General features: G+C 68.8%; 53 protein-coding genes and 2 tRNA genes (2 of these 55 cut by a window edge). 32 read left to right on the top strand and 23 right to left on the bottom strand.

Annotated elements, in window-relative coordinates; translation table 11 throughout:
• The 3 genes in view from hrcA to TF1_RS03475 are tightly spaced (each overlapping or abutting the next) and all read left to right on the top strand, a layout consistent with a single transcriptional unit that may run on beyond the window.
• Positions 1-12 carry the 3' portion of a heat-inducible transcriptional repressor HrcA gene (gene hrcA / locus TF1_RS03485; RefSeq protein WP_016188371.1) on the top strand. 1,002 nt of this gene lie to the left of the window's left edge, so 12 of the gene's 1,014 nt are visible here — the last part of the coding sequence; its start codon lies beyond the left edge, outside the window; the stop codon is at positions 10-12.
• Positions 13-1,152, top strand: a complete 1,140-nt coding sequence (gene dnaJ / locus TF1_RS03480) for a molecular chaperone DnaJ (protein ID WP_011291286.1) — start codon at positions 13-15, stop codon at positions 1,150-1,152.
• Entirely contained in the window at positions 1,149-1,895 is a 747-nt protein-coding gene (locus TF1_RS03475) for a 16S rRNA (uracil(1498)-N(3))-methyltransferase (RefSeq protein WP_011291287.1), read from the top strand. Before dnaJ ends, TF1_RS03475 begins: the two co-directional genes overlap by 4 nt.
• A 40-nt stretch (positions 1,896-1,935) precedes the next feature.
• Here the strand turns inward: TF1_RS03475 and TF1_RS03470 are convergent, their stop codons facing one another.
• On the bottom strand, positions 1,936-2,604 hold the full coding sequence (locus tag TF1_RS03470; RefSeq protein ID WP_011291288.1) for a hypothetical protein: 669 nt from the start codon (positions 2,602-2,604) through the stop codon (positions 1,936-1,938).
• A complete protein-coding gene (locus tag TF1_RS03465) occupies positions 2,601-3,131 on the bottom strand; it encodes a SigE family RNA polymerase sigma factor (protein ID WP_011291289.1) in 531 nt (176 codons plus the stop codon). The genes TF1_RS03470 and TF1_RS03465 overlap by 4 nt, the downstream gene beginning before the upstream one ends.
• A 311-nt stretch (positions 3,132-3,442) precedes the next feature.
• On the opposite strand from TF1_RS03465, the gene TF1_RS03460 reads away from it, so the two are divergent.
• The 6 genes from TF1_RS03460 (at position 3,443) to era (ending at position 8,225) form a co-directional block, all read left to right on the top strand.
• Positions 3,443-3,799, top strand: a complete 357-nt coding sequence (locus TF1_RS03460; protein WP_011291290.1) for a histidine triad nucleotide-binding protein — start codon at positions 3,443-3,445, stop codon at positions 3,797-3,799.
• A gap of 183 nt (positions 3,800-3,982) precedes the next feature.
• A complete protein-coding gene (locus TF1_RS03455; RefSeq protein WP_016188373.1) occupies positions 3,983-5,029 on the top strand; it encodes a PhoH family protein in 1,047 nt (348 codons plus the stop codon).
• 63 nt (positions 5,030-5,092) lie between these two features.
• On the top strand, positions 5,093-5,560 hold the full coding sequence (gene ybeY, locus TF1_RS03450; RefSeq protein WP_011291292.1) for an rRNA maturation RNase YbeY: 468 nt from the start codon (positions 5,093-5,095) through the stop codon (positions 5,558-5,560).
• Positions 5,557-6,876 carry a hemolysin family protein gene (locus tag TF1_RS03445; protein ID WP_061783626.1) on the top strand — a complete coding sequence of 440 codons (1,320 nt, stop codon included), beginning with the start codon at positions 5,557-5,559 and terminating at the stop codon, positions 6,874-6,876. Before ybeY ends, TF1_RS03445 begins: the two co-directional genes overlap by 4 nt.
• Positions 6,877-6,895: 19 nt before the next feature.
• On the top strand, positions 6,896-7,267 hold the full coding sequence (locus tag TF1_RS03440; protein WP_011291294.1) for a hypothetical protein: 372 nt from the start codon (positions 6,896-6,898) through the stop codon (positions 7,265-7,267).
• Between the two features lie 10 nt (positions 7,268-7,277).
• Positions 7,278-8,225, top strand: coding sequence for a GTPase Era (era, locus tag TF1_RS03435; protein ID WP_011291295.1), 948 nt, complete (start codon positions 7,278-7,280; stop codon positions 8,223-8,225).
• A 19-nt stretch (positions 8,226-8,244) separates the two neighbouring features.
• Here the strand turns inward: era and TF1_RS03430 are convergent, their stop codons facing one another.
• Positions 8,245-8,982 carry an IclR family transcriptional regulator gene (locus tag TF1_RS03430; RefSeq protein WP_038043422.1) on the bottom strand — a complete coding sequence of 246 codons (738 nt, stop codon included), beginning with the start codon at positions 8,980-8,982 and terminating at the stop codon, positions 8,245-8,247.
• Between the two features lie 802 nt (positions 8,983-9,784).
• Here TF1_RS03430 and leuA point away from each other — a divergent pair.
• Entirely contained in the window at positions 9,785-11,491 is a 1,707-nt protein-coding gene (gene leuA, locus TF1_RS03425; RefSeq protein ID WP_016188375.1) for a 2-isopropylmalate synthase, read from the top strand.
• A 108-nt stretch (positions 11,492-11,599) separates the two neighbouring features.
• On the opposite strand, the gene TF1_RS03420 is transcribed toward leuA, so the two are convergent.
• Positions 11,600-12,463 (bottom strand): CAP domain-containing protein, encoded by an 864-nt coding sequence (locus tag TF1_RS03420; protein ID WP_011291298.1) that lies wholly within the window; start codon positions 12,461-12,463, stop codon positions 11,600-11,602.
• 185 nt (positions 12,464-12,648) lie between these two features.
• Here TF1_RS03420 and recO point away from each other — a divergent pair, with 185 nt between their 5' ends.
• The 4 genes from recO to TF1_RS03400 all read left to right on the top strand — a co-directional run bounded on the left by recO (position 12,649) and on the right by TF1_RS03400 (position 15,958).
• On the top strand, positions 12,649-13,380 hold the full coding sequence (gene recO / locus TF1_RS03415) for a DNA repair protein RecO (RefSeq protein ID WP_011291299.1): 732 nt from the start codon (positions 12,649-12,651) through the stop codon (positions 13,378-13,380).
• Positions 13,377-14,225, top strand: coding sequence for an isoprenyl transferase (locus TF1_RS03410; RefSeq protein ID WP_011291300.1), 849 nt, complete (start codon positions 13,377-13,379; stop codon positions 14,223-14,225). The genes recO and TF1_RS03410 overlap by 4 nt, the downstream gene beginning before the upstream one ends.
• Positions 14,225-15,007, top strand: coding sequence for an SGNH/GDSL hydrolase family protein (locus tag TF1_RS03405; RefSeq protein ID WP_011291301.1), 783 nt, complete (start codon positions 14,225-14,227; stop codon positions 15,005-15,007). Before TF1_RS03410 ends, TF1_RS03405 begins: the two co-directional genes overlap by 1 nt.
• A 147-nt stretch (positions 15,008-15,154) precedes the next feature.
• Positions 15,155-15,958, top strand: coding sequence for an SGNH/GDSL hydrolase family protein (locus TF1_RS03400; RefSeq protein WP_011291302.1), 804 nt, complete (start codon positions 15,155-15,157; stop codon positions 15,956-15,958).
• A gap of 12 nt (positions 15,959-15,970) precedes the next feature.
• Here the strand turns inward: TF1_RS03400 and TF1_RS03395 are convergent, their stop codons facing one another.
• Genes TF1_RS03395 through TF1_RS03380 form a run of 4 tightly spaced genes read right to left on the bottom strand, consistent with a single transcriptional unit; the run spans position 15,971 to position 18,428 of the window.
• Positions 15,971-16,360 (bottom strand): Fur family transcriptional regulator, encoded by a 390-nt coding sequence (locus TF1_RS03395; protein ID WP_011291303.1) that lies wholly within the window; start codon positions 16,358-16,360, stop codon positions 15,971-15,973.
• Positions 16,357-17,250: a metal ABC transporter permease gene (locus TF1_RS03390; protein WP_011291304.1), complete on the bottom strand. Its 894-nt coding sequence runs from the start codon at positions 17,248-17,250 to the stop codon at positions 16,357-16,359. Before TF1_RS03390 ends, TF1_RS03395 begins: the two co-directional genes overlap by 4 nt.
• The gene (locus TF1_RS03385; RefSeq protein ID WP_016188378.1) at positions 17,243-18,037 is read right to left on the bottom strand and encodes a metal ABC transporter ATP-binding protein; all 795 of its coding nucleotides are present in this window, start codon (positions 18,035-18,037) and stop codon (positions 17,243-17,245) included. The genes TF1_RS03390 and TF1_RS03385 overlap by 8 nt, the downstream gene beginning before the upstream one ends.
• Positions 18,038-18,068: 31 nt before the next feature.
• Positions 18,069-18,428: a DUF6703 family protein gene (locus TF1_RS03380; RefSeq protein ID WP_016188379.1), complete on the bottom strand. Its 360-nt coding sequence runs from the start codon at positions 18,426-18,428 to the stop codon at positions 18,069-18,071.
• A gap of 231 nt (positions 18,429-18,659) precedes the next feature.
• Here TF1_RS03380 and TF1_RS03375 point away from each other — a divergent pair, with 231 nt between their 5' ends.
• Both TF1_RS03375 and TF1_RS03370 read left to right on the top strand, forming a co-directional pair.
• Positions 18,660-18,962: an antibiotic biosynthesis monooxygenase family protein gene (locus TF1_RS03375; protein ID WP_038043423.1), complete on the top strand. Its 303-nt coding sequence runs from the start codon at positions 18,660-18,662 to the stop codon at positions 18,960-18,962.
• Positions 18,963-19,124: 162 nt separating this feature from the next.
• Positions 19,125-20,513, top strand: a complete 1,389-nt coding sequence (locus tag TF1_RS03370; protein WP_174522677.1) for a glycine--tRNA ligase — start codon at positions 19,125-19,127, stop codon at positions 20,511-20,513.
• Between the two features lie 60 nt (positions 20,514-20,573).
• Here TF1_RS03370 and trhA read toward each other — a convergent pair whose 3' ends face one another.
• The gene (gene trhA / locus TF1_RS03365) at positions 20,574-21,359 is read right to left on the bottom strand and encodes a PAQR family membrane homeostasis protein TrhA (RefSeq protein WP_016188381.1); all 786 of its coding nucleotides are present in this window, start codon (positions 21,357-21,359) and stop codon (positions 20,574-20,576) included.
• Between the two features lie 349 nt (positions 21,360-21,708).
• Between trhA and ppdK the strand changes: the two genes are divergently transcribed.
• From ppdK to TF1_RS03335, 6 genes are all read left to right on the top strand, one after another.
• Positions 21,709-24,384, top strand: a complete 2,676-nt coding sequence (ppdK, locus tag TF1_RS03360; protein WP_011291310.1) for a pyruvate, phosphate dikinase — start codon at positions 21,709-21,711, stop codon at positions 24,382-24,384.
• Between the two features lie 304 nt (positions 24,385-24,688).
• Positions 24,689-25,642: a YdcF family protein gene (locus TF1_RS03355; protein WP_016188382.1), complete on the top strand. Its 954-nt coding sequence runs from the start codon at positions 24,689-24,691 to the stop codon at positions 25,640-25,642.
• A 96-nt stretch (positions 25,643-25,738) separates the two neighbouring features.
• Positions 25,739-26,971: a deoxyguanosinetriphosphate triphosphohydrolase gene (locus TF1_RS03350; RefSeq protein ID WP_011291312.1), complete on the top strand. Its 1,233-nt coding sequence runs from the start codon at positions 25,739-25,741 to the stop codon at positions 26,969-26,971.
• Positions 26,972-27,133: 162 nt separating this feature from the next.
• Complete coding sequence (gene dnaG, locus TF1_RS03345) at positions 27,134-28,996, top strand: DNA primase (protein WP_016188384.1); 1,863 nt, start codon at positions 27,134-27,136, stop codon at positions 28,994-28,996.
• 94 nt (positions 28,997-29,090) lie between these two features.
• Positions 29,091-30,170, top strand: a complete 1,080-nt coding sequence (gene rpoD / locus TF1_RS03340) for an RNA polymerase sigma factor RpoD (RefSeq protein ID WP_081430395.1) — start codon at positions 29,091-29,093, stop codon at positions 30,168-30,170.
• Positions 30,171-30,254: 84 nt separating this feature from the next.
• Positions 30,255-31,610: a glycoside hydrolase family 18 protein gene (locus TF1_RS03335; RefSeq protein WP_011291315.1), complete on the top strand. Its 1,356-nt coding sequence runs from the start codon at positions 30,255-30,257 to the stop codon at positions 31,608-31,610.
• Positions 31,611-31,622: 12 nt separating this feature from the next.
• Here TF1_RS03335 and TF1_RS03330 read toward each other — a convergent pair whose 3' ends face one another.
• From TF1_RS03330 to TF1_RS03320, 3 genes are read right to left on the bottom strand one after another with little or no spacing between them, the layout of a single operon-like run.
• A complete protein-coding gene (locus TF1_RS03330; protein ID WP_011291316.1) occupies positions 31,623-32,087 on the bottom strand; it encodes a pyridoxamine 5'-phosphate oxidase family protein in 465 nt (154 codons plus the stop codon).
• A 22-nt stretch (positions 32,088-32,109) separates the two neighbouring features.
• On the bottom strand, positions 32,110-32,607 hold the full coding sequence (locus tag TF1_RS03325; protein ID WP_011291317.1) for a hypothetical protein: 498 nt from the start codon (positions 32,605-32,607) through the stop codon (positions 32,110-32,112).
• Between the two features lie 44 nt (positions 32,608-32,651).
• On the bottom strand, positions 32,652-32,957 hold the full coding sequence (locus TF1_RS03320; protein WP_011291318.1) for a hypothetical protein: 306 nt from the start codon (positions 32,955-32,957) through the stop codon (positions 32,652-32,654).
• A gap of 183 nt (positions 32,958-33,140) precedes the next feature.
• Here TF1_RS03320 and TF1_RS03315 point away from each other — a divergent pair.
• From TF1_RS03315 to TF1_RS03305, 3 genes are all read left to right on the top strand, one after another.
• Positions 33,141-33,213, top strand: a tRNA-Asn gene (locus TF1_RS03315).
• Between the two features lie 703 nt (positions 33,214-33,916).
• The gene (locus TF1_RS03310) at positions 33,917-34,261 is read left to right on the top strand and encodes an ArsR/SmtB family transcription factor (protein ID WP_011291319.1); all 345 of its coding nucleotides are present in this window, start codon (positions 33,917-33,919) and stop codon (positions 34,259-34,261) included.
• On the top strand, positions 34,258-36,051 hold the full coding sequence (locus TF1_RS03305; RefSeq protein WP_011291320.1) for a SulP family inorganic anion transporter: 1,794 nt from the start codon (positions 34,258-34,260) through the stop codon (positions 36,049-36,051). The genes TF1_RS03310 and TF1_RS03305 overlap by 4 nt, the downstream gene beginning before the upstream one ends.
• A 77-nt stretch (positions 36,052-36,128) precedes the next feature.
• On the opposite strand, the gene pcaD is transcribed toward TF1_RS03305, so the two are convergent.
• Both pcaD and TF1_RS03295 read right to left on the bottom strand, forming a co-directional pair.
• Positions 36,129-36,911 carry a 3-oxoadipate enol-lactonase gene (gene pcaD, locus TF1_RS03300; RefSeq protein WP_011291321.1) on the bottom strand — a complete coding sequence of 261 codons (783 nt, stop codon included), beginning with the start codon at positions 36,909-36,911 and terminating at the stop codon, positions 36,129-36,131.
• Between the two features lie 740 nt (positions 36,912-37,651).
• Positions 37,652-38,827 carry a thiolase family protein gene (locus TF1_RS03295; RefSeq protein WP_011291322.1) on the bottom strand — a complete coding sequence of 392 codons (1,176 nt, stop codon included), beginning with the start codon at positions 38,825-38,827 and terminating at the stop codon, positions 37,652-37,654.
• Positions 38,828-39,057: 230 nt separating this feature from the next.
• Between TF1_RS03295 and TF1_RS03290 the strand changes: the two genes are divergently transcribed.
• The gene (locus tag TF1_RS03290) at positions 39,058-39,747 is read left to right on the top strand and encodes a RibD family protein (RefSeq protein WP_038043428.1); all 690 of its coding nucleotides are present in this window, start codon (positions 39,058-39,060) and stop codon (positions 39,745-39,747) included.
• The gene (locus tag TF1_RS03285; protein WP_011291324.1) at positions 39,744-40,205 is read left to right on the top strand and encodes a cytidine/deoxycytidylate deaminase family protein; all 462 of its coding nucleotides are present in this window, start codon (positions 39,744-39,746) and stop codon (positions 40,203-40,205) included. Before TF1_RS03290 ends, TF1_RS03285 begins: the two co-directional genes overlap by 4 nt.
• A gap of 37 nt (positions 40,206-40,242) precedes the next feature.
• Here the strand turns inward: TF1_RS03285 and TF1_RS03280 are convergent, their stop codons facing one another.
• The gene (locus tag TF1_RS03280; protein WP_011291325.1) at positions 40,243-42,759 is read right to left on the bottom strand and encodes a DEAD/DEAH box helicase; all 2,517 of its coding nucleotides are present in this window, start codon (positions 42,757-42,759) and stop codon (positions 40,243-40,245) included.
• A 422-nt stretch (positions 42,760-43,181) separates the two neighbouring features.
• Here TF1_RS03280 and TF1_RS03275 point away from each other — a divergent pair.
• Positions 43,182-43,255, top strand: a tRNA-Ile gene (locus TF1_RS03275).
• A 188-nt stretch (positions 43,256-43,443) separates the two neighbouring features.
• Here TF1_RS03275 and TF1_RS03270 read toward each other — a convergent pair.
• Both TF1_RS03270 and TF1_RS03265 read right to left on the bottom strand, forming a co-directional pair.
• The gene (locus TF1_RS03270; RefSeq protein ID WP_011291326.1) at positions 43,444-43,821 is read right to left on the bottom strand and encodes a hypothetical protein; all 378 of its coding nucleotides are present in this window, start codon (positions 43,819-43,821) and stop codon (positions 43,444-43,446) included.
• Between the two features lie 173 nt (positions 43,822-43,994).
• Positions 43,995-44,468, bottom strand: coding sequence for a MarR family winged helix-turn-helix transcriptional regulator (locus TF1_RS03265; protein ID WP_016188390.1), 474 nt, complete (start codon positions 44,466-44,468; stop codon positions 43,995-43,997).
• A 181-nt stretch (positions 44,469-44,649) separates the two neighbouring features.
• Between TF1_RS03265 and ctaD the strand changes: the two genes are divergently transcribed.
• Positions 44,650-46,332 (top strand): aa3-type cytochrome oxidase subunit I, encoded by a 1,683-nt coding sequence (gene ctaD, locus TF1_RS03260; RefSeq protein WP_011291328.1) that lies wholly within the window; start codon positions 44,650-44,652, stop codon positions 46,330-46,332.
• A 252-nt stretch (positions 46,333-46,584) separates the two neighbouring features.
• Here the strand turns inward: ctaD and TF1_RS03255 are convergent, their stop codons facing one another.
• The 6 genes from TF1_RS03255 to TF1_RS03230 all read right to left on the bottom strand — a co-directional run bounded on the left by TF1_RS03255 (position 46,585) and on the right by TF1_RS03230 (position 54,388).
• On the bottom strand, positions 46,585-47,490 hold the full coding sequence (locus TF1_RS03255) for a cutinase/poly(ethylene terephthalate) hydrolase (protein WP_061783624.1): 906 nt from the start codon (positions 47,488-47,490) through the stop codon (positions 46,585-46,587).
• Between the two features lie 559 nt (positions 47,491-48,049).
• Positions 48,050-48,955, bottom strand: coding sequence for a cutinase/poly(ethylene terephthalate) hydrolase (locus tag TF1_RS03250; RefSeq protein ID WP_011291330.1), 906 nt, complete (start codon positions 48,953-48,955; stop codon positions 48,050-48,052).
• A 503-nt stretch (positions 48,956-49,458) separates the two neighbouring features.
• Positions 49,459-50,979, bottom strand: a complete 1,521-nt coding sequence (locus tag TF1_RS03245; RefSeq protein WP_061783623.1) for a hypothetical protein — start codon at positions 50,977-50,979, stop codon at positions 49,459-49,461.
• An 87-nt stretch (positions 50,980-51,066) separates the two neighbouring features.
• On the bottom strand, positions 51,067-52,242 hold the full coding sequence (locus TF1_RS03240; RefSeq protein ID WP_011291332.1) for a zinc-dependent alcohol dehydrogenase: 1,176 nt from the start codon (positions 52,240-52,242) through the stop codon (positions 51,067-51,069).
• A gap of 163 nt (positions 52,243-52,405) precedes the next feature.
• Entirely contained in the window at positions 52,406-53,314 is a 909-nt protein-coding gene (locus TF1_RS03235) for a manganese catalase family protein (protein WP_011291333.1), read from the bottom strand.
• A 234-nt stretch (positions 53,315-53,548) separates the two neighbouring features.
• Complete coding sequence (locus TF1_RS03230; protein WP_016188396.1) at positions 53,549-54,388, bottom strand: SigB/SigF/SigG family RNA polymerase sigma factor; 840 nt, start codon at positions 54,386-54,388, stop codon at positions 53,549-53,551.
• A 335-nt stretch (positions 54,389-54,723) separates the two neighbouring features.
• Between TF1_RS03230 and TF1_RS03225 the strand changes: the two genes are divergently transcribed.
• From TF1_RS03225 to TF1_RS03215, 3 genes are all read left to right on the top strand, one after another.
• Complete coding sequence (locus TF1_RS03225; protein WP_011291335.1) at positions 54,724-55,791, top strand: SDR family NAD(P)-dependent oxidoreductase; 1,068 nt, start codon at positions 54,724-54,726, stop codon at positions 55,789-55,791.
• A gap of 127 nt (positions 55,792-55,918) precedes the next feature.
• On the top strand, positions 55,919-56,737 hold the full coding sequence (locus TF1_RS03220; protein ID WP_011291336.1) for a nucleotidyltransferase: 819 nt from the start codon (positions 55,919-55,921) through the stop codon (positions 56,735-56,737).
• Positions 56,734-57,101: the 5' portion of a metallophosphoesterase family protein gene (locus tag TF1_RS03215; protein ID WP_011291337.1), read on the top strand. 367 nt of this gene lie beyond the right edge of the window; 368 of the gene's 735 nt are visible here — the first part of the coding sequence; its start codon is at positions 56,734-56,736; its stop codon lies beyond the right edge, outside the window. Before TF1_RS03220 ends, TF1_RS03215 begins: the two co-directional genes overlap by 4 nt.

The following is a 57,101-nucleotide window of genomic DNA, read 5'->3' as shown; positions in this document are numbered from 1 at the left end:
GCGGGACAGTAAGTGGCCAGAGACTATTACGAGATCCTTGGTGTTCGCCGCGACGCGACCCAGGACGAGATCAAAAAGGCATACCGCCGGCTCGCACGTGAACTGCATCCCGACGTCAACCCCGACCCAGAGACCCAGGAGCGGTTCAAGGAAGTCGCCCAAGCCTACGAGGTGCTCTCCAACCCGGAGAAGCGCCGCATGTACGACATGGGCGTCGACCCGTTCGCGCGCGGCGGGGCAGCGGGCGGCGGAGCCACCGGCTTCGGAGCGGGCTTCCCGTTCGACGACTTGATGAACGCGTTCTTCGGGGGGAGCACGGGAACCCGCGCGGCACGCGAGCGGATGCGCCGGGGCCGGAGCATCAAGGTGCGGGTCGAGCTCGACCTCGAAGAGACCGCGTTCGGCGTCACCAAGGACATCACGTTCCCCACCGCGGTCGTGTGCAACACCTGCCAGGGTGAGGGCACGGCGCAGGGAACCCACCCCGAGACCTGCGACATGTGCGGTGGCCGCGGTGAAGTCTCCCAGGTCACTCGCTCGTTCCTCGGCCAAGTCATGACGACTCGGCCGTGCCCGCAGTGCGCGGGCCAGGGCACGATCATCCGCAACCCCTGCCCGGACTGCGCCGGGGAAGGCCGGGTCCGGGAGCGCGTCACCCGCAAAGTGCAGATCCCCGCGGGTGTCGAGGACGGGACCCAGATCCAGCTGGCGGGCGAAGGCGAGGTCGGCCCGAACGGCGGACCGCGCGGCGACATCTTCCTGGAGATCGTGGAACGCCCGCACCCGATCTTCGAACGGCGCGGCGACGACCTGCACTGCACGGTCACCGTTCCGATGACCGCGGCCGCGCTGGGGGCGACGCTGACCATCGACACCCTCGACGGCCCGGAGGAGATCGACCTGCGCCCCGGCACCAATTCCGGGCAGGTCATCACCCTGCAGTCGAAGGGCTGCCACCACCTCAACGCGCCGGGCCGCGGCGACCTGCACATCCACGTCACGGTGGAGACCCCCACCCGACTGGACGAAGAGCAGGAAGCGCTGCTGCGCAAGCTCGCGGAACTCCGCGGCGAGGACCGGCCGCCGGGCAAGTTCAGCCCGGGGCAGGGCAATTTCTTCTCCCGCATCCGTGACGCGTTCGGCGCGCGGTGACCGCCCCGGTTTTCCTGGTCGAGCCCGCGGCCCTCGACTCTGACCCCGTCGTGGTGGACGGCGCTGAGGGGCGGCACGCCGCCACGGTGCGCCGCATCGCCGTGGGTGAACCCGTGGACCTGGTCGACGGCGCGGGCCACCGGGCCCGCTGCGTGGTGACCGCGGTCGGCCGCGACACGATCACCTGCGCCGTCCAAGAGCGGGTGTTCGAGGCTGAACCGCGGCCGCGGATCACGGTCGTCCAAGCCTTGCCGAAAGGGGACCGCGGTGAGCTCGCCGTGGAAGTCATGACGGAAGCGGGCGTCGACGCCGTGGTGCCCTGGCAGGCAGAGCGCTGCATCACCCGCTGGCGGGGGGACCGTGTCGCCAGGTCGCTCACGAAATGGCGTTCCGCGGCCCGGGCTGCCGCTAAGCAGTCCCGGCGCAGCCGCATCCCCGAGGTCGCCGAACCGGTGGGGAAGGCGGGTGTCGTCGCGCTGCTGGAAAGCGCAACGCTGGGCATCGTGCTGCATGAAGAAGGCGCGGTCCGGCTTTCACAGCTGCCGCTGCCGGAAGAACTGTTCGGCCCTGCCGGGCACGCCGTCCTCGTCGTGGGGCCGGAAGGCGGGTTCAGCGACGCGGAGCTCGCAGCTTTCGAGGACGCCGGGGCGCTGCGGGCGCTGCTGGGGCCGACCGTGCTCCGCACGTCCACGGCCGGCGTGGCTGCTCTCGCGGTCCTCCAGGCCCGGTGCGGCCGCTGGTAGCCGGGCGACTCTTGGCGCGCGGCCGGCACCGGGAAGCGGTTTACTGCGGGTCGCCGCCGGACGGCGGGGGCGGGGAGGCGGTCGGCGTCTTCTCCGCTCCCGGGGAGCCAGGGGATGAGGAGCCGTTCGAGCCGTCGTCCTCGGAGGGGGACGGCGACGGCTCAGGCTCGTCCGGGACAGCCGGCGACTCCGACGGGCACGGGCGTTCCGTGGCGCGGGGGTCTGCTGCGGCACCGCTGTCTGCCCGCTCCCCCGGACTGGGGGACGCGCACGCAGAGCTTCCGAAGACGGTGGGCGGTGCTTCAGCTTCCGGAGCGGACGGCGACGCTTCCGGGGCGGCCGACGGCAGTGTGGAGGGAGCCCCGTGCACCGGAGGCGGCACGACGCCTTCGGGATCGGCCGGCGCCTGCGGTGACTGCGACGGTGTCTCTTCGGCCCGCTGGGTGTCTGAAGCGGAGACGAACGACCCTGGCAGCACCTGGTTGCGGAGCTGCGGGGTCCCGAGCAGCACTGATCCGGCGATCAGCACCGCGGCGCCCACGGCGACGACCGGACGGAACCATGCCAGTCCTGTCCAGGGGAACAGGCTCCGGCGCTCGGTGCGGGCCCGGATCCGTTCCAGCGCGTCGTGGGAGATGGGAATGTCGTCGGCCGCGGCGTGCAAGGCAGCCCTGAGCCGCTTTTCGAAGTCGTCGAATTCTTCGGTCATTTCGTCTGCTCCAGGAGCTTGCGGAGCGTGGAGATACCGCGTGCCGTGTGGCTCTTCACCGCGCCACGGCTGATGCCCATGGCGTCGGCGATCTGAGCTTCGGAGAGGTCTCCGTAGTACCGCAGGACGATGGCCTCCCGCTGCCGCGTCGGTAACGCGCGCAGCGCGTTGACCACCTCGGCGCGCTCCAGTTCGTTAAGTGCACCGTGCTCAGCACTGGGGGCGTCGGGAAGCGCCTTGGGTGCGTGCTTCTCGACAACGGCTCGGTGCCGCAGGACCGACCGGGCTTTGTTGACCACCGCTTGCCGCAGATAGGAAAGCGCTTTGTTGGGGTCGCGGAGCCGCCGCCACGCCCCGTGCATGGCGACGAACGCGTCCTGTACGACTTCTTCGGCAGTGGCGACATCGCGAACGAGGAGGGCAGCGAGTCGCACCAAAGGGCGGTAGTGGTCCGAGTAGAGCTGTGTCACCGCTTGGTCGGCATCCCACCGGGCCGACACCGTAGCCGCGGGCGCTTCCACCACCATGGTTTCGCTCACGTGATGAGGACGCGGCCCCTTCTCGCCGGGTTTACGAAAGGCCATGCCGTTCTTCTCGCTTGGTCGGAGACTGCTGCTGACGGGAAAAGCGTCGATGACTTCCTTCGGCGTTGGGAGCGGGGGAGTCGGGGCCGGACAGGAGCGCGGCCGGCGCGCCGAGAACCAGGATAGTGGCGGTCATAGTGCCTCAGGTGCGGTTATGCGAGGACACGGGATCCCCGGACGCTGCCTAGTCGCGGTTTCCGGCATGATGGGACCCTGGGGCAGCACCCCCGCATTCGGCAACGGAGGGAGAAGCGGTGACCGATCGTCGGTCCGACTGCCTGTTCTGCAAGATCGTCGCCGGGGAAGTGCCCGCCGATATCGTGCGGGAGGGCGAGCGCACGATCGCCTTCCGCGACATCAACCCGCAGGCGCCCACGCACGTGCTGATCATTCCGCGGGACCACTATCCCGACATGGCCAGCGCGGGCGCTGCCGGGATCGGCCTCCTCGACGAGATCGCCCGGGAAGCCGGGGAGATCGCCCGGGCCGAGGGCATTGCGGACAGCGGGTACCGGATGGTCTTCAACACCGGTCCCGGAGCCGGGCAGACCATTTTCCACGTGCACGGCCATCTGCTCGGCGGCCGCGGACTGGAGTGGCCCCCGGGGTGATCGATCGTCCCCGTCCCGGTCGGGAGCGGTCCGGCGGACAGCCCTGGCCGGGACGGGAAAACCTCTCGGGGGATTAAGCACCCGTTGGTAGAATTGCCGAAAAGAAATGAGGCCGCAGGGGCAGGTGAGACACGGCCTCCGGACACGCGAAAGGTAGGGGCGAGACGGCCGCAAGGCCACATCATGGTCGAGTCAACGTACGCGCACACCCAGGTTAAGGTCGTCGTCCCCGAAGAGCAGATGATGCTCCATCTGCTGGGCACCGAAGACGAACTGCTCCGCGTGGTCGAAGACTCTTTCGACAGCGACATCCACGTTCGGGGTAACGAGATCACCATCAGTGGGCGCCCCGAGGACAACGCTCTCGTGGTCCGGCTCATCGAGGAATTGCTGCGGTTCGTGGAGAACGGGACCCAGATCACCCCGGACACGATCGAACGGGTCCTGGCCATGCTCCGCTCCCCCGGACCTGAGCGTCCCGCCGACGTGCTGACGATGAACATCCTGTCGGCGCGGGGGCGCACGATCCGACCCAAGACGCTGAACCAGAAGCGTTACGTCGACGCGATCGACAAGCACACCATCGTCTTCGCGATCGGCCCCGCTGGGACCGGAAAGACCTATCTGGCGATGGCCAAGGCGGTCAAGGCCTTGCAGGCCAAGGAGGTCAACCGGATCATCCTGACGCGTCCCGCGGTCGAAGCGGGAGAGCGGCTGGGCTTCCTGCCGGGCACCCTGTACGAGAAGATTGACCCCTACCTGCGTCCCCTCTACGACGCGCTGCACGACATGCTCGACCCCGACTCCATCCCCAAGCTGATGGCGGCGGGGACGATCGAGGTCGCGCCGCTGGCCTACATGCGGGGCCGTACCCTCAACGACGCTTTCATCATCCTCGACGAGGCGCAGAACACCTCGCCCGAGCAGATGAAGATGTTCCTCACCCGCCTGGGTTTCGGCTCCAAGATCGTGGTTACCGGTGACATCACCCAGGTGGACCTTCCGGAGGGCCAGGAGAGCGGGCTGAGGACGGTGGAGACCATCCTCGACGGCATCGAGGACATCAGCTTCTGCCGTCTGACCAGCAACGACGTCGTCCGACACAAGCTCGTCGGCAAGATCGTGGACGCCTATGGTCGGCACGAAGCTGCACAGCGTCGCAAGCAAGGCAACGGTGCTGTGGGACGGGAGACGCACCGTCCCCATGGGACCGATTCCAGTAGCAGGTGAGCCGCGGCGCAGACCGCATGCCGCAGTGTCCCCGACACCAATGGAACAAGGCCGGTAACAGCAATGAGTATCGACGTCGCGAACGAGTCCGGCGTCCCCGCCGACGAGGAACGGCTGGCCCGACTGGCGCGCTACATCTTGGACGCCCTGCGGGTGCACCCTCTCGCGGAACTGTCCGTGCTCCTCGTTGACGAGGAGCCGATGGCGGATCTGCACGTCCGGTGGATGAATGAACCGGGACCGACCGACGTGCTCTCCTTCCCCATGGACGAGCTCCGCCCGGGCGCTCCGGGGCGGACGTCCGAACCGGGGATCCTGGGGGATGTGGTCATCTGCCCGCAGGTTGCCGCCCGGCAGGCGGAGCGGGCCGGGCACAGCATGCAGGACGAGATCGACCTGCTGTGCACGCACGGGATCCTGCACTTGCTCGGCTACGACCACGCCGAGCCGGATGAGCACCGGGAGATGTTCAGCCTGCAGAACGAGCTGCTGGCGGGCTGGCGACGAAGTTTGGAAGAAGAGGAACGGTGAACGGGGCCGCCGGCACGGGGAGTGTCTTCGGACTGGCGGTCTTGCTGATCTGCGGCGCGGCTTTCTTCGTCGCGGCGGAGACCGCGTTCAGCCGCACGGTGCGGTTGGGGGGCAAGGCGCCGAGCCGCGACCATTCCGCGACCCGCCGCCTGCGTCGGGTCGCGGCGGACCCGGCCTACCATCTCAACACGGCGCTGCTGCTCCGGGTCTGCTGCGAGGTGGGGGCCACCCTGGCGTTGGCGGTGGGCTTCCTCACCTGGCTGGGGTTGACCTGGGGGGCGGTCGCCCTCACCGCGGTGGTGACGGTGCTGGTCGACTACGTGCTGGTTGGGGTGATTCCCCGGATTCTGGCGCGGAGGTTCCCCGGGCCTACCGCGGAGGTCGCCGCCGCCGTCGTCGGCCCGGCAACAGTGGTGCTGGGCCCGGTAGCCCGGCTCCTGGTGCGGGCCGGCCAGCTGCTCCTGCCGCGCGGCGGCACCGACCGGGAGGGGCCGTTTGCGACCGAGGAGGAGCTCCGCCACTTGGTGGACCTGGCCGAACGGGGGCACGTCATCGACCCCGAGGAGCGCCAGATGATCCACTCGGTGTTCCAGCTCGACGACACCACGGTGCGCGAGGTGATGATCCCGCGCCCCGACATTGTCTTCCTCGAAGGCGACGTCTCCATTGAGGAAGCCCTGGAAAAGGCGTTGAGCAGCGGATATTCGCGCATCCCGGTGATTGGGGAGAGCCTTGACGACGTCATCGGCATCGTCTACCTCAAGGACCTGGTGGCGCGCCTGTACGATGCGTGGCGCGCGAACGGCGGCGCTCCCGCCCCGGGGCGGACGATCCGCGACGTCATGCGCGAACCCACCTACGTGCCGGATTCCAAGCCCGTCGACGAACTGCTGCGGGAGATGCAGCAGCAGCGCATCCACTTGGCAGTGGTGATCGACGAGTACGGTGGCACCGCGGGAATCGTCACGATCGAGGACATTGTGGAGGAGATCGTCGGGGAGATCACCGACGAGTACGACGACGAAGTCCCCCCGATCGAATGGCTGGACGACAACCGTGCCCGGGTGACTGCGCGGCTGCCGCTGGGTGAGCTCGCGGAACTGTTCGGCGTGGAGATCGACGCGCCGGATGTGGATACGGTCGGCGGGCTGCTCGCCTACGCACTCGGCCGGGTGCCTGTGCCCGGATCCCAGGCAGAGTATGCAGGACTGCGGCTGGTCGCGGAGGATCCGGCGCGCCGCCGTCGCAAGACCGCCACGGTCTTAGTGGAACGGCTGCCCGCCGCCGTGGAATCCACTGATCCGGACCAGTCTTGACCGCAGAAAGGCTATTTCCGTGAGTAACACTGCCCACGAGCTTTCCAACCCCGAGGACACCAAGCTCATCACCCTGGCCCGCTCGTCCCGGGCCCGCAACAGCGCTGCCGAGGGCGCGGCCGTGCGGGACGAGACCGGCCGCACCTATGTGGCCACCACCGTGTCCCTGCCGTCGCTCCAGTTGAGCGCGGTGCAGGCTGCCGTGGCTGCCGCGGTGTCCAGCGGGGCCCAGCGTCTCGAAGCGGCCGTGGTCGTCACCGAAGCCGCGGAGTGGACCGAGGCGGACCGTGCAGTGGCAGCCGACCTCAACACCGAGACCCTGGTGGTGGCCGCGCCCGACGGTACCCCGGTCCGTGTGGAGCAGGGCGCAGCAGGCCGCGGGAACCGGTGAGACTGGAACCATGGACGATCTCGACACCACGACACCGCTTTCCGCACCGACGCAACAGGAGGGTTTCCGCAGCGGTTTCGTCTGCTTCATCGGGCGGCCCAACGTCGGCAAGTCGACGCTGATGAACGCTCTGGTCGGCCGGAAAGTAGCGATCACCAGCGACCGGCCGCAGACCACGCGGCGCACGATCCGCGGCATCGTGCACCGCGAGAACGCGCAGTTGATCATCGTGGACACGCCGGGCCTCCACAAGCCGCGCACCCTGCTCGGGGAGCGGCTGGACAGCCTGGTGCGCTCCACCCTGGTCGAGGTCGACGTGATCGGCTTCTGCATCCCCGCGGACGAGCCGATCGGCCGCGGCGACACCTATATCGCCAGGGAGCTCGCCCAGCAGAAGGAGACCCCGGTGGTGGCGATCGTCACCAAGACCGACAAGGCCCGGCGGGCCCAGATCGCCCAGCAACTGGTGGCGGTCTCCGAACTCGGGGACTGGGCCGACATCGTCCCAGTTTCCGCGGCGAGCGGCTTCCAGCTCGACGAGCTGGTCGACGTGCTCTGCAGCCACCTGCCGGAAGGGCCGCCGCTGTACCCGGACGGCGACCTCACCGACGAGCCCGAGGAGATCCTCGTGGCGGAGCTGGTCCGGGAGGCCGCACTGGCAGGGGTGCGGGAAGAGCTGCCGCATTCGATCGCGGTCGTGGTCGACGAGATGGTGCCGCGCGAAGACCGGGACCTCATCGAGATCTACGCTTCGCTCTACGTGGAGCGGCCCAGCCAGAAGGCGATCGTCATCGGTACGAAAGGCTCCCGGCTACGTGAGGTCGGCACCCGGGCACGCCGGCAGATCGAGGCGCTGCTGGGCAGCCGCGTGTACTTGGACTTGCGGGTGCGGGTCGCCAAAGACTGGCAGAGCGACCCCAAGCAGTTGCGCCGGCTCGGTTTCGACCAGCAGGTGTGACGCGGGCCTGGGCCGCAGGTCACCGCGCCTGGTTGTTGAGGTCGTCGGCGAGTTCGCGGGCGACCTCCCGGACCACGGGAGCGGCTTTGGCCACGAAATCCCAGGTCATCCTGGACTCGGGGCCGGAGATGGAGATGGCCATCATCGCCGGGCCGCCGACGACCGGCACGGCAAGGCAGCGCACGCCGACTTCCTGTTCGCCGTCGTCGATGGCGTAGCCGCGGCTGCGGATACGGGCCAGTTCGGCCGCGAACTCGTCCGGGGTGGTGATGGTGCGGTCGGTGGCCGCGGGCATCCCGGTGCGGCGGACGATGGCCAGGGCTTCGTCGTCGGGGAGCTGGGCGAGGAGCGCTTTGCCGACGCCCGCCGAGTGCGGCAGCACTCTGCGTCCCACTTCGGTGAACATGCGCATGGCGTGCGCGGAGGGCACTTGGGCGACGTAGACGACCTGGTCGCCGTCGAGCATGGCCAGGTTGGCGGTCTCGCCGAGCTCGTCGACGAGGCGAGCGAGGTGCGGGCGGGCCCAGGCGCCGAGCAGGCGGGACGCGCTCTCTCCGAGGCCGATGAGACGGGGGCCGAGAGCGTAGCGGCGGGACGGCAGTTGCCGCACGTAGCCGTTGCTGACCAGGGACCGCACGATGCGGTGGATGGTGGGCAGGGGCAGCCCGGACGACTGCGCGAGTTCGCTGAGCGAGGTCTCCCCGCCCGCCTCGGCCATGATTTCGAGCAGACAGAACGCGCGGTCAAGGGACTGCACGCCACCTGAGCGTTCCCGTTTGCCCGCGGTGACGGTGGTCCCGTTCATGCCGTCGAGTCCGGCGTCACCGGTCGCTGTCTGTGACGTGGTCATAGGAAGTCAGCTCCCATCGCCGTGACCGACTGCGCTGGCGGCCACATGAGTTCTCGGGACCCTTATTCTGCGGTATCCGGGCGGCCATCTGCGGGCATGGCGCCCGTGTTGCGTGGTACGGCAGCGCGGTTGCCGCCTCAAGGCTGAACGGCTTGTGGAGTGCGCGGGCAGCACAGACCGCACCACGTGCTTTCGAAGTGTAGAAGTCAGACTCCGGCATGCGGAAGTAGTGGCGGGCGGGGGGAACGGCCGACTCCGGCCACGGAGCTCGACCAGGCCGCGGTCGTTGCTGTGGGGCGTACCCCGGCGCCTGGGAGCGGGTACTGTCGATGGCCAGTGCGGTCCTGCGCGGCAGGGCTGCTGCCGTGTGCGGCCGGGGAGGGGGACCCAGGGGCCGCGGCGCGGCAGCCGGCGGGACCATCCGGACAGCATGCACCGGACCGAACCTGCCGGAGTCGATGCAGTTCACCGAGGGGAAAACCAGGCGTCGCAGACCCGCGGCACGCCCATGAGCAGTCTCACACTGCGGGCTCCCCGTCCCACTTCGCTCAGCAGTCTGCTAACGTGGCCTTTGTCATGCTGCGTGAGCTGCTCCTGCTTAGCGGCCGCGGCGGGGGCCGATAAGGGCCGGCTCCCTCGCCGCGGAGGTTCGACCTGTCTGCTGTCGGCCGCACGACCGCAAGAAAAAGTCTCACGGGAGCGTATTCACATGATTCCGCAGCAACAGCCGAGTGGCATGCCGTTCCACCGCTACCAGCCGTTCAAGCCGGTCGACCTGCCTGACCGAACCTGGCCCTCGAAGACCATCACCAAAGCTCCTCGCTGGCTCTCCACTGACCTGCGCGACGGCAACCAGGCGCTGATCGAGCCCATGGACACCGAGCGCAAGCGCGAGATCTTCGACCTGCTGGTCCGCATGGGCTACAAGGAGATCGAGGTCGGTTTCCCCGCAGCCAGCCAGACCGACTACGACTTCGTGCGGTACCTGATCGAAGAGGACCGCATCCCCGACGACGTGCAGATCTCGGTGCTGACGCAGGCACGCGAGGAGCTGATTGAACGCACCGTCCAGAGCCTGGTCGGCGCCAAGCGGGCCACCGTCCACCTGTACAACGCGACGTCGCCGGAGTTCCGCCGCATCGTCTTCGGCGTGAACCGCGAAGAGTGCAAGGGCATCGCGGTGGAAGGCACCCGCACCGTCCTGAAGTTCGCCGAGCAGTACCTCAAGGACACCGAGTACTTCGGTTACGAGTACTCGCCGGAGATCTTCATCGACACCGAGCTGGAGTTCGCACTCGAAGTGTGCGAAGCCGTCATGGACGTCTACCAGCCGGGTCCGGACCGGGAGATCATCCTCAACCTGCCCGCCACGGTCGAGCGCGCCACCCCGAACGTGTACGCCGACCAGATCGAGTGGATGAGCCGCAACCTGTCCCGCCGCGAGTATGTGTGCCTGTCCGTGCACCCGCACAACGACCGCGGCACCGCAGTGGCCGCCGCCGAGCTGGCGGTGATGGCGGGCGCCGACCGGGTCGAAGGCTGCCTGTTCGGCCACGGCGAGCGCACCGGCAACGTATGCCTGGTGACCCTGGGCCTGAACCTGTTCAGCCAGGGCATCGACCCGATGATCGACTTCTCCAACATCGACGAGATCCGCCGTACGGTCGAGCACTGCACCCAACTGCCGGTCAACCCCCGCCACCCCTACGGCGGCGACCTGGTGTACACCGCGTTCTCCGGCTCCCACCAGGACGCCATCAAGAAGGGCTTCCACGCCCTGGAGGCCGACGCTGCTGCGGCGGGCGTCCCTGTGGACGAGTACCGGTGGAACATGCCGTACCTGCCCATCGACCCCAAGGATGTGGGCCGCACCTACGAGGCGGTCATCCGGGTCAACAGCCAGTCCGGCAAGGGCGGGGTCTCCTACGTCCTGCAGCGCGACTACTCCATCGACCTGCCGCGCCGTCTGCAGATCGAGTTCTCCCGCGTGGTGCAGCAGTTCGCTGATGCCGAGGGCGGCGAGTTCAGCGGGGAGCGCATCTGGGAGATCTTCACCGACACCTACCTGTCCGAGGGCGTGGTCGGGGTCATGGCGTACCGCTCGGAGACGAGCGAGGACGGCGAGTACTGCATCAGCGCCGACGTCCGGCTGCGCGGCGAGATTCGTGAGATCACCGGCACCGGCAACGGCCCGATCTCCGCGTTCGTGGACGCGCTGGCCGGTGTGGGCTTCAAGCTGCGGGTCCTGGACTACAGCGAGCACGCGTTGAGCGAGGGCGGCGACGCCCGCGCCGCGGCCTACGTCGAAGCCGAAGTCGACGGAAACGTCCTGTGGGGTGTGGGGATCAGCAGCAACATCACGACAGCCTCGCTGAAGGCGGTGTGCAGCGCGGTCAACCGGGCCCAGCAGAGCTGACCTGAGCGCGGCGGATCGGTCGCGGTGCCGCCGCGGCGCGTCCGCCCGACTGTTCGAGAACAGGCACAGGCCCCGCCCGATACGGGCGGGGCCTGTTGGCGTGCTCGACTATTCGCGGCCGAACATCTGGGTCCAGGCACCGTTGGACTCGCCCACCCCCAGCGCGCGGTTGCTGCAGTTGAGGATGTTTCTGCGGTGGCCCGGACTGTTCATCCAGTCGCGCATGACCTGTGCGGCGGTGCGCTGCCCTTTAGCGATGTTCTCCCCGGACCACGCGTGGTAGCCGTGTTCCCGGGCGCGGTCGTCGGGGGTGCGGCCGTCCAGACTGGTGTGCGACATGTAGTTGTTGCGGTCCATGTCCTCGCTGTGCGCCTGTGCGGCGGCGGTCAGCCGGTCGTCGGCCCGGACGGGGGGACAGCCCGCTGCGGCGCGCTCTTCGTTGACCAGCGCGAAAACTTGGGCGCTCAACGCGTTCATGCTTCCGGTGGACCCGCTCCGGGACGAAGGGGCGGACGAGGATCCCGAACCTCCGCCTCCGGAACCGCTTTGCCCACCCGATCCCGTACTGCTGCCAGAGGAGGCCTCCTCTTCGGCGCTGTTCTGCTCCTCAGCCTGGGTTTTCACCCCGTCACGCCGTTGCTCGGCCTGCACGTTGGGGGGAGGACTGGGGGAGGGGATGGGCGGTGCCGCTTCCGCTTCCGCGCTGGGGAAGAAGGGGGTGGGCACCGCGGCGTCGTTGGGAAGCAGTGACCCGGGTGCATAAGAGGACGGATCACTGCTGGGCATGCGCATCGACCCGAACACCAGCACCGCGGCCAGCACCAACCCTACGGGGAGGGCGAGGAGCGCGGTGAGCAGTGTGCCGCTTATCCGGCGCCGTCGTAGGGGAGGACGCCTGCGGCGGCGCCGGGAGGGCGGTGGGCGGCGCCGATGCGACCGGGAGCCGAGCGGGGATTGCTCGTCCTCGGACATTCGCCTGCCTCCGTTCGTGAGGGGACCTCGGACGGGGGATGCGGGATTTTCCGTTGGGGGATGATGGTAGACGACGAAAAACCCCAAAGTGTTATCCGTCCGAAATATGTCACAGGATTGCGGCGGGCGAAAAGTGGGAATGAGGACAGGCCGTTGCGGTCCGTCGCATCGGTGACAATGGGAGAGTGAGCCTCTACCGAGATGAAGGCATCGTCCTTCGTACTCAGGACCTAGGAGAGGCCGACCGGATCGTGACTCTGCTGACCCGGCGCACCGGGTTGGTCCGCGCGGTCGGCAAGGGGGTGCGCCGCACCCGGTCCCGCTTCGGGGCGCGCCTCGAACCGTTCACCCACATCGACGTGCAACTCCACGCCGGCAAGAGCCTTGACGTGGTCACGCAGGTCGACACCCTGCACGCGTACGGGAGTGTCCTGGTCACCGACTATCCACGCTACACCGCGGGGGTCGCGATGCTGGAGACCGCAGAAAAGGTCGTGAGCGTGGAGAAAGACCCGGCGCTGCGGCAGTTCCTGCTGCTGTGGGGCGGACTGCGGACCCTCGCCGAGGGCGCGCACGACCCCCGCCTGGTCCTCGACGCCTACCTGCTGCGCTCCCTCGCCGTCGCCGGCTATGCCCCCGCTCTGGAAGAATGTGCCCATTGCGGTGTGCCGGGACCGCACCGGGAGTTCGCGGTGCACGCCGGGGGTATGGTGTGCTCGCTGTGCCGTCCCGCGGGCTCGGTCAAGCCGTCCCCCGCAGCAGTGGCGCTGATGGTGGCGCTGCTGCGCGGCGACTGGGAGAGCGCCGATGCGAGCGCTGAGCGGGACCGCACCGAATGCAGCGGCCTGGTCGCCGCCTATCTCCAGTGGCACCTGGAGAACGGAGTCCGATCTTTGCGCCTTGTGGAGCGTGCGTGAGTCCCAAGACCGTCTTCTCGACCGACACCCACCGGGAGCCGATACCCCCGCAACCGCACCCCAGCGGGGCTCGGCCACCCCAGTTACCCCGAGAACTCATTCCCCGGCACGTGGCAATCGTCATGGACGGCAACGGCCGCTGGGCCAAGCAGCGCGGCCTGCCCCGTACTGAAGGGCACAAGGCGGGCGAGTCCTCCCTGTTCGACGTGATCGAGGGAGCGCTGGAGCTCGGCGTGCCCTACCTGTCCGCCTACGCGTTCTCCACGGAGAACTGGAAGCGCTCCCCGGACGAGGTGCGCTTCCTCATGGGGTTCAACCGCGACGTGATCCGACGCCGCCGTGACGAGCTGCACGCACGCGGGGTGCGGGTGCGCTGGGCGGGACGGCCGGGACGGCTGTGGAAGAGCGTCATCAAAGAGCTCACCGAAGCCGAAGAGCTGACCAAGCACAACACCAAGCTCACGCTGCAGTTCTGCGTGAACTACGGGGGCCGCGCCGAGATCGCGGACGCGGCCGCGGCCCTGGCCCGGGATGTGGCTGCCGGCCGTCTCTCCCCCAACCGGGTCACCGAGGCCACGCTCGCTCGCTACCTGTACCACCCGGACATCCCCGACGTGGACCTGTTCATCCGTTCCTCCGGGGAGCAGCGCCTCTCCAATTTCCTGCTCTGGCAGTCGTCGTACGCGGAATTCGTGTTCCTCGACACGCTCTGGCCCGACTTCGACCGGCGGCACTTCTGGCAGGCCTGCGAGATCTACGCCCGCCGGGACCGCCGCTACGGGGGAGCCGAACCCAACCCGGTGGGGCCGCCGCAGTCCGCTGCCGGAGCGCAGGGGCAGGACTGATGGGAGCGCTCGCCCCTGGGATGCCGGTGGACTACGTGGCCATCGGCGACAGTTTCACCGAAGGCGTGGGGGACTGGTACCCCGACGGCACCCCGCGGGGCTGGGCGGACCGGTTCGCCGACCGCCTGGCGGAGTACAGCGGACAGTTGCGTTACGCCAATCTCGCGGTGCGCGGCAGGCTGCTGCGCCAGGTCATGGAGGAGCAGCTGCCCCGCGCTTTGGAGTTGGCCCCCACCCTGGTGACGTTCAGCGCGGGCGGAAACGACCTGCTCCGCCCGAGCGGCGACCCGGACCGGCTGGCGCGGGCCCTGGAGATCGGGGTGCGTCAGCTCCGCGCGTCCGGCGCCGAGGTGGTGCTGTTCACCGGGGTCAACATCGCCACCGGGTACATGCGCGGGCTGATCGGCCGGTTCGCCCGCTACTACCTCAACATCCGCGCGATCGCGGACCGCTACGGCTGCTTCCTCGTCGACCAGTGGTCTATGCCCGTGTTCCGGGACCCGCGGGCCTGGGACACCGACCGGCTGCACCTGTCGGCGGAGGGGCACCGCCGGTTGGCGCTGCGGGTGTGCGAAGTCGTGGGGGTGCCGGTCGACGAGGACTGGAACGCCCCGTGGCCGCCGGCCGCTCCAGTGTCGCGCGCGCAGGCGTGGCGGGAGGATGCGCGCTGGGTCCGCCAGTATCTGGTGCCGTGGATCCACCGGCGGCTGACCGGCCGTTCGTCCGGGGACACGGTGACCGCAAAGCGTCCGGTGTTGGAGAAGTACCCGCCGCAGGACTAGGGGCGGCGCCCCTGCCCGCACTACGCGCAGCGGGGGCAAAACCCCTGATCGGCAGGGGGAGCGTGGGTGTGAGGGCCGCGACAAAATCCGGTAATCCACAAACCTACTGTCGCGTAACCGTGGATTTACCGTGCATGATCCTCTAATATGAGCGGTTTTACTCTCGGGAAGGACATCCTCTCCTACGTGGCTGTCGGTGACAGCTTCACTGAAGGACTCGACGATCCCTACCCGGACAGCGCGCGCTTCCCCCAGGGCCGGTACCGCGGGTGGGCGGACCGCTTCGCCGAACACCTGGCCCGGCACGTGCGCGAGGTGCGCTACGCCAACCTCGCGGTGCGTGGCAAACTCCTGCGCCAGATCCTTACCGAACAGCTCCCCCGAGCCGTGGAACTCCGCCCCGACCTCGTCACGCTCTGCGCGGGCGGCAACGACATCCTCCGCCCCGGCTCCGACCCGGACACGCTGGCCGACGCGTTCGAGGGCGCGGTGCGCCAACTGCGCGACACCGGAGCGGACGTCGTGATCTTCACGGGGTTCGACACCGGGTTCCAACCGGTCATGCGGCACCTGCGGGGCAAGATCGCCACCTACAACATGCACCTGCGCGGCATCGCCGACCGCTACCACTGCCGTGTCGTGGACCTGTGGAGCATGAAGATCTTCCAGGACCGCCGCGCCTGGAGCGACGACCGGCTGCACCTGTCGGCGGAGGGGCACCGCCGCTTGGCGCTGCGGGTGTGCGAAGTGATGGGGGTGCCGGTCGACGAGGACTGGAACGCCCCGTGGCCGCAAGAACCGCCGGCGCCCTGGCACCAGGCCCGGCAGGAGGACCTGCGCTGGGCCCGCCAGCACCTGGTGCCGTGGATCCACCGGCGGTTGACGGGCCGCTCCTCCGGCGACGGAGTGCGGCCCAAACGCCCGAACCTGGAACCGCTGGTCCGGCGGTGACGTCCCGCGGAATCAGGTGCGGGGCTTGGCCGCGGCACAGTCGGAGCAGGTACCGAAGAGTTCCAATGTGTGGGTGAGGTCGACGAAGCCGTGCTGGGCGGCGAGTTCGTCCGCCCAGCTTTCCACTGCCGGGCCTTCAATCTCCACGGCTTTGCCGCAGTCCCGGCAGACCAAGTGGTGGTGGTGCGTGGGGGTACTGCAGGCCCGGTAGACGGCTTCACCTTCGTCCGTCATCAGGACATCCACTTCACCCGCATCGGTGAGTGCCTGCAGGGCGCGGTAGACAGTGGTCAGGCCGATCTTGGCGCCGTCAGCCCGCAAAGACGCGTAGAGGTCTTGAGCGCTGCGAAAGCCGTTGCTCTTGTGCAGGGCCTGGCGGACAGCCTCACGACGTGAGCTCATGGCGAAACACTCCCCGGATCAGTCCCGGAAATCGTACCCACCGCCGGAGGAGACTCCGCCTCAGGGACGGTTCGGAATCGCCTGCGGCGCAGCAGGATTCCGCCTCCTGCGGCGGTAACGAACAGTGCGATCGCGACCAGCACGATGGCGGCGCCCGGCGCGGTGTCGGTGTAGTACGCGGTGGAGAGACCGGTGAGTGCAGCGAGCACGCCGAGGAGCACCGCCAGTCGTACCGTGGCCCGAAAACTACGGGTGAGCTGCTGGGCCGCAGCCACCGGAACAACCATCAGCGCGCTGACGAGCAGCACCCCCACGACCCGCATCGCCAAGACCACGGTGACCGCGGCGACGACCGCGAGCACTGTGCTGAGGAAGCGGACCGGGATGCCGTGCACCCGGGCCAGCTCCTCGTCTTGGCAGAGGACGAAGAGCTCCCGTCCGAAGTAGCCCAGGACCGCGAGGACGGCGACGGCGAGCAGGGCGACCAGGACCACGTCCTGCGGGCTCACCGTGCTGACCGAGCCGAACAGGAAGGACGTAAGGTCGGCGCTGGTCGCTCCGGGGGCCAGCCCGGTGAGGAAGACGCCCCCGGCGATCCCGCCGTAGAACAGCAGCGCCAGGGCGAGGTCCCCGCTGGTCCGGGTGTGGGTGCGGACGAGTTCGATGAGCACTGCGCCGACCGCGGAGACGACGAGCGCGGTCAGCACGGGGGAGGTGTGGGTGAGGAACCCCAGCCCTACCCCGGTCAGCGCCACGTGTCCGATCCCGTCGCCGAGCAGGGCGAGCCGGCGCTGGACGAGGAACACCCCGATGACGGGGGCGGTCATGCCGACCAGGGCGGATGTGATGAAGGCGCGGACCATGAAGTCGAGCTGGAGTATCTCAGGCACGGCGTGAGACCTCGATGTACGGAAGGGTGGGCGGAGGACGTCCGGTGTCGGTGCGGGAGTGGTCGCGGCCCGAGCAGCAGCCGTGGTCCGAGTGCTGCGGCGCACCGTCACTGACCAGTGTGCCGTTCTCCAGGGTGAGGGCCCGGCCGATCAAAGGTTCGAGCGGTCCGAGTTCGTGGAGGACCAGCAGGATGGTGGCGCCCCGCGCGGCGAGGCTTTCGATCGTGCGGGCCAGGGCCTGCTGGTTGGCCGCGTCCACCCCGGCCATGGGCTCGTCCATGACGAAGATGTCGGGCTCCCCGGCAAGGGCACGGGCGATGAGGACGCGCTGCTGCTGGCCGCCGGACAGGTGGTAGACGGAGTCGTCGGCGCGGTCGAGCAGTCCTACCGCGGTCAGCGCCTCGGTGACCGCGTCCCGGTCGTGCGCGGTGAGGGGGCGGAATCGGCGGCGCCGGTTGATCCGCCCGGAAGCGACGATTTCGCGCACGGTCGCCGGGACACCGCCGCCGACGGAGAGGCGTTGCGGCACGTAGCCGATCTGCGCCCAGTCACGGAAGCGGCGGAGCGGGGTCCCGCCGATCCACACCTGTCCACCGGAGAGCGGCACCACGCCGAGCAGGGCGCGGACCAGGGTGGACTTGCCTGACCCGTTCGGTCCCATGACGGCGACGGTCTCTCCTCGGGCGATCTCGAAGGAGACGTCGCGCAGCACGGGCTTGCCGTCGTACGCTACGGCGACGTCGCGTGCGGTGAAGGCAGGCGCGGTGGGCAGGCTCGATGACGACACTTTTTCAGTGTCGCGAAAACGAAAATGATTGTCAAAATATCCCGGATTGGAGTACTCCGAGCCCGAGGAGCACCGCCACCACGACGCACCGCATCGCTCGCTCAGCCGACGACAGCCGCGGCCAGGCCAGGTAGCCCAGCCAGGCGAAGAACAGGGCCAGCAGGACGAGGAGCAGCGTGCCCACGATCCCGGTCAGCAGCAGGCCGGAGAAGAACACCCCGACCACGGCGACAGGCAGGACCCACCCGGGGGCGTGGTGCAGGACGAGCAGGGGGAGCGCGCTCCGCTCCTCCACGGCGCGGCGTAGTCGGGACACTTCAGCAGCGGCAGAGGGCTCCTCGTCCGGGAGACGGCGACCAGCGGGCTCAGTGTGGTGCTCTTTGGGGGACACCCGGCTTTCCTCCACAGCATTGGGGCGACGGTCTAAGCGTACTGAGTGACGGCCTCACCGCCGAGGGGTTGCAGCAGCGGGACGGGCGGTGCCCGGAGTACCGCGAGGACCGTGCGGCGCTTCTAGTCGAGGAGCGCCCGCACGGCACCGCACCCTCTGCCCGCTGCGGGCCGGGCGACGTCCGCTGCGGCTGGATCTGCGCCGCATCACCCGCTATGGCACCATGGCGTGGTGATCGTCATCACCAGACACACCGTCGCCACCGAAGACTCTGAGGAGTTCGTCGCCCACGCCAAAGCGGCGCTGGACGTGCTGTCGCAGAGGCCCGGCTACCGCCGGGGGTCCCTGGCACGCGCGGTCGACGACCCCACGCTGTGGACGGTGGTCACCGAATGGGACGGGCCGGGCTACTACCGCCGGGCGCTCTCCCACTACGACGTCAAGGTCACCGCGGTACCGCTGCTGTCCACCGCCCACGACGAGCCCAGTGCGTTCGAGACCCTGGCCCGCCAGGCGCCCGCGGCGGAGGACTGACGCACGGCACTGCGGGACCGCAGACACTCGGCAAAACAGACAAGTCGCTGAGCGGCATAAAGTCGGTGGTGAGTCCAATAGGCTTGAGGACCGTACCTATTTCGAGCGTCGCGCCTTTCCGCGATCCGCCGACCGCCAGCCGGATGGATGGAGTCAATCACTATGGCCGCTAAGTCAGAGGCAATGGACACCCTGGTCAGTCTTGCCAAGCGCCGGGGATTGGTCTACCCCTCGAGCGAGATCTACGGGGGTCTGCGCGCCTCGTGGGACTACGGCCCTCTGGGCGTGGAGCTGAAGAACAACGTCAAGCGCCAGTGGTGGCGCGCCATGGTCCAGGAGCGTGAGGACATCGTCGGCCTCGACTCCTGCGTCATCCTGGCCCGTGAGGTCTGGGAGGCGTCCGGCCACGTCGACGCCTTCGTCGACCCGCTCACCGAGTGCCAGTCCTGCCACAAGCGCTTCCGTGCCGACCACCTCACCGAGGCCTACGAGGCCAAGCACGGCAAGCCTCCGGCGAACGGACTGGCGGACCTCAACTGCCCTCACTGCGGCGCTAAGGGTGCGTTCACCGAGCCGCGGATGTTCAGCGGTCTGCTGCGCACCTACGTGGGACCGGTGCAGGACGAGAGCGGCCTGGCGTTCTTGCGCCCGGAGACCGCGCAGGGCATTTTCATCAACTACAAGAACGTCGAGCAGTCGTCGCGCCGGAAGATCCCGTTCGGAATCGCCCAGATCGGCAAGTCGTTCCGTAACGAGATCACCCCGGGCAACTTCATCTTCCGCACCCGCGAGTTCGAGCAGATGGAGGTGGAGTTCTTCGTCCGGCCGGGAACGGACGAGGAATGGCACCAGTACTGGATCGACACGCGGCTGCAGTGGTACATCGACCTGGGGATCAACAAGGACAACCTGCGGCTGTACGAGCACCCGAAGGAGAAGCTGTCCCACTACTCCAAGCGGACCGTGGATATCGAGTACCGGTTCAACTTCGCCGGGAGCGAGTGGGGCGAGCTGGAGGGCATCGCCAACCGCACTGACTACGACCTGTCCACGCACTCCAAGAGGTCGGGCACGGACTTGTCCTACTTCGACCAGGAGACCAACACACGGTTCATCCCTTACGTGATCGAGCCGTCGGCGGGTGTCGACCGGACGATGCTCACCTTCCTGCTCGACGCCTACACCGAGGACGAGGCGCCGAACGCCAAGGGCAAGATGGAGAAGCGCGTCGTCATGCGGCTGGACCCGCGGCTGGCCCCGGTCAAGGCGGCGGTGCTGCCGCTGTCGCGCAACGCGGACCTGTCGCCGAAGGCCCGGGACTTGGCCGCGAAGCTGCGCAAGCGGTGGAACGTGGAGTTCGACGACGCCGGGGCGATCGGCCGCCGCTACCGCCGCCAGGACGAGATCGGCACCCCGTTCTGCGTGACGATCGACTTCGACACGCTGGAAGACAACGCGGTGACGGTCCGCGAGCGCGACTCGATGACTCAGGAACGCATCTCGATCGACCAGGTCGAGCAGTACCTCGCGGAGCGGCTCGCCGGGTGCTGACCCGTACGGCGGCCCGTTGACGTTGCGGCCCTGGACCGTTTTGGTCTGGGGCCGCAGTGGTTACTGCGCCGGTGCGGCGGCGGTGACGACGGCGAACACCGCGATGTACTGGCAGGCGAAGGCCGCAATGGTCAGCACGTGGAAGATTTCGTGGAAGCCGAACCAGCGCGGGAACGGGTCGGGGCGTTTCAGCGCGTACACCAGAGCGCCGAGGCTGTAAAGGATTCCTCCGGTGAGGACGAGCAGCAGGGGGACGGCTGCCACGCCGCGGATCAGGTCGGGCAGGAACAGGACGGCGATCCACCCCAGGGCCACGTACAGCGTGGTGGACAGCCAGCGCGGGGCGTGGAGCCACACCAGGGTGAACAGGACTCCGGCCGCGGCGCATCCCCAGATCAGGGCTAGCATCGCGGTGCGCTGGGTCCCGTCGAGGACGAGCAGGACGAACGGCGTGTAGGTGCCGGCGATGATCAGGTAGATGTTGGCGTGGTCGAGGCGGCGGAGTGCAGCCGCGGTCCGGGGGGACCAGCGGCCGATGTGGTAGGCCGCTGAGGTGCTGAACAGCAAGACCGCGCTGAGGCCGTAGATTGCGCTGGCGAGCCGGGCCGCAGTGGTGGGCGCAAACCCGATGAGGATGATGCCTGCGATGAGGGCCAGGGGGGCGGTGCCTAAATGCAGCCAGCCGCGTAGGCGAGGCTTGGCCGAGTGCAGGAGGTGGGCGGCGGCCGCCTCGACCCGGGTGAGCGGGGTCGGGGAGGGGTGCGGGCGTTCTGCTGGGGGGCGGTTTTCCGGCTGTGCAGCCACGTTCTTCTGTGCCACCTCTCCTTCGTGGGCGCCGAGCGGCATTGCTTCTGGAGCGTAACTTACGCATTCGTAGGTTACTTGGCGGTAGCGATGTGGTGCTGGGCACATTTCCGGGCTGATGTCGGGCGGAGTGGACCAATTTTCTCCCCCTCGGTCGGGTGAGTGGTCTAAATCTCTTTTGATCTCGTGTTTTGCAGGTCGTTCCCTGGTGCTCCTCGCGGAAATAGTGCCCTGAACTGGGACAAAACGGATGGACCATTGGTTTATACCATTCGAATGCCTATGACCTGCGAAAACACTCAAATAAGGGGTGTGCTGAACAAAGTTGCTCGACAGGGTCGGGTAGAGTCGCGCCATCTTTTAGGCCGCCCAACCGTAGCAAGGAGTTCCCGTGCCCAAGTACGTGTACGACTTCACCGAGGGGAACAAGGACCTCAAGGATCTCCTCGGAGGCAAGGGTGCCAACCTCGCGGAGATGACCAACCTTGGCCTTCCCGTGCCGCCCGGGTTCACCATCACCACTGAGGCGTGCCGACACTACCTCGAGCACGGGACCATGCCCCCGGGGTTAGACGCCCAGATCGAAGAGAAGCTGGCCGCCCTTGAAGCGACCATGGGCAAGCGCCTCGGCCAGCCCGACAACCCGCTGCTGGTGAGCGTACGCTCGGGCGCCAAGTTCTCCATGCCCGGCATGATGGAGACCGTCCTCAACATCGGTCTCAACGACGAGTCGGTCAAAGGACTTGCCGCCCAGTCCGGCAACGAGCGGTTCGCCTGGGACTCCTACCGCCGCCTCATCCAGATGTTCGGCAAGACCGTACTGGGCATCGACGGCGACCTGTTCGAGGACGCCATCGACGACCTCAAGGCCCGCAAAGGCGTCACCAGCGACCTCGACCTAGACGCCGCCGACCTCGCCGGGCTCGTCGACACGTTCAAGACCATCGTCCGGGAAGCCACCGACGCGGAGTTCCCCACCGACCCGCGCGAACAGATGCGCCTGGCCATCGAAGCCGTCTTCAAGTCCTGGAACGCCCCCCGCGCCGTCCTCTACCGGCGCCAGGAGCGCATCCCCAGCGACCTGGGCACCGCGGTCAACATCTGCTCCATGGTCTTCGGCAACCTCGGCATGGACTCCGGCACCGGAGTGGCCTTCACCCGCGACCCCGCCACCGGCCAGCAGGGCGTCTACGGCGACTACCTGCAGAACGCGCAAGGTGAGGACGTCGTCGCGGGGATCCGCAACACCATCCCCCTCACCGAACTGGAGCGGATCGACCCCAAGAGCTACGCCGAACTGCTCGAGATCATGGAGAAACTCGAGCGGCACTACCGCGACCTGTGCGACATCGAGTTCACCATCGAGCGCGGCAAACTGTGGATGCTGCAGACCCGCGTGGGCAAGCGCACCGCTGCCGCAGCCTTCCGTATCGCCAACCAGCTCGTCGACCAGGGGCTCATCACCCTGGAAGAAGCGGTGAACCGGGTCAGCGGCGAGCAGCTCGCCCAGCTCATGTTCCCCCGCTTCGACGAGAAGGCCGAACGCGACCTGCTGGGCCGGGGCATGAACGCCTCCCCGGGCGCGGCCGTGGGGCGCGCGGTCTTCGACTCCGCCACCGCCGTCGCGTGGTCGCGCAACGGGGAGAAGGTCATCCTGTGCCGCCGGGAGACCAACCCCGACGACCTGGAAGGCATGCTCGCTGCCCAGGGCATCCTCACCAGCCGCGGCGGCAAGACCTCGCACGCCGCCGTCGTGGCCCGCGGCATGGGCAAGACCTGCGTCTGCGGTGCCGAAGAGCTCGACATCGACACCAAGAACCGCCAGTTGACCGCGCCGGACGGCCGGGTCATCAAGGAAGGCGACGTCATCTCCATCGACGGCACCACCGGTGAAGTGTTCCTCGGCGAAGTCCCCGTCGTGGCCTCCCCGATCGTGCGCTACTTCGAAGGCGAGCTCGACCCCTCCTCGGCGGAAGCCGACGACCTGGTCCGCGCCGTCGACCGGATCATGCGGTACGCCGACGCCAAGCGCCGCATGGCTGTGCGTGCCAACGCCGACACCCCCGAGGACGCGGCCCGCGCCCGGCGCATGGGCGCCCAGGGGATCGGCCTGTGCCGCACCGAGCACATGTTCCTCGGTGACCGCCGCGCCCTGGTGGAACGGCTGATCCTCGCCGACACCGACCAGGAGCGGGACGAGGCTCTCGCCGCCCTCCTGCCGCTGCAGCGCGAGGACTTCACCGGCATCTTCGAGGCGATGGACGACCTGCCCGTCACCGTGCGGCTGCTCGACCCGCCGCTGCACGAGTTCCTGCCCGACATCACTGAACTGTCGGTGCGTGTGGCCGTAGCGGAGGCACGCGGTGAGAAGAACGAAGGGGACCTGCGGCTGCTCCAGGCCGTCCACCGGCTGCACGAGCAGAACCCGATGCTGGGCCTGCGCGGGGTCCGCCTCGGCCTCGTCGTACCGGGACTGTTCACCATGCAGGTACGGGCGATCGCCGAGGCTGCGGCCGCACGGATCAAGCAGGGCGGCCGTCCGCGCCCCGAGATCATGATCCCGCTGGTCGGCACCGTCCAGGAGCTGGAGATCATCCGCGAGGAGTCGGTGCAGGTCATCCGCGAGGTCGCCGCCGAGCACGGGGTGGAGCTCGACATCCCGATCGGCACCATGATCGAGCTGCCCCGCGCCGCGCTCACTGCCGGGCAGATCGCGGAGAGCGCCGAGTTCTTCTCCTTCGGCACCAACGACCTCACCCAGACCACCTGGGGCTTCTCCCGCGACGACGTGGAAGCCTCCTTCTTCTCCACCTACCTGGAGAAGGGAGTGTTCGGCGTCTCCCCGTTCGAGTCGCTGGACGTCGACGGGGTGGGACGGCTGGTCCGCATCGCCGCGGAGGAAGGCCGCGCCACTCGCCCCGGCCTCAAGCTCGGGGTCTGCGGTGAGCACGGCGGCGACCCAGCCTCGGTGCACTTCTTCCACGAGGTGGGCCTGGACTACGTCTCCTGCTCGCCGTTCCGCGTCCCCGTCGCCCGCCTCGAAGCGGGACGGGCCGCGCTCCGCTAACCTGCGCCAACACCGATAAGCACGGTGGTCCCCGCCTTGCGACCCTGCTCCGAGGCGGGGACTTCATATATGACGAATACAAGACATTTGGGTGTTTCGGCTGTGACCTTCTCGTAGCATTGTCCCCGGGAAGCGGCCGTACCGGACAGGAATCCGGTGCCGCGCTCTCCCGACCAGGGTGCCGTCAGACCGCACACGCGGACGCGCCAGGGGTACTCCGGCCCACCGTCCGCAGGCCTGCACAGCACCGTTGGCACGGCCCGGGGTGCGGTACCGCACAACCGTGCTCGATCGGCTAGGGGGTGTGAAGGTGCGCACGACCGGTGACGGGCCTGAGAAGGCGGGCCACCACGGGGCCGACGAGGAGGCCACCCGGGTCTTCACACGGCTCTCCACCTTCGAGCCGGACGCCCGCGACCTCCGGGACGACGCGGACCACCCCGGCGACGACCACGCGCGGACGTTCCGCCGGATCAGTGGGGGAGCCGAAGCGGCCGCGCCGCCCGAGCCCGCGCCTACGCGCACGTTTACGCGGGACACCCTTTCCTTACCAGGCCGCGACGGGCCCCCTGACGAGCCTGACCGCCTCGAGGACCCCCGGACCCTGCGGCGCCCCGCCCGCACCCGCCGCCCGCGCAGCATCGGGCGGATAGTGCGGCGCACTGTGGCGCTGCTGGTGCTCACCGTGATCCTGCTGCCGTGCGCGACCTGGGCTTGGGTGTGGTACACCGCGCGGCAGGACGAACGCCCGCCCTCCGATGCGATCGTCGTGCTGGGCGCCAGCCAGTACAATGGCCGCCCTTCTCCGGTCTTCGAGGCCCGCCTCCGCCACGCCGCCCACCTGTACGAGGAAGGGGTGGCGCCCACCGTGGTCACCGTGGGCGGCAACCAGCCGGGCGACAACTTCACCGAGGGCGGCAGCGGTGCCCGCTGGCTGGTCGAACAGGGCGTGCCTGCAGACAGCGTCATCCCGATCGGCAAGGGCAGCGACACGTTGGAGAGCCTGGAGCTCGTGGCCCAGGTCTTCGAAGAGCGAGGCTGGCGCACCGCGGTCATCGTCAGCGACCCGTGGCATTCCCTGCGCTCCCGGGAGATCGCCGAAGATTTCGGGATCGAAGCCGCCACGTCCCCGGCCCGCTCCGGACCGGCTGTCCTCGAACGGGAAACCCAACTGTGGTACATCACCCGCGAGACCGCGTCGCTGTGGCACTACTGGATTTTCGGGGAGAGCGCCGCGGTCCGCGTCGACGCCCTGTGACCCCGACACCCCGGCATACCGCGGGAATCCCGGACTTCCTGCGCTAACGCTCCTAAAGTAGGGCGGAGAACACCAGCGCAGTGTTGTGGGGTGCCCATGGCTGGTAACCCGGGGGACGGCTACCGCGACCACGACCGGCAGCGGTGGGCTGCGGAGCCGCCGAAACGCCGGTCCCGCAGCGACTTCGCCCGCGACCGGGCCCGCGTGCTGCACAGTTTCGCGCTGCGCCGACTCGCCGCGAAAACCCAGGTGGCCCAGCCAGGGGTCAGCGACTTCCCCCGGACCCGGCTCACCCATTCGCTGGAGTGCGCCCAGATCGGGCGGGAGCTCAGCGGCACGCTCGGCTGCGACCCGGACCTGGTGGAAGCCGCCTGCCTCGCCCACGACCTGGGGCATCCGCCGTTCGGGCACAACGGGGAAGCCGCGCTGGACCGGGCCGCGCGCCCGTGCGGCGGATTTGAGAGCAACGCGCAGAGCCTCCGGCTGCTCACCCGCCTGGAAGGGAAGGTCTTCACCCCCGAGGGGCGGAGTGCCGGACTCAACCTGACCCGGGCGACGCTGGACGCCACCCTCAAATACCCCTGGCGGCGCGGGGAAGCCGGCGAGACCGCCAAGTTCAACGTCTATGCCGAGGACAGCGACGTGTTCGCGTGGATCCGCCAGGGGGCGGTGGGGCGGCGCACCTGTCTCGAAGCGCAGGTCATGGACTGGGCTGACGACGTGGCCTACTCGGTCCACGACTTGGAGGACGGACTGTACACGGGGCAGCTCTCCTTGGCCGCGCTCCACAGCCCCGCCGAGCGGAGCGAGGTGTGCCGGACCGCAGCCGCGCACTACTCCGACGCTGAGCCAGCGGAACTGGAGGAGGTGTTCGCCCGCCTGATGGCGCAGGAGTGCTGGCCGCGGTCGCTCAGCGGCGACCTGCCGTCGCTGGCGGCGTTGAAGAACCTCACCAGCGAGCTGATCGGACGGTTCTGCCGGGCCGCGGAGCGGGCCACGCTGGAGAAGTACGGTTCGGCACCGCTGACCCGCTACGCCGCGGAACTGGTGGTGCCCCGTGAGCAGCGCATGGAGTGCGCCCTGCTCAAAGCAGTGACCGCGCACTACGTGTTCCTGGTAGACGAAGAGGACCGCTATGCGCGGGAGCGGCAGGTGGTCACGGAGCTCGTCGAGGCGGTTGCCGCGGGCGCGCCCGCCACGTTGGAGCCGCAATTTCAGGCAGACTACGCGGCAGCCCAGGACGATGCCGCCGCGCTGCGCGTGGTGATCGACCAGGTGGCGTCGCTCACCGACCTTTCTGCCCTCTCCTGGCACGCTCGCCTCTGCTGACCGCGGCTGCGCTGCGGCCGCTAAGCCCCGCCCCAGAAATCTGTCATTGCAACCTTGCCCGAAGCAGCGACTGTGGGCGGGAGCCCTGCATGGCCCGCGCCCACAGCAGGGCTTCCACCCCCATCCCACCCGAGCCCGGCCGCAACGAATACCCTGGCTTCCGTGGCCGGTCGAATCAAAGATGAAGACGTCGCACTGGTACGGGAGCGTTCCCCTATCGCCGACGTGGTCGGCGAATACCTCCAGCTGCGCAACGCCGGCGGCGGCTCCCTCAAAGGCCTGTGCCCTTTCCACGACGAGAAGACCCCCTCGTTCAACGTCACCCCCGCACGCAACCTCTGGTACTGCTTCGGCTGCGGGGAAGGCGGCGACGTCATCTCCTTCATCCAGAAGATCGAACACCTGAGCTTCGTCGAAGCCGTCGAGCACCTGGCGCGGGCAGCGGGCATCCAGCTCCGCTACGAGCAGGGCGGCTACGTCCCCCGCAACGAGCAGGGGCAGCGCCAGCGGCTGGTCGACGCCCACCGGGTCGCCGCCGAGTTCTACGCCGAGCAGCTGCTGAGCCCGGAAGCGCAGGCGGGCCGCCGCTTCCTCGTCGAACGCGGCTTCACCCGGGCCGATGCGGAGCACTTCGGCGTGGGATACGCTCCCGCCTCCTGGAATGCGCTCCTGTCCCATCTGCGTGCCAAAGGTTTCACCGACCAGGAGATCGTGCTCGCCGGACTGGCCAGCCAGGGGCGGCGCGGCCCCTACGACCGGTTCCGCGGCCGCCTCGTCTGGCCGGTGCGGGACCTCAGCGGGGACGTCGTCGGCTTCGGGGCGCGCAAACTCGACCCCGAGGACACCGGGCCCAAATACCTCAACACCCCGGAAACCCCGCTGTTTAAGAAGTCCAGCCTCCTCTACGGGCTGGACTTGGCCAAGAAAGAGATCGCGCGCCAGCGCCAGGCCGTGATCGTGGAAGGCTACACCGACGTGATGGCCTGCCACCTGGCTGGCGTCACCACGGCGGTCGCCACCTGCGGCACCTCGTTCGGAGAAGAGCACCTCAAGATCCTGCGGCGCCTCCTGCTGGGCCGCTCCGAGTTCGGCGGCGAAGTCATCTTCACCTTCGACGGCGACCAGGCAGGGCGCAACGCGGCCCTGCGCGCCTTCGCTGAAGAGCACGGATTCGCCTCAGAGACGTTCGTCGCCGTGCAACCCGACGGGCTCGACCCCTGCGACCTGCGGGTCCAACGGGGCGATGCGGCGGTCCGCGACCTGATCGCCGCGAAGCAGCCCTTGTACGAGTTCATGATCCGCAGCAAGTTCGAGGGCTACAACCTGGACACCCCGGAGGGGCGGCTGGCTGCCTTGGACGCGGCCGCGCCGATCGTGGCGAGCATCCGCAACGCCGGGGTGCGCCGCCTCTACGGGGTCAGCCTGGACCGCTGGCTGGGCATCATGGACGAAGAATTCGTCCACCGGCGGATCCAGGAGCACATGCGCCGGGCCCGCGGCCGCCGGGTCCCGCCCAAACCGGCCACTGCCGCACCCGCGCCCCGCTACGACCTGCGCGACCCCGTGGTGCAGCGGGAGCGTCTCGCCCTCAAACTCGCGGTGCAACACCCCCTGCTCTGCTCCGGTTTCGACCACCTGGACGCTGACATGTTCACCGTGGAGCAGCACCGCGACGTGTTTCACCTCATCCAGAAAGCGGGCGGCACCCAGTCCGTCCAGGACCCGGCGCTCTGGGCCGGACAGTTGCGGGAGACGGCCCGTAACGAAGCGCAGCGGACTTTCCTCACCCAATTGGCGGTGGAGCCGATCGAGATTTACGGGGAACTCGACGAGTACCGCGCCCAAGAGATCATCAGCACAATCAGAATTCATTCCATCAACCGACAGATCACAAACCTCAAATCTCGCCTGTCCCGGCTCGACCCGGTCGCGGACGCCGAGGAATACCAGCGGATTTTCACCGAACTCATGACCGCTGAACAGCAGAAACGTATGATGCGAGAGCGTTTTGGGGGAGCTATGTGACATAAAGGTGACAAAATTCAATCCCTCTACTCCGGGAAAACGCAGGCACACTATAAGAGTGGTTTTTCCGGTGTCACCTAAGAGGGCGTCGTCGATGCGAGATACGGCGGCTGAGATCGTGGAAAGGAGAACGCCCGCTGGCCCCGCGGCCGCGGTGGAACGCAGTGGCGGTCCTCCTGTCGAGGCGGTCGGGGGAGAACCGGAGTACGTGGACCGCGACGATTTCGCGGAGCACCCCGAAACCCGCACCTCCTCGGGCGACATCGTCCACGCCTATCTGCGAGAAATCGGCCGAGTCCCCCTGCTCACGGCTGAAGAAGAAGTCGAACTCGCCAAAGCCATCGAAATCGGCCTCTACGCCGAGCAGAAACTGCGCGCCGCACGCACCGGTCCGGTCCCCGCACAGTACTCCCCTGAATGGTTTGAGGACCTCAACGAGCTCGTCCGCGAAGGAAAACTCGCCAAACGCCGCCTGATCGAATCTAACCTGCGCCTGGTGGTGTCGGTCGCCAAGCGCTACCTGGGCCGCGGTCTGGCCCTGCTCGACCTGATCCAGGAGGGCAACCTGGGGCTCATCCGCGCGGTGGAGAAGTTCGACTACACCCGCGGATACAAGTTCTCCACCTACGCCACCTGGTGGATCCGGCAGGCGATCACCCGCGCCATCGCGGACCAGGCCCGCACCATCCGGGTCCCCGTGCACATGGTGGAGAGCATCAACCGGCTGGCCCGCACCCGCCGCCGCCTGCACCAGGAGCTCGGCCGAGAACCGACCTTGCACGAGCTCTCCCGCGAACTCAACGTCGACCACGACCGGGTCGTGGAAATCCACCGCGTCTCCCAGGAGCCCATTTCCCTGCACACGCCGATCGGCGAGGAAGACTCCGCGTTCGGCGACTTCATCGAGGACACGGACGCAGTCCCGCCGGTGGAGGCCGCGGCGTTCGTCATGCTCCAGGACCAGTTGGCTCAGGTCCTGGGCGGGCTTTCAGAACGGGAGCAGCGGGTGATCACGCTCCGTTTCGGGTTGGAGGACGGAAAACCGCACACTCTTGAAGAGGTGGGACGGAAGTTCGGCGTGACCCGGGAACGCATCCGGCAGATCGAGTCCAAGACGCTCGCGAAACTCCGGCAGCCCTCCCGAGCGCGCATCCTCCGCGACTACCTGGGATAAGCGGTGGGAAGAAACAGGTAATGCGCCGCGACTAATAGTGGTATGTCGCGGACATTCCGTCACGGGGCGGGATACGTTGAAACCATGGCGGGTCGACACCGGATTCTTCCAGCACGGCGCCGTACCTTTGCACCCACCTGGGTCGTGCTGCTGGTCGCGGCCGGCGTGGTGGCCCTGTGCGGCGGGGTCGTCGTGCTCCTCGGCCCGCGCCTGGGGAACTGGTGGACCAGGCCCACGGCGGAGCGGATCGCCTACTTCGCTGACTGGAATACCGCCAACCGCGGCTACACGATCAAAGACGTGGACGAGAGCGGGGCTGCCGCACTCCTGGACCGGCTGATCTGGGCGTTCGGGGATGTGAGCGAAGACGGGCTGTGCCACATCCCCGCTGAGGCGGACCAGCCGTGGCAGATCTTCCAGCGCCGCTACGAGGCCGCGGAAAGCGTGGACGGCCAAGCCGACACCTACGAGCAGCCGCTCGCCGGGAGCCTCAACCAGTTGCGCAAACTCCAGCAGAAGTACCCGGACTTGCGCGCCAGCATCTCGCTGGGGGGATGGAACTGGTCCACGTACTTTTCCGAGGCGGTGCGGACTCAGGAGTCCCGGGAGCGTTTCGTCGCCTCCTGCATCGACCTGTGGCTGCGCGGCAACCTGCCCCGCCTCGAGGGGGAGCCGCAGGGAGGCGAAGGGGTCGCCGCAGGGATTTTCGACGGTATCGACCTCGACTGGGAGTGGCCGGGCGGCAACGGCCATCCCGACAACGTCGAGCACCCCGACGACAAGCGGAATTTCACCCTCGTCGTGCAGGAGTTCCGCGCCCAGTTGGACGCCTTGGAACGCGAGACCGGGCGGGAGTACACCCTGTCGGCGTCCCTGAGCCACGACCCGAAGATCATGCGGGACAGCTACGAGCCTGAGGTCTTCGACTACCTGGACTTCGCTACCGTCCAGGGCTACGACTTCACCGGGTCGTGGCGGGACATCACCGGCCACCACGCGCAGTTGTACGCGCCTGACCAGGATCCCGACCAGCCCAGCGTCGACCGGGCAGTCCGCCAGTACCTCGACTACGGGCTGCCCGCCGAGAAGCTCGTGCTCGGCATCCCCGGCTACGGTCGCGGCTGGCGCGGGGTGCCGCCGGGGCCCAACGGCGACGGGTGGCTGGTCGAAGCGGAACAGCCGGCGGAAGGCGGCTACGGGGAGGCGACACACGCCTACGAAACACTGGAGCAGCATCCCGGGGAGCGTTTCTTCGACCGCGAGACCGGGGCCGCGTGGATCTACGACGGCGACGAGTGGTGGTCCTACGACACCCCGGAAGTGGTGCGCCGCAAAGGCGCCTACGCCGTCCGCCACGGCCTGCGCGGCCTGGTGCTGTGGAACCTGGACATGGATCCGGAAGGGGAGCTGGTCGCCGCGATGGCGGAGTCGCTGCGCTGAACCCGCTTGGAGCTAGCGGCGCACGAACCGCTGCACCCCCGATCCGGCCCGCCACAGTTCGATGACGAGTTCGTCGCCGTCCACCGAGGTCAGCACGGCGTCGTGGAGGTCCAGCCGGAACAGGTGGAACGGCCCGGGCGGTACCCCGTGCTGGCGGAACGCGGCGATCTCTTCCGGGTCGGTCACCTCGATGGCGCGCCCGGACAGTTTGGCGTCGCCCGCGGCCATGGAGCCGTCGCCGGGGTTGGCGTGCAGGGCGAACCGGCCGTCCCGTTGCAGGTCGCGGGCTTTGACCGCGCCGGGCATGGAGCCCAGCATGAGGTCGGGGCCGTGGAACACCACTTCGGTACCGCTCACCCGGGGAGACCCGTCTTTGCGGAGGGTGGCGAGGACGTGGTGCCGGTGGGCGGTGAAGCGGGCGCGCACCGCGGCGGCGAGGCGCGGGGCTTCTGCGGCGAAGGATTCCCAAGTGGCCATGGATCTCCCTTCGGGAGCGGGGTTACACGCCGGTCTGCTCGCGGAGCCGGGCCAGGGCGCGCTGGGTGCGCTGGCGGATCTCGGGGGATTCCGGGTCCACGCCCTCGTCGTAGCGGAGCTGCCAGGTGATGTCGGTGCTCCCGGGGGCGCGTCGCGCAATGAACCGGACCCCGGGAGCGCCTTCGACGTCAGACAGCAACGGCACGTGGCGGGAGACCACGATGGTGGCGGTGACTCGTTCGTAGACGGCTTGGGCGAGGCGGCCCGGCCGGGGCAGGGGGATGACCTCTTCGGGTTCGTCTTCGGTGGTGAGCACCAGGCCGGTGTCGTCCCAGCGGGCCTGGTCGATGCGCTCCCACGGGATGCGCCGCCCCTCCGGCAGGTGCAGGGCGGCCGTGGTGGCGACGACCGCTGTCCCGTTCTCGGTCCACGCGTGGGCGATGATCCGCTCCCCGGGAGCGAGGTCGAGTCGGGCACGGATCTCGGAGGGCAGAGCGTGTCGGCGGAGCCAGCGCAGCATGGTCCTACCGTAGTCCGTGCCCGACGGTCAGCACACGGAGGCGCCTAGTCGCGTGCCGCGGTGCCGGAGGCGGCTTCGATCCGGTCGAGCTCGGCCTCCTCTTCCGGGGTAGGGCTGGCCAGGAAGTCGCGCACGGAGGTGACCGGGAGTTTCTCGGAGAGTTTGTCGTAGACGGTCTTGCTGGCGTCGGTCACCTGGGACCGCACCCGGTCGGCTGTCTCTCGCACCGTGGGGTTCTCGACGAGGCTGCGGGCCGCGCGGGCGATCTGCTCGTACCGTTCCCGTCCGGCTTTGGCGCCGAGGATGTAGCCGATAGCGAACCCGGCGATAAAGACGATCCGATAGCGCATGCGGTCCTCCCGAGACGATGAATTCGTGCCGTGATCCACGCTACCCGCAGTGGTTGCCGCAGGACAGGAGGCGACATTCGGGGCGGGGGAACTGCGGGGGAGGAAAATCTGTCACGAGCACTCTCCAGAGTGCGCTACGCTAGTGGTGTCACTGCGGGGAACACGAACCCCACAGCAACGCAATCCCGCGTAGCTCAATTGGCAGAGCAGCCGGCTGTTAACCGGCAGGTTATTGGTTCGAGTCCAATCGCGGGAGCAACGACAGTGAGGACGCGGTCCCGCGTCAGCGGTGGATAGCGTCATCTCCTGCAAGTTCCGCACGTCGAGGCTCTTGCCCTGAGGCGAGAGCCTTTATCGTGACTGCTGGTTCCCGATTCGGCCTTCGCGTGGGCGGGCACACTGGCGTGCCGCCGCGGGAATCCGGGCATCGGTTGCCGCTTTATCTCCGGCAGTGGGTCTCCAGCAGTGATTCCCGGTGGCAGGGGCCCGTGGCCTTGAGGACGCAGCCCAGGCACCGGGGAGCGCTGTAGCTGGGTGACCGCTCTGTCTTTCGCATTCTCTCGGGGAGTCGAGCGCTTTCTTCTGCGGGCTGTTCCCAGGTCCGGAGCCGGCGCTTTCCCGGGGAAGGGCGGCGTGCCGAGTCCGAGAGGCCCGCGGGACTCCGCGAGTCGAGCCCGGGGCTTGTGTCTCCGGGTGGGGCCAGCGCGGGGCAGGAGGCGGCGCGGCACTGGTGCACGACCGCTGGCCTTTTCTCGCTGCAGAACCGGTGGGACAGGGACCGACGGAGTGCGCTGCCGTGTCCCTGCTGCGAGCGGCTTCTGCTACCACGGGCGATCCCCTCAACGCAAGTGGCAGGAGTCACTTTCGTTCTTCTTGATTTGAAGAATTTTTCATGTTCATACATTCTTGATCCCGACATACCTCCCCACATCCCCTCAAAAGTGAAAAGAGAATCAAACGTGCCGGTACCGCTCTACCAGGCCAAGGCGGAGTTCTTCCGCACGCTTGGCCATCCGGTTCGGATCCGGGTGCTGGAGCTGCTGCAGGAGGGGCCCCGCCCGGTCCACGAACTCCTTGCCGACATCGGTGTTGAAGCGTCCAACCTTTCCCAGCAGTTGGCGGTGCTGCGCCGCACCGGTCTGGTGGTCTCCCACCGCGAAGGCAACGTCGTGCGCTACGAGCTGAGCGCCCCACAGGTCGGCGACCTGCTGCGCGCCGCGCGCACCATCCTCACCAGCATGCTGGTCGACCAGGGGGAACTGCTGGCCGAGCTCCGCGAAGCAGAACGGGAGGGGCAGCGGTGAACCTTCCCGTCCTCTCCCGGGACAGCGCCCTGCGCCCTGTCCTCGACCGTTTCCGCGTGATGATTCCGGCCCGCGCCGACCTCGCCCGGATGCGGCACGCACCGGGACGCAACCTGCTGGCCGGGGTGACCGTCGCCGTGGTTGCCCTGCCGCTCGCCCTGGGCTTCGGGATCTCCTCCGGGCTCGGAGCTCAGGCCGGGCTGGTCACCGCGATCGTCGCGGGTGCCCTCGCCGCGTTCTTCGGCGGCTCCAACCTGCAAGTCTCCGGCCCCACCGGGGCGATGACGGTGGTGCTGGTGCCCATCGTCGCCCAGCACGGACCCTCCGGAGTCCTCACCGTCGGGCTGATGGCGGGCCTCATGCTTGTCCTGCTGGCCCTGCTCCGCGCCGGCCGCTACGTCCGCTACATTCCCGCCTCCGTGGTGGAAGGCTTCACCATCGGCATCGCCGCGGTGATCGCCCTGCAGCAGGTGCCCGCTGCCCTGGGCGTGCCCGTTCCGGAAGGCGACAGGGTGCTCGTCGTGGCGTGGCAGGCGGTCCTCGACTTCGCGGCCCACCCGGAGTGGACCGCGGTCGCGATCGCCCTCGGCGTGGTCGTGGTGATGCTCGTCGGTGCCCGCTGGCGGCCCACAGTGCCGTTCTCCCTGATGGCTGTCGTGCTCGCCACGGTCCTCGTGGAAGTCACCCCGCTGCACGCGGAACGGATCGGGGACCTGCCCGCGGGCCTGCCCGCCCCCTCCCTTGGTTTTCTCGACCTCTCCCAGGTGGGCACACTCGTGGCCCCGGCCGCGGCGGTGGCGGCCCTGGCCGCGTTGGAGTCGCTGCTGTCGGCCACCGTCGCCGACGGGATGAGCGTCAACCAGCGCCACGACCCCGACCGGGAACTGTTCGGCCAGGGCGTGGCGAACATCGCCGCCCCCCTCTTCGGCGGGGTCCCCGCCACCGCGGCAATCGCCCGCACCGCAGTGAACGTGCGCTCCGGGGCGAGCTCGCGGCTGGCAGCGATCACCCACGCCCTCGTCCTCGCCGGAATCGTCTACCTGGCCGCGCCCCTCGTGGAGCGGATCCCGCTGGCGGCCCTGGCTGGAGTGCTGCTGGCCACAGCGGTGCGCATGGTCGAAGTGGGCTCGGTGCGCGCCATGGTCCGCGCCACCCGCTCCGACGGGGTCGTGCTGGTGCTCACCGCGGTCGTCACCCTCACCGTCGACCTCGTGGTCGCGGTGCTGGTCGGCATGCTCGTCGCCGGTGCGCTCGCCCTGGCGTCGCTGGCCCGCAACGCCAGCCTCGACCAGGAGGAGCTGGCCCGGCACCTGCCCCCGGGCGACCACACGGAAGAGGAGCGGGCCCTCCTGGCCAAGCACATCGTCGCCTACCGGATCGACGGTCCGCTGTTCTTCGCCGCCGCCCACCGGTTCCTGCTGGAACTCAGCGAGGTGGCCGACGTGCGGGTCGTCATCCTCCGCATGGCCCGGGTCAGCACGATCGACGCCACCGGGGCCCAGGTTCTCGGGGATGCCGTGGACCGGCTCCAAGCCCGCGGCATCACCGTCATGATGTCCGGTCTGCGCCCGGGACAGTTGCGTCCGCTGGAGTCCCTGGGCACCCTCCCCCGGCTGCGGGAGGCAGGCTGCGTCTTCGAGACCACCCCCGAAGCGATCCAAGCCGCCCTGACCATGCTCCACCACGCCGGGGTGATCCCCTCCTCACTGCGGTCCGCGGAGGCCGCACCGCAGGGCGCCGCGGTGCTGTCCTCGCCGGGACACCAGGCCCCCGCCCCGGGGAAGGCCTGACCGCCGGAGACCCAGGCGTTCAAGCGGGGCCCGAGCGGCACGCGCCGCTTCGGGCCCCGCGGTGTGCACCCCGTGCTTCAGGCAGCAGCGGACGACCGGCCGAAGTGGTCGAGGAGCAGTTCGTTGACGAAGGTCGCCTGCTCCCACGACGCCAGGTGGGCGGCGTCCGGGATGACCTCCATGCGGGCGTTGGGGATGCGCGACGCGATGAGCTCGGCGTGCTCCGGCGGGGAGGTGGGATCCAGTTTGCCCGCCACGACCAGGGTGGGCGCGGTGATCGAAGGCAGCCCCGGAAGCAGGTCCATGGTCTGGATGGCGTTGCAGCAGCCCACGTACCCCTCGTCGGGGGTGTTCGCGATCATGTCGATGAACAGGGACACCGTCTCAGGGTCGCGTTCCGCATAGGCGGGGGTGAACCAGCGGGATACCACGGTCGGCGCGATCGCGGCCGTGCCTTGAGTGCGCACTGTCCGGATGCGCTCCTCCCACGCTTCCGGCGTGCCGGGGGGTGTCGCCGACGTGCACAGCAGGGCCAGGCGGTCGATCCGTTCCGGGGCGTTCGCGGCCAGCCACATGCCGGTCATCCCGCCGATGGACAGGCCCGCGAAGTGGGCGCGCTCCACTTTCAGCCGGTCGAGGAGCCGCAGCACGTCAGAGCCGAGGTCCGCCATGGTGTAGGGCGCGGGGGGAACCGGGGAGGAGCCGTGGCCGCGGAGGTCGTAGCGGACGACGCGGAACTGTCCGGTGAGTCCCGCCATCTGCGGATCCCACATGTCGAGGCGGCTGCCCAGCGAACCGCTGAGCACGACGACGGGCCCGTCTTCGGGACCGTCCACGGTGTAGTGCACATCAACACTCATAGCCTTGACCTTTCTGTGCGGAACGGGTGTTCCTGGTGAGCGAGCCGGAAGGTCCCGCAGGGTCGAATATGGCGGTTGCCGCAGCGGGAAGGGACTGGCCGGGCATGGGAAACCTGTGGCCTTCCCCGCTCTTCCAACCCTTGGGGGATACCCGGGCAGGCCACCGTGCACAACCCCGACAGTGGGAAAGCGGACTGCTGTCTCGGATCCGGCAGGCGGGCGGGGAGACCAGGCTGCGGGGAGGCCCGCTGCTGTGCGGAGCGGCCGGGCCCGTCCCGGTCGACGGGCATGCGGGCCGCCGCGCGCCACGAAGACCGGGAAGTGGGACATGATCGGCCTGCGGTGCCCCGCGGGCGCGGGTCGGGTCCGCCGTGGACGACGAACGGCGGGCCGCGGGGCACCGGGCGCAAGCCGCGCCACCACGACGACTACCCCCACGGAGCGGTCATGCCCGTGATGCCGGTCACAGTGCAGGCCCGGGGTGGTTGGCTGGTGCCGCTCCGCTCACGCACACTCTCATGGGCGCTCTCCTCCTGGCTGGGGCGGAAACAGTGCGGAGACTGCTCCGCCTACGGCACACATCCCCGGGAGGCCCCGGGGCGCGGGCGGTCTCGGCCCGTGCGCTGGCACGGCGCCGCCCTGCTCGCTCCGCCGCTACCCACGAGGAGCGCGGAGGGGACATGCCCGGGGCAGCATTCCGGAGAGTGCGGCGCGCCCGTGCCGAACGTGCCCGGTGGCGCTTAGCGGTGCAGCACTACGGCGAGGCCCTGGCCCACGCCGATGCAGATCGCGGCCAGCCCCCACCCGCCGCCGCGGCGGTGCAGTTCGTGGGCGAGCGTGCCGACGATCCGGGCACCGGACGCGCCCAGGGGGTGGCCGATGGCGATGGCGCCGCCGTTGGGGTTGACGATCTCCGGGTCCAGGTCCGGCCAGAGTTTCAGGCAGGCCAGGGACTGGGCGGCGAACGCTTCGTTGAGTTCCACCACCGACAGGTCGTCCCAGCCGATCCCGGCGCGGCGCAGCGCGATCTCGGCTGCCTGGACCGGGCCGATTCCGAAGACGTCGGGGTCGACTGCGGCGACCCCGCGGCTGACAATCCGGGCCAGCGGCTCGCGGCCGACCCGTTCAGCTGCTGCCGCGTCCCCGATGAGGAGCGCGGCCGCCCCGTCGTTGAGCGGGGAGGCGTTGCCCGCGGTGATCGTGCCGTCGGGGCGGAACGCGGGTTTGAGCGCGGCCAGTTTCTCCGCGGACGTCTCCCGGATGCTCTCGTCCCGTTCCAGTTCCGCGCCGGGGATTTGGGTGATCTCCGCGTCGAACACTCCTTCCGCCCAGGCGCGGGCTGCGCGCTCGTGACTGCGGAGCGCGAAAGCGTCCTGTTCGGCGCGGCTGATGCCGTACGTGGCGGCGACCTGCTCGGTGCTCTCTCCCAGGGAGACGGTCCACTGCTCCGGCATGGCCGGGTTGACCATCCGCCACCCCAGCGTGGTGGAGTACAGGGTTTCGTGGCCGGTGGGGAAGCCCTGAGCGGGTTTGGGGAGCACCCAGGGTGCCCGGCTCATCGACTCCACACCCCCGGCCACCGCCAGGGAGGCGTCGCCCACGGCGATCGCGCGGTTGGCGGCGATCACGGATTCCATGCCGGAACCGCACAACCGGTTCAAGGTCACGCCCGGCACCGAGGTGGGCCAGCCCGCGAGCAGCGCGGCCATGCGGGCCACGTTGCGGTTGTCCTCCCCAGCCCCGTTCGCGTCGCCGAAGAAGACGTCGTCGACCGCGGCGGGGTCCAGCCCGGGGGAGCGTTCCGCGAGCGCGCGCAGGACGTGCGCGGCCAGGTCGTCGGGGCGGATCCCGGACAGTGCGCCACCGTACCGTCCGAAGGGGGTACGTACCGCGTCGAGGATGTACACGTCGGTCATGGGCACTCCTGATGTACCGGCAACGAAAAACCACCAGTAACATACCGTCCGGTCAGTTTGTGGCGTGGGGTGAGTGGCTCCTCACCCCGGACAGGTGATCCAGGCTGCCGGTCCCGTGCCGTTATCCGCCCAGTCCACGGTGACGGCACGGGACCCCGCGGCCCGCAGCAGACGGGGGCACCCCCGCGGCCTGTGCCGCATTGCGCACCGTCCCCGCTAGCCTGGGCGGCATGTCAGGCGAACGCCCCCGGGTCATCCTCAGTTGCGCCATGTCGGTGGACGGCTATATCGACGACGCCTCCCCTGAGCGGCTGCGGCTCTCCACCGAAGCCGACTTCGATGAAGTCGATGAACTCCGCGCCTCCTGCGACGCGATTCTCGTCGGCGCCGGCACGATCCGCGCCGACAATCCGCGGCTGCTCGTGCGCTCCCCTGAACGGCAGCAGCGCCGCCTCGCCGCAGGACACCCCGCCCACCTGCGCAAAGTCGTGCTGAGCACCAGCGGGGACCTGGACCCCGCGGCGCGGGTCTTCACCACCGGCGACGCCGGCTGCCTGCTCTACGTTGCCGACCACGCAGCAGAAGCCGCCCGCCACCGGTTCGCCGGAACCGCGGGCGTGGAGGTCGTGGCCGCCGGAGCCCCCGACCTCGACCGCGTCCTTGCCGACCTGGCCCGCCGCGGCGTGCGCCGACTCCTCGTGGAAGGCGGCGGAGCCGTCCACACCGCCTTCCTCACCCGCAACCTCGCCGACGAACTGCGGCTGGCCATCGCCCCCTTCTTCGTCGGCGACGCCCGCGCACCCCGGTTCGTCCACCCCGCCGTATTCCCGCACCGCCCCGGCCAGCCCATGCGGCTGGTTTCTGCCCGGAACGTGGCCGGAATGGCGGTCCTCCACTACGTCCTGCGGGAGGAGCAGTGACCACACCCACCGAACGTGATCTGCGCCTGCTGCGCACCGCTGTCGACCTGTCCCGCTCCTGCCCGCCGTCGTCCACCGCGTTCTCCGTCGGCGCGCTGATCGTCGCCGCCGACGGCACCGTCCTCGCCGACGGCTACTCCCGCCGGGACGACCCCCACGACCACGCCGAAGAAGTGGCGCTGCGCGCGGTCGCCGCCGAGGATCCGCGCCTCGCCGCAGCCACCCTCTACAGTTCGCTGGAACCGTGCAGCACCCGGGCCTCCCGGCCCCGGTCGTGCACCAGCCTCATCCTGGACACGCCGATCCCCCGCATCGTGTTCGCCTGGCGGGAGCCCGAACTGTTCGTGGACTGCCGCGGCGCCGAACTGTTGCGCGCCGCGGGCCGGGAAGTCGTCGAAGTCCCCGAACTCGCGCCGCTGGTGCGGCAGGTCAACGCCCACCTGCTCCGCCGCGCATGACCGGGCACGGCCGTGCCCGGTGGGCGCTGCCGCGGTCTTAGAAGGAGTCCTTGCGGTCCACTGCGACCACGTGCACCACTGCGCGTCCTTCCTCGTCGGACGCGGTCAAGTCCACGTGCGCGGTGATCCCCCAGTCGTGGTGGCCTTCCGGGTCGTCGAAGATCTGCCGGACCTCCCAGTGGTCCTCGTGCTCGGTGATGAGCAGCAGGTGCGGGCCGCGCGCGTCCGGACCGGTCCCCAACGTCTCGTGCTCGGCGTAGTAGGCCTCCATCGCCTCTTCCCACGCCTCGGCGTCCCAGCCGTCTTCGCCGTCCAGTTCGCCCAGCTCCGCGTAGCGGCGGAGCGCTGCCAGCTCCACCCGGCGGAACATCTCGTTGCGCACCAGCACGCGGAAGGCGCGCTGGTTGGCGGTGACCGGCTTGGGCTTGGTCTCCACGGGGGCGTCCGTGTCCTGCTCCTGGCTCGGATTGGTGAGCTGCTCCCACTCGTCCAGCAGGCTGGAGTCGACCTGGCGCACCATTTCGCCCAGCCATTCGATCAGGTCCCGCAGCTCTTCTGTCTTGATGTCCTCGGGGACGGTCTGCGTCAGCGCCTTGTACGCGCTGGCGAGGTAGCGCAGGACCAGGCCTTCCGAACGGGCCAGCTCGTAGTAGCCGATGTAGTCGGTGAAGGTCATCGCGCGCTCGTACATGTCGCGCACCACCGACTTGACCTGCAGCGGATGGTCGCCCACCCACGGGTGGCCGCGCCGATAGGTCTCGTAGGCGTGCTCCAGCAGGTCCTCGAGCGGCTTGGGGTAGGTGACCTCCTCCAGCCGCGCCATCCGCTCCTCGTAGTCGAGCCCTTCGGCCTTCAGCCGCTGCAGCTCCTCGCTGCGCGCCTTGTTGAGCTGGGCGGCGAGGATCTGCCGGGGGTCGTCGAGGGTGGACTCGACTACGCTCACCACGTCCAGCGCGTAGTGGGGCGAATCCCGGTCCAGCAGTTCGAACGCGGCCAGCGCGAACGGGGACAGCGGCTGGTTGAGCGCGAAGTCGGGCTGCAGGTCGACGGTGAGCCGCGCGGTGCGGCCCTCCTCGTCCGGCTCTTCCAGCCGTTCTACGATCCCCGCGTCCAACAGGGACCGGTAGATCGCGATCGCTTCGCGGATGTGGCGGCGTTGCTTCTTGGGGTCGTCGTGGTTGTCGGTGAGCAGACGGCGCATGGCCGCGAAGCAGTCGCCGGGGCGCGCGATCACGCTGAGCAGCATCGCGTGCGAGACCTTGAACTGGGAGACGAGCGGCTCGGGCTGGGCGTTGATGAGCTTCTCGAAGACGGCCTCGTCCCAGCCGACGAACCCTTCCGGCGGCTTCTTGCGGACCACCTTGCGCCGCTTCTTCGGGTCGTTGCCCGCCTTAGCGAGGGCACGCTCGTTCTCCACCACGTGTTCGGGGGCCTGCACCACCACGTTGCCGACCGTGTCGAATCCGGCGCGGCCCGCGCGGCCCGCGATCTGGTGGAATTCGCGGGCGGTGAGCCGGCGGACCCGGGAACCGTCGTACTTGGACAGTGCGGTGAACAGGACGGTACGGATCGGCACGTTGACGCCCACGCCCAGCGTGTCGGTGCCGCAGATGACTTTGAGCAGGCCCCGCTGGGCGAGCCGCTCCACCAGCCTGCGGTACTTGGGCAGCATGCCCGCGTGGTGCACGCCGATTCCGTGCCGGACGTAGCGGGACAGGTTGCGGCCGAACCGGGTGGTGAACCGGAAGTTGCCGATCTCCTTGGCGATGGCGGCCTTCTCCGCTTTGGAGCACATGTTGATGCTCGTCAGCGACTGGGCGCGCTCCACCGCCGCGGCCTGCGTGAAGTGCACGATGTAGACGGGCGCCTGCTGGGATTCCAGCAGTTCTTCCAGCGTTTCGTGCAGCGGTGTGGTCCGGTACGAGTAGTACAGCGGCACCGGCCGTTCCGCGGAGGCGACGACGGTCGTGTCGCGTCCGGTGCGGCGGGTCAAGTCTTCTTCGAACCGGCTGACGTCCCCCAGGGTCGCCGACATGAGCAGGAACTGGGCCTGCGGCAGTTCCAGCAGCGGCACCTGCCAGGCCCACCCCCGGTCGGGGTCGGCGTAGAAGTGGAACTCGTCCATGATGACCGTGCCGATGTCGGCGTCGGCGCCGTCGCGCAGGGCGATGTTGGCGAGCACTTCAGCGGTGCAGCACACGATCGGCGCATCAGAGTTGACGCTGGCGTCGCCGGTCATCATGCCGACGTTCTCGGTGCCGAAGATTTCGCACAGGTCGAAGAACTTCTCCGAGACCAGGGCTTTGATGGGGGCGGTGTAGAAGCTGCATTCGTCGCGGGCCAGGGCAGCGAAGATCGCTCCGGTGGCCACCAGGCTCTTCCCGGAACCGGTGGGAGTGTTGAGGATCACATTGGATCCCGACACCACTTCGATGAGGGCTTCCTCCTGGTGGGGATAGAGGGTGAGCCCCCGTTCCTCAGCCCAGGACGCGAAGGCGTCGAACAGGGTGTCGGGATCAGCGGTGCCGTCAGGGAGATGATCGATGAGGCTCACACTTCCATACTGCCTGCTTTCCGCACCTGATCGTTCCGTATCGGCGGGGGAGTCCGGGAAAGAGGCGGGAATACCGCCGAGCGCCTTCGCTGGAGCGACAAGGGGGTGGGCCATCCAGGGGAAGGGACAGGCGGGGAGCAGCGTTGTCCCAGGTGAATCCGGGCTGTCGGGGTGTGTCCTGCGGGGCGCTAGGGCGGGTGCTGTCCCCCGTAGGGGAGACCGTGGGGAGACCCGTCGGACCGGAGGGGACGGGCCGTCGAGGACCGGTGCTTGAGCAGAGCGTCGGACGCGGCCGGGGCGGCAAGTCGGTTTTTTCCTGCCCGCAGCGCAAGGCACCCCCTGATAGAATCGCGGACATCCTGGCCGATCTGTCATCGGTTGGATGTGCGGAGCCCGCCTTCCCCGGGCCCGGTGTCTCGCGCGGGCCGGTAGCTCAGCTGGTCAGAGCAGGGGACTCATAATCCCTGGGTCGCGGGTTCAAGTCCCGCCCGGCCTACCCGTCTTTTCCGGCGGGATGCCCGCAAAACGTTCTTTTCTCGCACCCACCGATTCGTGTCACCGCTGCTTCCGGTGCTTTTCTGTGTCTTCGGCTGGGGCGTACCTGTCTGCGCACGGTAGCAGAGGAGCAGACGCTGGTGCTTAGGCGGGGCAGGGGCGCGGTCCCTGCCGTGGCCTCGGATGCGGTCAGCCGTCGCCGACGTGGCGAAGGACGCCGGAGCGGTCCAGGGCGTACCGGCAGCGGCCGCCGCCGCGGACCGGCAGGGTGATCCCTTCGCTGAGCCGCTCCACCGAGAGGGCGGACAGGTCGATGTGCTCCCCGTCGAGCGGCCCGCCGTACAGCTCTACTTTCTGCTGGCCGCGGCTGAACCGCGGCAGGTGGCGGGGGAGCAGGGTCAGGCCGAAGCCGAGGACCAGGACGAGGCCGGCGGCGACGGCCCACCACAGGTGGCCGAAGTACACCCAGCCGTACATGAGGCTGGGGACCGCGAGGAAGATGCCGAAGACCACCCCTTTGGGGATCGGTGTGGGGGCGGTGACGGTGTTGGGACGTCGGTGTGCCATGTTCTCGCCTCCCATTGGGCCCCTACCCGGCAGGGCGAAGGACCCAGCCAACTAAGGACTTAGTGCCCAAATCGTTAGTGCACTAATTGATAGCGTGGATGTTATCCCGGGGGTGGACAGCGCAGACACCGGGTGGGCCGAAAGGAAGAGACCGGGGAGAGGGGATGGCGGGCTTAAGACTCGGCGTCAGTCAGATCGGCGCTCGTGGCGGCCGCATTGAGGCGGGAGAGCACGGCGTTGAGGTGGCGGAGTTCTTCCGGGTCCATGCCCAGCAGGCGCATCATCCGCTCCGGGATGTCCCGGGCCTTCTCCTGCATCTCGCGGCCGGCGGGCGTGAGTGTCACCATGAGCCGCCGTTCGTCGTCCGGGTTGCGCTCCCGGCGCACCAGCCCCGCTGCTTCCAGGCGTTTGAGCAGCGGGGAGAGGGTTGCGGAGTCCAGTTCCAGCAGGGTGGCCAGCTCCTTGACCGACACGGGGGCGTACTGCCACAGCGCGAGCATCACCAGGTACTGCGGATGGGTCAGGCCCAGGGGGGCCAGCACCGGACGGTAGAGCGCGACCACGTTGCGCGCCGCGATGGTCAGCGCAAAACAGACCTGGTTCTCCAGGGCGAGCGGATCGCCGAGGCTGGAATCGCTGCTGTTCACAATCCTCACCCCCACTGAGGGCCTCCCCAGACCCTGTGTAGCATCCTACAAGTAATTAGGACGCAAATTATTTGTGTGTTAATTCTTTGTCTGTCATTGCCTGTCTGGAGCGTGGCGCGTCCCGGCAGAGCCCTGCCGGGCACCCCGGGACGAGGCGGGCGACCCGAAGGGGAGATGAATCGTGGCCACACAGGTTGCGACGGCACCGAAGCCGTCGGTCCGGGCCCGGCCCGGCTCAAAGATCATCAGCGTGATCACGACGACTGACCACAAGGTGATCGGGAACATGTACCTGATCACCTCGTTCGCGTTCTTCCTGCTCGCCGGAGTCATGGCGCTGCTGATCCGGGCCGAGTTGATGTACCCGGGCATGCAGCTGATGAACAACGAGACCTACAACCAGTTGTTCACCATGCACGGCACGATCATGCTGTTCCTGTTCGCGACCCCGCTGTTCGCGGGTTTTGCGAACGCGCTCGTGCCGCTGCAGATCGGCGCGCCTGACGTGGCTTTCCCCCGCCTCAACCAGCTCGGGTACTACCTGTACCTGTTCGGCGGGCTGATCACGATCGCCGGGTTCATCACGCCCGGCGGTGCGGCGAGCTTCGGCTGGTTCGCCTACGTGCCGCTCTCGGATGCGGTGCGGTCCCCCGGCATCGGCGGCGACTTGTGGATCCTCGGCCTGGCGCTGACCGGCCTGTCCTCGATCCTGGGTGCGGTCAACTTCATCACCACGGTCGTGTGCATGCGCGCCCCCGGCATGACCATGTTCCGCATGCCGATCTTCACGTGGAACGCGGCGCTGACCGGTGTGCTGATCCTGCTCACCTTCCCCGTGCTCACCGGTGCCTTCATCGCCCTGCTCGCCGACCGGATCGTCGGCACCCACGTGTTCGACCCCGAGCATGGCGGGCCGATCCTCTACCAGCACCTGCTGTGGTTCTTCGGCCACCCGGAGGTCTACATCTTGGCCTTGCCGTTCTTCGGCATCGTCACCGAGATCCTCCCGGTGTTCAGCCGCAAGCCGATCTTCGGCTACAAGAGCCTGATCGGCGCCACCATCGCGATCGCCGGGCTGTCGGGAACCGTGTGGGCGCACCACATGTTCCCCACCGGCGCGGTGCTGCTGCCGTTCTTCTCCTTCATGACCTTCCTCATCGCGGTGCCGACCGGCGTGAAGTTCTTCAACTGGATCGGCACCATGTGGGGCGGCCAGCTCACCTTCGAGTCGCCGATGCTGTTCTCCATCGGCTTCATGGTCACCTTCCTCTTCGGCGGGCTGACCGGCATCATGCTCGCGTCGCCGCCCATGGACTTCCACGTGACCGACTCGTACTTCGTGATCGCCCACTTCCACTACACGCTGTTCGGCACTGTGGTGTTCGCGATGTTCGCGGGCTTCTACTTCTGGTGGCCGAAGCTCACCGGCAAGATGCTCAACGAGACGCTGGCCAAGTGGCACTTCTGGACGCTGTTCTTCAGCTTCCACGGCACCTTCCTCGTCCAGCACTGGCTGGGTGCGGAAGGCATGCCGCGCCGCTACGCCGACTACCTGCCGTCGGACGGGTTCACCCTGCTCAACCAGATCTCGTCGGTGTCCTCGTTCGTCTTGGGCATCTCCACGCTGATCTTCTTCTGGAACGTCTGGGTGACCGCGAAGAAGGCGCCGAAGGTGACCGTGGACGACCCGTGGGGCTACGGCTGCTCGCTGGAGTGGGCGACCTCCTGCCCGCCGCCGCGGCACAACTTCGTCTCGCTGCCGCGGATCCGTTCTGAGCGGCCCGCCTTCGACCTGCACCACCCGTATGCCGCTGTCCCGGTTGAGGAGCAGGACACCGCATCGGACGCAGCGGCACGGAAATGACTAGACAGGAGGCGCGCTGACGGGAGGGCGGCGGCGCCTCCATGGCCCGGCGGTGGTCTGGCGGACATCGTCGGCGGCACCGAAGGCGTTCCCAGCTCTGGGAACGCCTTCTTCGTAGGTGCCGGCTTTCGCGGAACCGGGGATGCAGGCGCCTCTCCGCGCCAGGGGAGGCGCAGAAACGGCCGGTGGCGGCCACTGCAGTGGCCGCCACCGGGAAGGAGATCTTGCTGACTCGCTGCGGGACCCTACCGCCTAGAAGGGGCAGGTGGAGCGGTACTCTTCGACCTCGCCGAAGAGTCCGTCGCGCGGTCCGGGGCAGAGGAACTGGGTGTAGCGGGTGTCGTTGTCGACGAACCGCTTGAGCCAGGCGACGCTGTACTTGCCGATGATCTTGTTGGGGATGTTCGGGGCGAAGTGGGTTGCGCCGTCCAGCTCCAGGTAGGCCTTGCTGATCGAGGTCGGGAGGCTGTTGTAGAAGGGCCGGGCGTGGGTGAGGACCGGAGCGATGGTGTCCAGGTCAGCACCGATGATGAGGGTGGGAACCCGCACACTGCTCCAGTTCTTGTTGAGGTGCCACGGGGTGAGCGGGATGGCGGCCTTCAGGTCGGGACGCTGGGAGGCCAGACGCAGGCTGCCGCCGCCGCCCATGGAGTGGCCCATGACCGCCAGTCGGCTGCTGTCGATCCGGCTGCGCACCGCGGACGAGGCGTCGTTGATCATGTAGTCCAGCGCGGCGTTGAGCTGGCGGGCCCGGCTGTCCGGCTGGTCGAGGGTGGTGTTGGTGTCGATGGTGATGACGACGAAGCCGTGGGAGGCGATGCGCTCGCCCAGCCAGGCGACAGAGGCCTGGGTGCCGGTGTAGCCGGGGGAGATCGCCACGGCACCGTAGGTGTTGTTCTCCCGCGGGTAGTAGATGGTGCCGCCGCCGAAACCGTCAGCACCGAAGCGGGAGGCCCGTTCTTCACTCACGGAGAAGGGGCCGCTGCGGGCTTCGAGCAGGGCGTCGGTCGGGTTGGGGCCGCGCTCGTAGGGGTTGGCGGCATGAGCGGGGGCGGCCAGGCTGACCGCGGTCACAAGCGCTGTGGCAGCCGCGGCGGTGAAGCGCAGTGCCCGGGAGAGCAGGGAAGAGCGCTCCCGGCGGGGGGTAATCACAGCCATTGCACGTCCTCTTCGGTTCTGTGCAGGGCCGGGCCGCGCCGCATGCGGGGGCATGCATGGACGTGGACCCGGACTCCCGCCTCGCCACTGGAGGTGAGCGGCGCCGTTGGCGGTAGGCACGCGGCGCTTGCCTCCCGGACGCGGGGGTGCCATGGGTTCCGGGCCGTTCGCGTGGGGTCCGAACGGTCCAGCCCGCGAGCGCCGCGCCTTTCCGCCGCGGGGGTGGAGAAGGCACGGCGCGTGCGACCGGTAGGCGAAGCCGGTGTGCCCGGCCACGTGCGGTCAACGAGCCGCTCAGCAGGCGGAGGTAAGGAGGTTTGGGGTTTATGCGCTCCTTATCTCGACTGCGTTGCCACTATGGGGCAAGTCACAGTGATCATGCATCCGTAAAACCACCAGTGTTGTACCCGAACTTCGTTCGGTATCGGGGGTGCGATGGGGCAAAAAGGGTGGTTTGTCGCATTTTTCGAATGAAAAGGGGGGACAAAACGGCCGGTGGCGGCCACCGCAGTGACCGCCACCGAAAGAATGGGGAGGAAAGACTCGTCGTGTTCTCTTCCTAGAACGGGCAGGTGGAGCGGTACTCTTCGACCTCGCCGAAGAGTCCGTCGCGCGGTCCGGGGCAGAGGAACTGGGTGTAGCGGGTGTCGTTGTCGACGAACCGCTTGAGCCAGGCGACACTGTACTTGCCGATGATCTTGTTGGGGATGTTCGGGGCGAAGTGGGTTGCGCCGTCCAGCTCCAGGTAGGCCTTGCTGATGGAGCTCGGCAGGCTGTTGTAGAACGGTTTCGCGTGCGTGGCGACCGGCGCGATCGTGTCGAGGTCGGCCCCGATGATCAGCGTCGGCACGGTGACGCTGCTCCAGTTCTTGTTGAGGTGCCACGGGGTGAGCGGGATGGCGGCCTTCAGGTCGGGACGCTGGGAGGCCAGACGCAGGGTGCCGCCGCCGCCCATGGAGTGGCCCATGACCGCCAGTCGGCTGCTGTCGATCCGGCTGCGCACCGTGGAGGACGCCCGGTTGATCATGTGGTTCAGCGCGGCGTTGAGCTGCTCTGCCCGGCTGTCCGGCTGGTCGAGGGTGGTGATGGTGTCGATGGTGATGACGACGAAGCCGTGGGAGGCGATGCGCTCGCCCAGCCAGGCGATGGAAGCCTCAGTGCCGGTGTAGCCGGGGGAGATCGCCACCGCACCGTAGGTGTTGTTCTCCCGCGGGTAGTAGATGGTGCCGCCGCCGAAGCCGCTGGCGCTCAACCGGGAGACGTTCTCCTCGCTGACGGAGAAGGGGCCGCTGCTGGCTTCGAGCAGGGCGTCGGTCGGGTTGGGGCCGCGCTCGTAGGGGTTGGCGGCATGAGCGGGGGCGGCCAGGCTGACCGCGGTCACAAGCGCTGTGGCAGCCGCAGCCGTCACTTGCAGAGCTCGGGAGAGCAGGGAAGAGCGCTCCCGGCGGGGGGTCATCACAGCCATTGCACATCCTCTTCGTGTAAGGGCGAAAGCGGAGGGTCGCCCGTGGACGGAGGGAGGAGCGGCACTGGCCACGGCAGGGGCAGACCGGATGTGCGGGGGATGGTGGGCCGTTCACCGTGGGGACACTGAACGGTCCATGCCCACCGGGGCGCCGTCCCCGAGAGTCCGAAGCCGGGCGTGACCGTCGCAGCGGGGGGCCGATGCGGCAGGCACTGGTGGGCGAGGGTCTGCCTCGTCGTGGTCAGCCATTGCGGTAGGCCGCTCACAACGTTGCGGTAAGGAGATCCGGCGGTAACCGGTTCTGTGTCTTAACCGCAACGTCACTATTCGGCATGGGGGAGCCGGATGGCATCCGTGAAATCACCAGTGTCTCGCCAAACCACAGGTCAAATAGTGTGTTTTACGAGGAAATGTCCATAAATGTGGGGGTGGGGTGGGACAGAGAAAAAGCCCGGAATCCTGACTCCGGGGCTGAAATAGGTAGCGAGAATACCCGCTCGGACTCATTCCGGAATGGACAGCGGGCTCCACGGCGGGAGGTACACCACCCACGACCACGGGTCGTCGGCGGGACCCACGGGCAGCGCGTCCCAGTCAGCGGCCCACTCGGGCGGACCGTCCTCCTTGGCGAGCAGCCCGAACGGTACGGTCCGGCTCACCGCGAGCAGCTCCTCCAGGGTGTGCGTGGTGTTGTTGCCGGACGCCGCCGCCGAGGCGCACCCCGCGTAGTAGGCGATGGGAATGGCCTCGTCCCCGGTGAGCACGCACGGCGGGCGTAGCCCGGCCGCATGCAGCTCCTCGGCGAGCCGGGCATAGTTCTCCCGGGCCGCCGTGTGGACGGTGACCCAGTGGGTGAGGATCGCCCCCTGGATGAGGAGATGTCCGAGGATCGCCACGGCCAACCCGGCACCCAGCACGGGACGCAGCCGGGGCCGGGTCGCCGTCCACGCATCGTGCAGTCCTGCCGCAGCGGGCAGCATGAGCAGCGCGTACGTGGGCTGGAGGAAACGCGGCGCCGTGTAGGAGACGAGGAACAGGTAGGTGAACGCGAGCGACCCGGCGACCACCACAGGCAGCCACCCCAGAGCGGGACGTCCCGCCCGGTGAGCGCCGACAATCCCGCCCACCACCAGTACGACCAAAGCGATCGGCCAGAGCAGGGCAGGCCAGCGCACCAGGTCCTCGGTGCAGGGGCGGCACAGCAGCGGCCCGTCCAACGCGGTGACCACGTACCCCACAGCCAGGGTCCACCCGGTCCCGCCCTGGATCTCGGAGGCCCGAGCCAGCCGGGAGAGCACGCCCCCGTAGGAGAGCTCCGCTTCCACCAGCCACGGTGCCACACCGGCCAGGCCGCCGCCGGCCACGGCCGCGAGCAGCGGTACCCGCCGCCACGACGGCACGACAAGTCCGGCCAGCCCCAAAGGCGCGGTCAACCAGAACGCGTCACTGGGCCGCATCAGCCCGGCCACCGCCAGCATGGCTGCAAGCCCGGCCAGCGCAGACCGGGACGCGGGTTCGCGGACCGCGACCAGGAACCAGCCGACCGCGCCCACCGCGGCCATCGCCGTGAAATGGTTGGGCATCGCCGCGGCCGCGTAGAACAAGCTGACCCACAGGCTCGCATACCCGAAGGCTGCGAGCGGCACCACCCCGCTGCGCGGATACAGCCGCAGCCACGGCCAGAACGCCGCGCCCATGGCCACGGCCGCGGCCGCAGCCAGCCACACCCGAAGCGCCACCACCGAGTCGGTGACGAGCACCACCGGCGCGGCCAGCAGCGACACCCCGCGCGACCGGGGCGCGCTGAAGAACGCGGCGGGATTGCGGGGATCGTACTGGCTGACGTAGACGACCTCGTCCCATCCCAGGCCCAGCCACGGCGGGACCAGGGTGAGGCCCGCGACGGCGAACACCGTGCAGACCGCACCCACAACCCAGCCGGGCGCGGGGAGCACCCCGCCGCGTCCGGCCCGCGCCGGGGCCGGTGATGCGCTGGGAAGCGGGGATTGCAGTGCAGAGGACACGTTCCCTCCTCGGTTCACGAGACACAGGAGCAGGGGGGAACGTGGGCGGGCCCGGCGGTCCGCGGCAGTCGGGCCCCGGGACGCAAGTCACGGGTGGAACAGGGTTTTCACCATCCCGTTGTCCTTGTGCTGGAACGCCGCATAGGCGTACGGCGCTTCCGCGAGGGGGAGCCGGTGGGTGGCGAACGAGTCCACACCCAGCGGGTCGTCGTCGGTGAGCAGCGGCAGGATCTCGTCGACCCACCGCCGGACGTTGGCCTGCCCCATCCGGATCTGGACCTGCTTGTCGAACAGGGTGAGCATGGGCAGCGGGTCCGCGATCCCGCCGTAGACCCCGGACAGGGAGATCGTGCCGCCCCGCCGGACCAGGGTGATGGCCGTGTGCAGCGCGGTGAGCCGGTCCACTCCCGCGGTGGTGATGAGGGCGGCGCCCGCCTTGCTGGGCAGGAGCGCGGTCAGGCGCTGCGCGGTCCGCGTGATCGGTGACCCGTGCGCTTCCATGCCCACGGCGTCGATGACGGCGTCGGGGCCGCGCCCGTCGGTCAGGTCCCGGATCGCGTCGACCGTGTCTTCGTCGAAGTGGAAGGTGGTGACCCCGCGCCGCGCAGCCCGGGACAGCCGTTCGGGGACCACGTCGACGCCGAAGACCTGCCCGGCGCCGAGGTGCTGGGCGACCCGGCAGCACATGTCGCCGATGGGTCCCAGCCCTAGCACGGCGAGGCTGCCGCCTGGCGGGACCGCGGCGTAGCGCACCGCCTGCCACGCGGTGGCCAGCACGTCGGAAAGGTAGACGAACCGGTCGTCCGGCGGGCCTTTTGGGACTTTGATCGGGCCGTAGTCGGCGTGCGGGACACGGAGGTACTCCGCCTGCGCGCCGGGGACCGACCCGTAGAGGCTGCTGTAGCCGAAGAGGCGGCCGCCCATGCCGGTCTCCCTGACCTGTGTCGTCTCGCACTGGGCTTGGAGGCCTTGGACGCACATGAAGCAGTGGCCGCAGGCGATGTTGAACGGGACCACCACCCGGTCGCCGGGCCGGAGGGTGGTGACCGCGTCGCCCACCGCTTCCACCACCCCCATCGGCTCATGGCCGAGGATGTCGCCTTCCCGCATGAACGGCGCCATCACCTCGTACAAGTGCAGGTCGGATCCGCACAGCCCGCTGCTGGTGATGCGGATGATCGCGTCAGTGGGTTCCTCGATGGTCGGGTCGGGGACGGTTTCCACGCGCACGTCGCGCGGCCCCTGCCAGGTGAGCGCTCGCATGCTGGTTCCTCTTCTCCTGGTGATCCGGTCGGCCGTCGCGCATCACCACAGGTGACCGGGAACGGCGCCGCGAACCGTGCGGACGGCCGAACGTGCGGCGGCGGACCTCAGGAGTCCGGGCGGTGCAGCGGCGGAATCTTGAGGTTCCGCCGCTGGGCAGCGCCTAGTCGAAGGCGTCTTTGACTTTGTCGGTGAGGCCTTGCCGCGGCCCCGGGGCACGCTGGGCGCCTTTCTCCGAGCCTTGGCCGGGAGCACCCGCGAACGTCCCGTACAGCGAGTCGCGGGGCGGCGGGACGGAAGCCGGTCCGCCCAGCGGTTCGGGGTCTTCCAGGTAGCGCAGGCGGCGCTGGCCGTCCGGGGCGGTCCGCCGCATCCAGCCGCCTTGCGCGGCAGTGCTGCCAGCGGACAGGCCCCAGATCGTGTCGGCATGCTCCTGGTTTTCTTCGTCGAAGAGCGCGTTGGGGGCGATGGCGCCCTCCAACCCGTCTTCCTTGAGCTCTTCGATCGCGGCCAGCCACAGGTTCTGGTGCACGGTGTCCCGGGCGAGGTTGAATTTGAGCATTTCTTTGACACCCGGGTCGTCAGTCATGGCGTAGAGGCGTGCGGTCTGCACTCTGCCTTGCGCTTCGGCGGCGACGTTGGCGTAGAAGTCGGCGAGCAGGTTGCCGCTGGCCACGATGTACTTGCCGTTCCACGGGGTGCCTGAGGAGTCGGCGAGGGTCGCCCCGCCGCCGGACACGATCGCCTGCTGGACGTCCATGCCGCCGACGACGGCCGCGACCACCGGGTCGCGTACGGCTTCGGCCGTGGTGTCGGACGGGGCGCCTTCCAGGAGCCGCGCCACCATGGTGGCGAGCATTTCCACGTGGCCGATCTCCTCGGTGGCCACGTCCATGATGAGGTCCTTGTACTTGCCTTCGATCCGGCAGTTCCACCCCTGGAAGAGGTACTGCATGGTCACGGTCATCTCGCCGTAGGCCCCGCCGATGAGCTCTTGGAGCTTCTTCGCGAACAGCGGATCGGGTTTTTCGGGTTTGGCTTCGAACTGCAGGCGTTTGTCGTGACGGAACATCCTGCTCCCTTCCCCGGGCGGGCAGCCCTGGTCGCACGACGGTCGGATGGCGACGGCTACCCGTGGGGAGGGCAGGTGAACGTCACCGGGTTGGGATGACGGAAGTTTTCCGTCCCCGCCGCCTGGGGATGACCACCCGCTGGTGGCGGGACCGGGCAGGAGAGCAGCGGCGCGGCACTGGGCGTCCGCGCGGGACCGACGGGCCCCGCGCGTCGGCCTGGGAGCGGGGACAGGTCAGTGGTCCCCGACGAGTTGGCGCCGCAGCGTCGTCAGGATCGCGGCGAGCCGCCGTGAGACGTGCATCTGCGACAGTCCGACGATCTCGGCGATCTGCGCCTGGGTCTTGTCCCCGGCGAAGCGGAGCAGCAGGATACGACGGTCGCGGGGCGACAGGGCGGCCAAGGCGGGGCGCAGCGCCGCATGGTCGACGACACGTTCCAACGCGTCGTCGAGTCCGCCCAGGGTGTCGCCCAGGGTGGCGCCGTCATCGTCGGGCCCGAACGGCACGTCGAGGGAGAGCGTGCTGTAGGCGCGGGCCGCGTCGATGAGCTCCAAGGTCTGCTCCTCGTCCATCTCCAGCAGCTCCGCGAGCTCCCGGACCGTGGGCGAGCGGCCGTGCCGCTGGGTGAACTCTGCGGTGACCCGGTTGAGTTCGGCGCGCTTCTCCTGGTATTTGCGCGGGACCCGGATCGCCCAGGTGCGGTCTCTGAAGTGGCGTTTCACCTCGCCGGTCATCATCGGCAGCGCATAGGAGATGAACTCTTTGCCGTAGGCGGGGTCGAAGTTGCGGATGGCGTTGTACAGCCCCACCATCGCGACCTGGCGCAGGTCTTCTTCGGGCTCGCCGCGGTTGCGGTACTGGCGGGCGATGCGTCGGGCCACGGGAGCGTGCAGCTCGGTGAGTTTGAGGTAGATGCGTTCGCGAGCTTTCGGGTCGTCCCGGACCCGGTCGAGTTCGGCGAGTAGCTCGCGGGTCTCGCGAAGATACGCTTCGTCGGCGTGGCGTGGCGGCCGGCTGTTACGGCTGTGACTGCCGTTGGAGCTGTGGCCGCTGTGGGAAACCGAAACGGACATGGGCAACGTCCCCCGCAGGGTCATGGGTGTGGTCCGCGCACCTCGGATGGGTGTGGTGGCCCTGCTTCCGCCCGGCTCTGTCATGGTGCGGGGCGCCTAGCTGGTGTGCGGTGCCGTCGTTTTCGGCGAAAACGGGCCGAAGTATCGGATGTGATGTAGGTCCCCATTTGGACCCAGATTTCGCCACTCACTGTAAGCAAGAGATCACGAGAAGGGAACAGACGCGGCCGAAACCGGGAAGTTGTTTTGCCCGGGGACAACACAGCAGAGTTTGGGACCGGGGCAACCGGGTGAGTGAGTCCCCGCAGTGGTCACACCAACCATGGGGAGGCGCTATGCGGCAACGTCTGGCACTGCTGGGGCTCGCAGCGGCGGCCACCGGGTACGCGGTCCGGCGGGCCCGCCGCTACCCGCTCCGCGACCGGGTCGCGCTCATCACCGGAGGCTCCCGCGGCCTGGGCCTGCTGCTCGCCCGCGAACTGGGCGTGCGGGGCTGCCGGGTCGCGGTGTGCGCCCGCAACGGTGACGAACTGCGGCGGGCCGTCACCGACCTGCGCGCTTTGGGCATCACCGCCCACGGGATCACCTGCGACCTGCGCGACCGCGACCAGATCCGCGCCATGGTCGCGGAGACTGCCGACTACTTCGACGGGCTCGACATCGTCGTCAACAATGCGGGGATCATCCACAGCGCCCCGTTGGACGCGCTCGGGGAGACCGAGTTCGACGACGCGATGCGGATCATGTTCTGGGCGCCTCTGTGGGTGTTCCAGGAAGCCAGACCGCACCTGAAAGGCGGGGTGCTCGTCAACATCACCTCGGTGGGCGGCAAGATCAGCCCGCCCCACCTGCTGCCCTACGCCTGCGCCAAGTTCGCCCACGTGGGGCTCTCGGAAGGGCTTGACGCGGAACTCGTCCGCGACAACATCCGCGTGCTCACCGTCGTGCCCGGCCTGATGCGCACCGGGTCGACCCGCCGCGCCAACTACGCGGGCAACGCCGCCCTGGAGTACGCCTGGTTCTCCCTGCTCGCGGGCACCCCGCTGGTGTCGATGAGCGCGGCACGGGCAGCGCGCCGGATCGTCGACGCCATCGAGGACGGGCGGCACCATCTCACCCTCACCCCGCTGGCACGGGTCGCGACCGCCGCGCACGGGATCGCCCCCGGTTTCACCCAGGGCGTGCTGCGCACCGTGAACCGGATACTGCCGGGACCGGGCACGGAAGGCCCCACCGTCGGTTTTGAGGCCGCCTCCCGCGCCGACCAGTGGGGGATGCGGTTCCTCACCTGGTTCAACGACCGGGCTGGCCGGGACCTCAACCAGATGCCCGAAGCCGGCCGTGCCCCAGTGCCCAAGCCTCGGACGCGGCGCCGGACGCTGCGGCGCCGCACCCGCCGCTGACCGTCCGCACCGCCCGCCGGACACGGCCTGGGGGAAAGGGCCGCGTTACCGCGGGGATTCCGGGTAGCGGTGGAGACCACGCATCTGGCCTGACCGTTGCGCCCGAACCGCGGGGGAGGGCACGCCGATGGAGCATGAACCGCACGTCAAGGAGCTGCTCACCACGCTCAAACGTGCTGCGAGCGCGCTCAAAGCCCACGAGGTGCCGTTCGCGCTCAGCGGAGGGTTTGCGGCGTTCGCGCGGGGAGCGCCCCCGTCCCGCAAGGACGTGGACTTCGTGGTGCTGCCCGAAGACGCCGAACGGGCCCTCCGCGTGCTGATCGGGATCGGGTTCACCCCCGCCGACGCTCCCGAGGACTGGCTGCTCAAAGCCTACGACGGGGAGGTCGAAGTGGACCTCCTCCACACCCCGGCCAACGTGCCGATCACCCCCGCCACGCTGGCCCGCGCCACCCCGCTGGAAGTCGACTCGGTCCGGATGCCCGTCATGGACGCCACGGACCTGGTCCTGCTGCGGATGCGTGCGTTCGGGGAGCACGAATGCGATTTCTCCGGCCCGCTGCTCATCGCCCGCGCATTGCGCGAACAAGTGGACTGGGACCGGGTGCGCGCCGAAGTGGGGGACTCCCCGTACGCGGCTGCGTTCCTGGGCCTGCTCACCCGGCTCGGAGTGATCAGCGGCGGGGAGCAGGAGGGGCGCGTCCCGCCGCAATACCTGGCCGGCCGCCTCCAGCGGACCCTGGCGGAAGACCCGCGTACCGCGGAGCAGGAGATCCGGGTACGCGTGGTGGGAGACGACGTCTACCTGAGCGGACAGGTGTCCTGTCCCCGGCGCCGCGGCAGGGTGCTTGACGTGGCGCGGGAGCAGTTGCCGGGCTACCGCATCCACGACGAACTGTCCGTGGTCCGCTTCGACGGCCCCATCCGAGAGGAGCGACTGACATGATCACTGTCGCTGCCGTGGGCGACGTGCACATGGACCAGGAGATGCGGGGACGCTACCGGCCGCGGCTCGGTGGGCTGGCGGGCGACGCCGACGTGCTGCTCCTGGCCGGCGACTTGACCAAGCACGGCACGGTCGAGGAGGCGCAGGTGGTCGCCGACGAGTTCCGCGACCTGCCCGTGCCCGTGGTCGCGGTGCTCGGCAACCACGACTACCACTCCGATGCCCACGAGGAGATCGCCGCCTTGCTGCGGGCCGTGGGGATCACCGTGGTCGAAGGGGAGGGCACGGTCGTGGCCTGCCCGGGGGGACGACTCGGCGTGGCCGGGGTGAAAGGCTTCGCTTTAGGGTTTCCAGGCCAGTGCGC

It is taken from the genome of Thermobifida fusca NBRC 14071 = JCM 3263, from assembly GCF_001592045.1.
Classification (GTDB): domain Bacteria; phylum Actinomycetota; class Actinomycetes; order Streptosporangiales; family Streptosporangiaceae; genus Thermobifida; species Thermobifida fusca.
The sequence above is the reverse complement of the archived record's forward strand: the minus strand, read 5'-3'. Positions and strand labels throughout refer to the sequence as shown.

Bases quoted from the DNA above. Each gene is read 5' to 3' on its own strand.
- TF1_RS03470 (WP_011291288.1), bottom strand. From the start codon at position 2,604: ATGACCGAAGAATTCGACGACTTCGAAAAGCGGCTCAGGGCTGCCTTG.
- TF1_RS03465 (WP_011291289.1), bottom strand. From the start codon at position 3,131: ATGGTGGTGGAAGCGCCCGCGGCTACGGTGTCGGCCCGGTGGGATGCC.
- TF1_RS03455 (WP_016188373.1), top strand. From the start codon at position 3,983: ATGGTCGAGTCAACGTACGCGCACACCCAGGTTAAGGTCGTCGTCCCC.
- ybeY (WP_011291292.1), top strand. From the start codon at position 5,093: ATGAGTATCGACGTCGCGAACGAGTCCGGCGTCCCCGCCGACGAGGAA.
- era (WP_011291295.1), top strand. From the start codon at position 7,278: ATGGACGATCTCGACACCACGACACCGCTTTCCGCACCGACGCAACAG.
- leuA (WP_016188375.1), top strand. From the start codon at position 9,785: ATGATTCCGCAGCAACAGCCGAGTGGCATGCCGTTCCACCGCTACCAG.
- TF1_RS03420 (WP_011291298.1), bottom strand. From the start codon at position 12,463: ATGTCCGAGGACGAGCAATCCCCGCTCGGCTCCCGGTCGCATCGGCGC.
- TF1_RS03405 (WP_011291301.1), top strand. From the start codon at position 14,225: ATGGGAGCGCTCGCCCCTGGGATGCCGGTGGACTACGTGGCCATCGGC.
- TF1_RS03400 (WP_011291302.1), top strand. From the start codon at position 15,155: ATGAGCGGTTTTACTCTCGGGAAGGACATCCTCTCCTACGTGGCTGTC.
- TF1_RS03395 (WP_011291303.1), bottom strand. From the start codon at position 16,360: ATGAGCTCACGTCGTGAGGCTGTCCGCCAGGCCCTGCACAAGAGCAAC.
- TF1_RS03370 (WP_174522677.1), top strand. From the start codon at position 19,125: ATGGCCGCTAAGTCAGAGGCAATGGACACCCTGGTCAGTCTTGCCAAG.
- trhA (WP_016188381.1), bottom strand. From the start codon at position 21,359: ATGCCGCTCGGCGCCCACGAAGGAGAGGTGGCACAGAAGAACGTGGCT.
- TF1_RS03350 (WP_011291312.1), top strand. From the start codon at position 25,739: ATGGCTGGTAACCCGGGGGACGGCTACCGCGACCACGACCGGCAGCGG.
- rpoD (WP_081430395.1), top strand. From the start codon at position 29,091: ATGCGAGATACGGCGGCTGAGATCGTGGAAAGGAGAACGCCCGCTGGC.
- TF1_RS03335 (WP_011291315.1), top strand. From the start codon at position 30,255: ATGGCGGGTCGACACCGGATTCTTCCAGCACGGCGCCGTACCTTTGCA.
- TF1_RS03330 (WP_011291316.1), bottom strand. From the start codon at position 32,087: ATGGCCACTTGGGAATCCTTCGCCGCAGAAGCCCCGCGCCTCGCCGCC.
- TF1_RS03325 (WP_011291317.1), bottom strand. From the start codon at position 32,607: ATGCTGCGCTGGCTCCGCCGACACGCTCTGCCCTCCGAGATCCGTGCC.
- TF1_RS03320 (WP_011291318.1), bottom strand. From the start codon at position 32,957: ATGCGCTATCGGATCGTCTTTATCGCCGGGTTCGCTATCGGCTACATC.
- pcaD (WP_011291321.1), bottom strand. From the start codon at position 36,911: ATGAGTGTTGATGTGCACTACACCGTGGACGGTCCCGAAGACGGGCCC.
- TF1_RS03295 (WP_011291322.1), bottom strand. From the start codon at position 38,827: ATGACCGACGTGTACATCCTCGACGCGGTACGTACCCCCTTCGGACGG.
- TF1_RS03290 (WP_038043428.1), top strand. From the start codon at position 39,058: ATGTCAGGCGAACGCCCCCGGGTCATCCTCAGTTGCGCCATGTCGGTG.
- TF1_RS03270 (WP_011291326.1), bottom strand. From the start codon at position 43,821: ATGGCACACCGACGTCCCAACACCGTCACCGCCCCCACACCGATCCCC.
- TF1_RS03255 (WP_061783624.1), bottom strand. From the start codon at position 47,490: ATGGCTGTGATTACCCCCCGCCGGGAGCGCTCTTCCCTGCTCTCCCGG.
- TF1_RS03250 (WP_011291330.1), bottom strand. From the start codon at position 48,955: ATGGCTGTGATGACCCCCCGCCGGGAGCGCTCTTCCCTGCTCTCCCGA.
- TF1_RS03240 (WP_011291332.1), bottom strand. From the start codon at position 52,242: ATGCGAGCGCTCACCTGGCAGGGGCCGCGCGACGTGCGCGTGGAAACC.
- TF1_RS03235 (WP_011291333.1), bottom strand. From the start codon at position 53,314: ATGTTCCGTCACGACAAACGCCTGCAGTTCGAAGCCAAACCCGAAAAA.
- TF1_RS03230 (WP_016188396.1), bottom strand. From the start codon at position 54,388: ATGTCCGTTTCGGTTTCCCACAGCGGCCACAGCTCCAACGGCAGTCAC.
- TF1_RS03225 (WP_011291335.1), top strand. From the start codon at position 54,724: ATGCGGCAACGTCTGGCACTGCTGGGGCTCGCAGCGGCGGCCACCGGG.
- TF1_RS03220 (WP_011291336.1), top strand. From the start codon at position 55,919: ATGGAGCATGAACCGCACGTCAAGGAGCTGCTCACCACGCTCAAACGT.